Origin of the sequence: Luteibacter sp., assembly GCF_009912395.1 — a bacterium.
Classification (GTDB): Bacteria; Pseudomonadota; Gammaproteobacteria; order Xanthomonadales; family Rhodanobacteraceae; genus Luteibacter.
The window spans coordinates 1-57,671 of the sequence record NZ_WNDO01000017.1 but is presented as its reverse complement, the minus strand read 5'-3'; the positions used below and the strand labels follow the sequence as shown (position 1 = coordinate 57,671).

43 protein-coding genes and 1 tRNA gene (1 of these 44 running past the window's edge) are annotated in these 57,671 nt (G+C 64.0%); 30 read left to right on the top strand and 14 right to left on the bottom strand.

Annotation, left to right across the window (positions count from 1 at the left end):
- The 3 genes from GAK28_RS15570 to GAK28_RS15560 form a co-directional block, all read right to left on the bottom strand.
- A protein-coding gene (locus tag GAK28_RS15570) for a homoserine dehydrogenase (protein WP_291781194.1) crosses the window boundary here: on the bottom strand, positions 1–856 show its 5' portion. It extends 239 nt beyond the left edge of the window; only the first 856 of its 1,095 coding nucleotides appear in the window; its start codon is at positions 854–856; the stop codon falls past the left edge of the window.
- 770 nt (positions 857–1,626) lie between these two features.
- Complete coding sequence (locus GAK28_RS15565; protein ID WP_291781069.1) at positions 1,627–3,618, bottom strand: bifunctional 2',3'-cyclic-nucleotide 2'-phosphodiesterase/3'-nucleotidase; 1,992 nt, start codon at positions 3,616–3,618, stop codon at positions 1,627–1,629.
- 104 nt (positions 3,619–3,722) lie between these two features.
- Positions 3,723–5,642 carry a nucleotide pyrophosphatase/phosphodiesterase family protein gene (locus tag GAK28_RS15560; protein ID WP_291781066.1) on the bottom strand — a complete coding sequence of 640 codons (1,920 nt, stop codon included), beginning with the start codon at positions 5,640–5,642 and terminating at the stop codon, positions 3,723–3,725.
- Between the two features lie 192 nt (positions 5,643–5,834).
- Here GAK28_RS15560 and GAK28_RS15555 point away from each other — a divergent pair, with 192 nt between their 5' ends.
- From GAK28_RS15555 to GAK28_RS15515, 9 genes are all read left to right on the top strand, one after another.
- Complete coding sequence (locus tag GAK28_RS15555) at positions 5,835–8,141, top strand: TonB-dependent receptor (protein ID WP_291781063.1); 2,307 nt, start codon at positions 5,835–5,837, stop codon at positions 8,139–8,141.
- A gap of 53 nt (positions 8,142–8,194) precedes the next feature.
- The gene (locus GAK28_RS15550; RefSeq protein ID WP_291781060.1) at positions 8,195–9,235 is read left to right on the top strand and encodes a glycerophosphodiester phosphodiesterase; all 1,041 of its coding nucleotides are present in this window, start codon (positions 8,195–8,197) and stop codon (positions 9,233–9,235) included.
- A 132-nt stretch (positions 9,236–9,367) separates the two neighbouring features.
- On the top strand, positions 9,368–10,879 hold the full coding sequence (locus GAK28_RS15545) for an amino acid permease (protein WP_291781057.1): 1,512 nt from the start codon (positions 9,368–9,370) through the stop codon (positions 10,877–10,879).
- Between the two features lie 111 nt (positions 10,880–10,990).
- Complete coding sequence (locus GAK28_RS15540; protein ID WP_291781054.1) at positions 10,991–11,695, top strand: glutathione S-transferase N-terminal domain-containing protein; 705 nt, start codon at positions 10,991–10,993, stop codon at positions 11,693–11,695.
- Between the two features lie 125 nt (positions 11,696–11,820).
- Positions 11,821–13,059: a hypothetical protein gene (locus GAK28_RS15535; protein WP_291781051.1), complete on the top strand. Its 1,239-nt coding sequence runs from the start codon at positions 11,821–11,823 to the stop codon at positions 13,057–13,059.
- 198 nt (positions 13,060–13,257) lie between these two features.
- Complete coding sequence (locus tag GAK28_RS15530; protein WP_291781048.1) at positions 13,258–14,100, top strand: hypothetical protein; 843 nt, start codon at positions 13,258–13,260, stop codon at positions 14,098–14,100.
- Between the two features lie 931 nt (positions 14,101–15,031).
- Positions 15,032–15,316 carry a hypothetical protein gene (locus GAK28_RS15525; protein WP_291781045.1) on the top strand — a complete coding sequence of 95 codons (285 nt, stop codon included), beginning with the start codon at positions 15,032–15,034 and terminating at the stop codon, positions 15,314–15,316.
- The gene (locus GAK28_RS15520) at positions 15,306–15,623 is read left to right on the top strand and encodes a hypothetical protein (RefSeq protein WP_291781042.1); all 318 of its coding nucleotides are present in this window, start codon (positions 15,306–15,308) and stop codon (positions 15,621–15,623) included. Before GAK28_RS15525 ends, GAK28_RS15520 begins: the two co-directional genes overlap by 11 nt.
- 251 nt (positions 15,624–15,874) lie before the next feature.
- On the top strand, positions 15,875–17,791 hold the full coding sequence (locus GAK28_RS15515; RefSeq protein ID WP_291781040.1) for a M61 family peptidase: 1,917 nt from the start codon (positions 15,875–15,877) through the stop codon (positions 17,789–17,791).
- 30 nt (positions 17,792–17,821) lie between these two features.
- Here GAK28_RS15515 and GAK28_RS15510 read toward each other — a convergent pair whose 3' ends face one another.
- The 4 genes from GAK28_RS15510 to GAK28_RS15495 form a co-directional block, all read right to left on the bottom strand.
- A complete protein-coding gene (locus GAK28_RS15510) occupies positions 17,822–18,394 on the bottom strand; it encodes a hypothetical protein (protein ID WP_291781037.1) in 573 nt (190 codons plus the stop codon).
- Between the two features lie 209 nt (positions 18,395–18,603).
- Positions 18,604–19,038: a hypothetical protein gene (locus GAK28_RS15505; RefSeq protein WP_291781034.1), complete on the bottom strand. Its 435-nt coding sequence runs from the start codon at positions 19,036–19,038 to the stop codon at positions 18,604–18,606.
- 126 nt (positions 19,039–19,164) lie between these two features.
- Complete coding sequence (locus GAK28_RS15500) at positions 19,165–20,388, bottom strand: acyltransferase family protein (RefSeq protein WP_291781031.1); 1,224 nt, start codon at positions 20,386–20,388, stop codon at positions 19,165–19,167.
- 137 nt (positions 20,389–20,525) lie between these two features.
- Positions 20,526–22,757 (bottom strand): hypothetical protein, encoded by a 2,232-nt coding sequence (locus GAK28_RS15495; protein ID WP_291781028.1) that lies wholly within the window; start codon positions 22,755–22,757, stop codon positions 20,526–20,528.
- A gap of 158 nt (positions 22,758–22,915) precedes the next feature.
- Between GAK28_RS15495 and GAK28_RS15490 the strand changes: the two genes are divergently transcribed.
- Positions 22,916–23,821: a LytTR family DNA-binding domain-containing protein gene (locus tag GAK28_RS15490; RefSeq protein ID WP_291781026.1), complete on the top strand. Its 906-nt coding sequence runs from the start codon at positions 22,916–22,918 to the stop codon at positions 23,819–23,821.
- Position 23,822: 1 nt separating this feature from the next.
- Here GAK28_RS15490 and GAK28_RS15485 read toward each other — a convergent pair whose 3' ends face one another.
- Positions 23,823–24,764 (bottom strand): aldo/keto reductase, encoded by a 942-nt coding sequence (locus tag GAK28_RS15485; protein WP_291781023.1) that lies wholly within the window; start codon positions 24,762–24,764, stop codon positions 23,823–23,825.
- A 77-nt stretch (positions 24,765–24,841) separates the two neighbouring features.
- Here GAK28_RS15485 and GAK28_RS15480 point away from each other — a divergent pair, with 77 nt between their 5' ends.
- The 4 genes from GAK28_RS15480 to GAK28_RS15465 all read left to right on the top strand — a co-directional run bounded on the left by GAK28_RS15480 (position 24,842) and on the right by GAK28_RS15465 (position 26,498).
- On the top strand, positions 24,842–25,474 hold the full coding sequence (locus tag GAK28_RS15480) for a TetR/AcrR family transcriptional regulator (protein ID WP_291781020.1): 633 nt from the start codon (positions 24,842–24,844) through the stop codon (positions 25,472–25,474).
- On the top strand, positions 25,467–26,015 hold the full coding sequence (gene mug / locus GAK28_RS15475; protein ID WP_291781018.1) for a G/U mismatch-specific DNA glycosylase: 549 nt from the start codon (positions 25,467–25,469) through the stop codon (positions 26,013–26,015). The genes GAK28_RS15480 and mug overlap by 8 nt, the downstream gene beginning before the upstream one ends.
- Positions 26,016–26,059: 44 nt before the next feature.
- A tRNA-Arg gene (locus GAK28_RS15470) sits at positions 26,060–26,136 on the top strand.
- A gap of 107 nt (positions 26,137–26,243) precedes the next feature.
- Positions 26,244–26,498, top strand: a complete 255-nt coding sequence (locus tag GAK28_RS15465; RefSeq protein WP_291781015.1) for a hypothetical protein — start codon at positions 26,244–26,246, stop codon at positions 26,496–26,498.
- Positions 26,499–26,567: 69 nt separating this feature from the next.
- On the opposite strand, the gene GAK28_RS15460 is transcribed toward GAK28_RS15465, so the two are convergent.
- On the bottom strand, positions 26,568–27,548 hold the full coding sequence (locus GAK28_RS15460) for an alpha/beta hydrolase (RefSeq protein WP_291781011.1): 981 nt from the start codon (positions 27,546–27,548) through the stop codon (positions 26,568–26,570).
- A 218-nt stretch (positions 27,549–27,766) separates the two neighbouring features.
- Between GAK28_RS15460 and GAK28_RS15455 the strand changes: the two genes are divergently transcribed.
- The 4 genes from GAK28_RS15455 (at position 27,767) to GAK28_RS15440 (ending at position 31,263) form a co-directional block, all read left to right on the top strand.
- A complete protein-coding gene (locus tag GAK28_RS15455; protein ID WP_291781008.1) occupies positions 27,767–28,654 on the top strand; it encodes a LysR substrate-binding domain-containing protein in 888 nt (295 codons plus the stop codon).
- A gap of 81 nt (positions 28,655–28,735) precedes the next feature.
- Positions 28,736–29,113, top strand: coding sequence for a VOC family protein (locus GAK28_RS15450; RefSeq protein ID WP_291781003.1), 378 nt, complete (start codon positions 28,736–28,738; stop codon positions 29,111–29,113).
- 165 nt (positions 29,114–29,278) lie between these two features.
- On the top strand, positions 29,279–30,166 hold the full coding sequence (locus GAK28_RS15445; RefSeq protein ID WP_291781000.1) for an alpha/beta hydrolase: 888 nt from the start codon (positions 29,279–29,281) through the stop codon (positions 30,164–30,166).
- A complete protein-coding gene (locus GAK28_RS15440) occupies positions 30,163–31,263 on the top strand; it encodes an NADH:flavin oxidoreductase/NADH oxidase (protein WP_291780997.1) in 1,101 nt (366 codons plus the stop codon). The genes GAK28_RS15445 and GAK28_RS15440 overlap by 4 nt, the downstream gene beginning before the upstream one ends.
- Here GAK28_RS15440 and GAK28_RS15435 read toward each other — a convergent pair.
- Complete coding sequence (locus GAK28_RS15435) at positions 31,256–32,170, bottom strand: LysR family transcriptional regulator (protein WP_291780994.1); 915 nt, start codon at positions 32,168–32,170, stop codon at positions 31,256–31,258. The genes GAK28_RS15440 and GAK28_RS15435 overlap by 8 nt on opposite strands.
- Before the next feature lie 188 nt (positions 32,171–32,358).
- Here GAK28_RS15435 and GAK28_RS15430 point away from each other — a divergent pair, with 188 nt between their 5' ends.
- Complete coding sequence (locus tag GAK28_RS15430) at positions 32,359–33,366, top strand: zinc-dependent alcohol dehydrogenase family protein (RefSeq protein ID WP_291780992.1); 1,008 nt, start codon at positions 32,359–32,361, stop codon at positions 33,364–33,366.
- Positions 33,367–33,436: 70 nt separating this feature from the next.
- Here GAK28_RS15430 and GAK28_RS15425 read toward each other — a convergent pair whose 3' ends face one another.
- Positions 33,437–34,162 (bottom strand): SDR family oxidoreductase, encoded by a 726-nt coding sequence (locus GAK28_RS15425; protein WP_291780989.1) that lies wholly within the window; start codon positions 34,160–34,162, stop codon positions 33,437–33,439.
- 69 nt (positions 34,163–34,231) lie between these two features.
- Between GAK28_RS15425 and GAK28_RS15420 the strand changes: the two genes are divergently transcribed.
- Complete coding sequence (locus tag GAK28_RS15420) at positions 34,232–34,882, top strand: TetR/AcrR family transcriptional regulator (RefSeq protein ID WP_291780986.1); 651 nt, start codon at positions 34,232–34,234, stop codon at positions 34,880–34,882.
- A 29-nt stretch (positions 34,883–34,911) separates the two neighbouring features.
- On the opposite strand, the gene rclC is transcribed toward GAK28_RS15420, so the two are convergent.
- The gene (rclC, locus tag GAK28_RS15415; RefSeq protein ID WP_291780983.1) at positions 34,912–35,481 is read right to left on the bottom strand and encodes a reactive chlorine resistance membrane protein RclC; all 570 of its coding nucleotides are present in this window, start codon (positions 35,479–35,481) and stop codon (positions 34,912–34,914) included.
- Positions 35,482–35,711: 230 nt separating this feature from the next.
- Here rclC and GAK28_RS15410 point away from each other — a divergent pair, with 230 nt between their 5' ends.
- The 8 genes from GAK28_RS15410 (at position 35,712) to GAK28_RS15375 (ending at position 54,143) form a co-directional block, all read left to right on the top strand.
- A complete protein-coding gene (locus tag GAK28_RS15410) occupies positions 35,712–36,215 on the top strand; it encodes a sigma-70 family RNA polymerase sigma factor (RefSeq protein ID WP_291780978.1) in 504 nt (167 codons plus the stop codon).
- A gap of 4 nt (positions 36,216–36,219) precedes the next feature.
- Complete coding sequence (locus GAK28_RS15405; RefSeq protein ID WP_291780975.1) at positions 36,220–37,203, top strand: FecR domain-containing protein; 984 nt, start codon at positions 36,220–36,222, stop codon at positions 37,201–37,203.
- Between the two features lie 86 nt (positions 37,204–37,289).
- Complete coding sequence (locus tag GAK28_RS15400; RefSeq protein WP_291780972.1) at positions 37,290–39,716, top strand: TonB-dependent siderophore receptor; 2,427 nt, start codon at positions 37,290–37,292, stop codon at positions 39,714–39,716.
- Positions 39,710–40,825 carry a PepSY-associated TM helix domain-containing protein gene (locus GAK28_RS15395; RefSeq protein WP_291780970.1) on the top strand — a complete coding sequence of 372 codons (1,116 nt, stop codon included), beginning with the start codon at positions 39,710–39,712 and terminating at the stop codon, positions 40,823–40,825. The genes GAK28_RS15400 and GAK28_RS15395 overlap by 7 nt, the downstream gene beginning before the upstream one ends.
- On the top strand, positions 40,822–40,998 hold the full coding sequence (locus tag GAK28_RS15390; RefSeq protein ID WP_291780967.1) for a hypothetical protein: 177 nt from the start codon (positions 40,822–40,824) through the stop codon (positions 40,996–40,998). The genes GAK28_RS15395 and GAK28_RS15390 overlap by 4 nt, the downstream gene beginning before the upstream one ends.
- Before the next feature lie 227 nt (positions 40,999–41,225).
- Positions 41,226–42,944 (top strand): ShlB/FhaC/HecB family hemolysin secretion/activation protein, encoded by a 1,719-nt coding sequence (locus GAK28_RS15385; RefSeq protein WP_291780964.1) that lies wholly within the window; start codon positions 41,226–41,228, stop codon positions 42,942–42,944.
- Positions 42,945–42,957: 13 nt separating this feature from the next.
- Positions 42,958–53,787 carry a hemagglutinin repeat-containing protein gene (locus GAK28_RS15380; protein ID WP_291780961.1) on the top strand — a complete coding sequence of 3,610 codons (10,830 nt, stop codon included), beginning with the start codon at positions 42,958–42,960 and terminating at the stop codon, positions 53,785–53,787.
- 59 nt (positions 53,788–53,846) lie between these two features.
- Positions 53,847–54,143: a hypothetical protein gene (locus GAK28_RS15375; RefSeq protein ID WP_291780956.1), complete on the top strand. Its 297-nt coding sequence runs from the start codon at positions 53,847–53,849 to the stop codon at positions 54,141–54,143.
- 896 nt (positions 54,144–55,039) lie between these two features.
- Here the strand turns inward: GAK28_RS15375 and GAK28_RS15370 are convergent.
- Positions 55,040–55,657 carry a hypothetical protein gene (locus GAK28_RS15370; protein ID WP_291780953.1) on the bottom strand — a complete coding sequence of 206 codons (618 nt, stop codon included), beginning with the start codon at positions 55,655–55,657 and terminating at the stop codon, positions 55,040–55,042.
- Positions 55,658–56,105: 448 nt separating this feature from the next.
- Here GAK28_RS15370 and GAK28_RS15365 point away from each other — a divergent pair, with 448 nt between their 5' ends.
- A complete protein-coding gene (locus GAK28_RS15365; protein ID WP_291780949.1) occupies positions 56,106–56,441 on the top strand; it encodes a hypothetical protein in 336 nt (111 codons plus the stop codon).
- 88 nt (positions 56,442–56,529) lie between these two features.
- On the top strand, positions 56,530–56,988 hold the full coding sequence (locus GAK28_RS15360; protein WP_291780946.1) for a hypothetical protein: 459 nt from the start codon (positions 56,530–56,532) through the stop codon (positions 56,986–56,988).
- A gap of 421 nt (positions 56,989–57,409) precedes the next feature.
- Here GAK28_RS15360 and GAK28_RS15355 read toward each other — a convergent pair.
- Positions 57,410–57,671: IS3 family transposase (locus GAK28_RS15355; RefSeq protein ID WP_291774508.1), on the bottom strand; the 262-nt coding region annotated here is incomplete at its 5' end.

Sequence of the window (57,671 nt, the reverse complement as noted above, 5' to 3'; positions counted from 1 at the left end):
GGCGTAGCACCCCGCCGTTCGTGCGTGCCTCGGTCAGCAGTGCGGCCATCGGCGTGTCCAGTTCGTCCAGGCGTTCCATGAACTCGTCGCGGTCGCAGTCGGCCAGGGAGGCGGGGATAAGGCTGCGGATCTCGACATCTTCCAGCGACAGCGGCAGGCCGGCTTCGCGCGAAAGGATCACCAGCTTGCGCGCCACGTCCACGCCGGAGAGGTCGTCGCGCGGATCCGGCTCGGTGTAGCCCATCTCGTGGGCCTGGCGGACGAGGGTCGAGAAGGGCTGCGAGCCGTCGAAACGGTTGAACAGCCAGGCCAGCGTGCCGGAGAGCATGCCTTCGACCGAAAGTAGTTCGTCGCCGGTGTCGATCAGGTCGCGCAGGGTCTGCACCACCGGCAGGCCGGCACCGACGGTGCCTTCGTAGTGCAGGCGCGCGCCGCTGGCGTCCGAGGCCTGGGCAATTCGGCGCCAGCGTTCGAGCGGGCCGCTGGCGGCGCGTTTGTTCGGGGTGACGACATGAATGCCCGCGCCCAACCAGCCCGCGTAGTGCTCGGCCACCGCGTCGCTGGCGCTGCAATCGGCCAGCACGGCCACATGGTCGCCACGGCCGGCCACGTAGGCGGCGAATTCGTTGAGCGAGGTGGGGCGCCAGGTCTGCGCGCCATGGATGCGGCTGTTGAGGGCGTCGTCGTCGCAATCCAGCCACATGTGCCGGCTGTCGCTGACGGCCCGCAGATGCAGCTGGAGGTTGCAGTCGCGCAACAGGCGTGGCGCGGCGAGTCGTAGCTGGGTGAGCAGCGCGCTGCCTACCTTGCCGGGCCCGATCAGGCCGATATCGACAACGAGGGGGCCCGCGGGCATGCGCAAGGGCGCGGCACGCAGGGGTGGATGGGGTAAGGCGTTGGCGATGGACACGAGTAAAGCCTCCAGTTGAGGCCCTTCGTTCGCATCAGGATGGGGTGGTTGCCTTGGGTTCTCCGGCGCCCGTCCCGTCCTGCGGGAGGTCGGGGCCGGCAGCGACAAGGAACTTAAGCGCGCGCGATCTCCGATCCTCCGACCATGGTAATGGTCGTAGTCGCGGTGGTGGTGATGGACGCAAGCGCGCCGGCCGTATGGACGGCCGTTCGGGAAGTCAGCGCTGGCGAGTTGGGATACATGGTGCCGACGGTATGCCCGTTTTGTGCGGTGTGTCAAGAGGGCTTCGCGACAACCGATTGCCCCGCACTGGGTTCCAGCGTTCGCTGGAACGACGGTCTCCCAGCCTCGTCGTTCCTGTGAAAACAGGAACCCAGCGCCCCGGTTTGCCAGCATGGCGAGGGCGTCGCATCGGCTTTTGCGTAGGAGGCCGCGAGGCGACAACCGATGGCCTCGCGCTGGGTTCCAGCGTTCGCTGGAACGACGGCCTCGCAGCCTCGTCGTTCCTGTGAAAACAGGAACCCAGCGCCCCGGTTCGCCAGCATGGCGAGGGCGTCGCATCGGCTTTTGCGTAGGAGGCCGCGAGGCGACAACCGATGGCCTCGCGCTGGGTTCCAGCGTTCGCAGGAACGACGGTCTCCCAGCCTCGTCGTTCCTGTGAAAACAGGAACCCAGCGCCCCGGTCGTCAGACAGACAGGGCGCTGAATCGGCTGGCTTACTTCTTCGACAGGTCGATCGCGTACACGGCCGTGCCGTCGCCGTTGTCGCGCAGCTGGTGGATGGCCAGGCCGAGCGACTTCGCCACGTCTTCCTTGCCCGCCGCGGAGGTGAAGGTGACCGGACCCTTGGTCTTCAACGGCGCGAAGTGCCAGGAACGGCCGTCCACGTCCTTACGGGTGAGGGTCTTGTGCGCCTGCACCCACTTGATGACGACCTCGCGGTTGCCGTCCGGCGCGTTCAGCACGACCGAATCGCCGCCCATGCCGGGGAAGTCACCACCACCGTTGGCGCGGTAGTTGTTGGTGACCACGATGAACGCCTGGCCATCCTTCACCGGCTTGCCCTTGTAGCGCAGGTTGACGATGCGCTGGCCTTCCGGCTTCGAGATGTCGATGGTGTAGGTGATGCCACCCTGCATCTGGTCGAAGTTGTAGCCGGGCATCTTGCCCAGCAGACCCTGCTCGCCGTCCTTCGACGGATCGATCTGGTTGAAGCGCGTGGCGGACTTCTCCAGCCATGCCTTCAGCGCGGTACCGTCGACCTTCACCGCGGCGAGCGTGTTCGGATAGAAATAAAGATCGGACGCGCTACGGATCGTCAGCGGACCCTTCGGCACGTCGGTGAAATCATCCGGACCACCGAAGCCGTTACGGAACGCCGACGCGGTCGACAGGATCGGCACGTCCTTCAGGTCCGGACGCGAACGCGACAGTTCTTCACGCGCATAGTCGATCTGCGCCGCGTTCACCACCGCGATGGCGGTCATGTTGCCCTGGTCGGCGAAGTAGCTAGACAGGTCGTGGTCCACGGCGCCGATCGGCGTGTTGACGTAGGCGATGGCGGCTTCGTGCGCTTCCTGCACCAGCGGTGCGATCGTCGGGTCGGCGTCGACGCACTGGCCCTTCTTCACGCAGATGGGGCGCACTTCACTGTGGCTGAGGTCCTTCTGCACCACCCAGCGACCGCCTTCGCGCTTGAGCGTCATGTTGATGACGCCAAGGTCCTTGCCGAAGAAACCGCCCATCACGGCCGGCACACCACGTACGAGGCCACGCGTGATGTCGACCTCCTTCATGTCGGCGAAGCGGGGCCCCGGGAATTCGGTATGCGAATGACCCAGCAACAGCGCATCGATACCCGGCACGCCGGCAAGGTACCAGCCACCGTTTTCCATCTGCGGCGTATACGGGGCGGTGTTCAGGCCACCGTGAAGGATCGCCACGACGAGATCCGGATGCTGCGCCTGCACTTCGGGCATGTACTTCTGCGCGGCTTCGACCACGCCGTCCACGGTGACCTTGCCCGCGAGGTTGCGCTTGTCCCAGTCCATGATTGGCGGCGGCGTGAAGCCGATGATGCCGATCTTCAATTCGGTCGGCACGGTCTGGCCGGACGCGGTCTTCACGTTCACCGTCTTGGTGACGATGGTCCACGGCTTGAAGATGGGCTTGCCGTCGCGCGCGCTGTACACATTGGACAGCACCAGCGGGAACTTCGGACCCGCGCACTGGTGCGGCGTCACGCCATCGACGTTCATCGCCGTGTTGGTGACCTGCGCGAGGAAGGGCAGGCCGTAGTTGAATTCGTGGTTGCCGGCGGTACCGCCGTCGTAGCCGATCGCGTCCATCGCCTTGTAAATACCCAGCTCGGTGTCGCAGCCCACCGGCTTCACCAGCGCCTGGTAGTCGGCCAGCACGCTGCCCTGGATGGTGTCGCCGCTATCGAACAGCACGGTGTTCGGGAATTCCTTGCGTGCGTTGCGGATCAGCGTCGCAACGCGCTCGTAGCCGAAGCTCGGGTCTTCCTTCTGCTTGTAGTAGTCGTACGACAGGATGTTCGAATGGACGTCGGTCGTCTCGAGGATGGCGAGGTCGAGCGTGGCGCCGTCGGTCAGCGTGGCCGGCTTGGCGGTCTTGGCCGTGGGCGTGCTGGCGCATGCGGCGAGCAGGGCGGCCGAGAGCGTGGCCATCGCGAGGGGCTTGAACATCGTAAGGTGTCCGTAACGTGGGTTTCGGGTGCGGAAGCTAGCAGAAATGAGCCATCCGTGCCTTGTAGGAGCGCGCTTGCGCGCGATCGCGCGCAAGCGCGCTCCTACAGGTGCTCGGCCTTGGCCTGGTCGAAGTAGGTGTAGGTTTTGCCGGCATCCTGCACTTGCTTGGTCTTGAGGATGAATCGATAGCTGGAGCGATTCATAGGCGTGCCATCCACGCGAAGTACCTTCAGGTCGGTCGCGTTGTCGGTAACGATATCGCTGGCCTTCACGGCGAGTCCCGCGCCATCGCGGCCAGTCACCGCTTCGCGCAGTACGCGTCCATCCGTCTTGCCGAGGTCCAGTTTCAGCACCGACGCCAGCGTCGGCGCGAGGTCGACGTTGCCGCTGGGCAGTTCGCTGCGCAGGCCTTGGCGGAAGTCGGGTCCGCTGGCGATCAGCGTGTTGTGGACATCGACGGGGCTGAAGCTGCCATGCATGCCGCGTTCGTTCGACATGCTGGTGTACACCGTGCCCTTGAATCCCTGCACGGTAGCCTCGGCGTCGAAGTCGTAGCTGGCGATGATGTCGGGCGAGCGCTTGTTCTCCAGGCGCACCGTCGACAACGGCAAGGTCCCGGGGATATGCTCATAACGCGCATCGACGAAGATCGCGCCGAACATTTCGCGCGATTGCAGGAAGCGCACGGCTTCGACCACGCGGGCGCGATCATGCGACGGCAGGTACAGATACTCGCTGCCGCCATTCGGTGCGATCACGAAAGCATCCGACGGCAGGTCGGTGGGTATCTTGTACGACGGCGTTGTATAGGCACCGGGCTTGCCGCAGATCCGACCATCATCATCGAAGCGGGTGGGGTGGATCTGCGATCCATCAGCACGTAAGCCCGACATCACCGGCGCATAGACGCAACCGAAGCCATCGAAGGCCTTGAAGCCCGCACGGGTCATCTCGTCGGCGAGGCGGATCGCACCGGACACCGAATAGCCCCAGTCCGCATCGGCGCGACCGACCCGCCCATCGCCGATCGTCCGCAACGGGAACAGGTCCAGCGGGCCGGAGACATTGCTGTGCGCATGGTCGGAGACGATCACCAGGTCGGTGTCCGCATCCATGCCCAGTTCCTTCAGCTTCGCCTCCAGCTTGCCCAGCAGGGCGTCCTGCGCCTGCAAGGCCAGGTGGAAGTTCGGCGAGCCCACGCCGTAGAGGTGTTCGGTGGAGTCCGGGTTGCGCAGCCAGACGAAGCTGAGGTCGGGCTTCTCCACGGGCAGCACATAGGACAGGAAGGCGTCCATCAGGTAAGCATTCGAGGCGGTGGGCGGCGCGCCGGCACCGTCGGAGGCATCGGAGGTGGCGCCGTCCTTCAACGTCACCAGCGGAAGCTGGGCAGTCGGCGTGCCGTTGTCGGGTTCGAGCTGGAAATGGTCCGGGTCGTACGCATGCACCGTGTTGGCCGGCAGCGGGAAGCCGGCCTTGGCCAGCTTCTTCGCAAAGGCCAGGGGCAGGGCCACGTTCTCGTCCAGGATGGTGCCGCCCTCGTGGATATCCTGGAGGAAGGCCGGCCCGGACTTGCCGATCACCGCCGTCTTCAGCCCGGCCTTGCGGGCGCGTTCGAGCAGGGTCGGCGCCTGGAGCAGGTCGTGGTGGTAATGGTCATCCAGGGCGCGCAACACCGCATAGTCTTCGGTATAGATCGGCGCCGCGTAGTCGCTGGGCGCCCCCTTCGCATCGAATCCTTTCGCGCCCGGCACCCAGAAGCGGTTGCCGAAGAAGCCGATCGTCCCCGGGAACGAACCGGTGGCGAAGCTCGACGCGTTGATCATGGTGAAGGTGGGGTAGGTGGCGTGGTTGTCCGCGAAGAAGGTGCCGCGCTTCGCCAGCGCCGCCAGGTTCGGGGTGTCCTCCTCGCTGATGGCATCGGGCCGCATGCCGTCCCACACGAACACGATCACGCGATGGGCGTGGGCTTCGGCGGCGAGCGTCGAAAGGAGCAGGACGGCGAGTCGGGCGAGGCGGCGCATGGACGATGGATTCCCCAGGGTGTCAAAAGCCTGCCATGGTGCGGACCCCATGTTGCAATTCGTGGACGCGTACATTCCGACAAATTGCGATACGAACGATCTAAATCGTCGAAAATCATGGAATCGTAAAAAAACCTAAACACATTGTCTTCACGCTTGGCGGCTTCCCCCTTCCGACGAGCTTGTCTGTCGATGACGTACTCCCGCCGTGTCCTCTTCCTCGCGCTTGCCTCCGCGCTCGCGTTCCAGGCCCATGCCGCCGATAACAACGACGCCCCGCCGCCGAAGACCCAGGACCTCGATGCGGTGTCGGTGATCGGCCAGGGTGAGACCCGCCAGGTCCAGCGCATCGTCCCGGACGACCAGAAGGTGCTGCCGCCGGGTACCAGCCCGCAGAAAATCCTCAACCGCCTGCCGGGCGTGTCGGTTCAGTCGAACGACGCCTTCGGCGCGAACGAGGAATCGCAGACCATCACCCTGCGCGGCTTCAACGCCACCCGCCTGGGCTACACGCTCGACGGCCTGCCGCTCGGCGACAACGCCTACGGCAACTACAACGGCCTCAATATCTCGCGCGCGCTGATCGCCGAGAACATGTCCACCGTGGAGCTGTCCGAAGGCATCGGCGCGCTCGGCACGGCGTCCACCAGCAACCTCGGCGGCGCGATCCAGTACTTCTCGTCCGATCCGGCGAAGACCTTCGGTGGCAAGGTCGCCCAGACCTTCGGCAGCGACCATAACCGTCGCACCTATGCCCGCATCGACACCGGTGACTACAAGGGCTTCTCGATGTACCTGTCGGGCGTGAAAGCCAACGCCGACATGTGGGCCCAGCCGCATTCCGACACCGGCACCAAGCAGTTCAACGGCAAGGCCGTCTACGAGTTCGGCGACGGCAACCGCATCACCGGCTTCGCCGACACCTCGCGCACCAGCCAGGCCGACTACGCTTACCTCTCCAAGAGCGGCATGCAGCGTGGCCTGGGTTGGGACTGGAACCTCTACGCGCCGGACTGGAACCGTGCCCTTGCCGCCGCCTACTGCTCGCCGGCCTACACCAAGGGTGCCGTGAAGGACTCGCGTTGCGGCTTCTCCGGCGGCGTGGACAACATCGACGACGCCTACTTCCAGAGCCGCGCGCTGCGCCGCGACGACCTGTACTACATCGCCGGCGACTTCACCGTGGCCGACGGCGCCACCCTGCATACCCAGGTCTACCACCACGAAAATGGTGGCCAGGGCCACTGGTGGGCACCGGGTCAGAAGTCGTACCCGGGCACCGCCCAGGAACTGCCGATCTCGATCCGTAGCACCAACTACACGATCAACCGCAACGGCGCGATCGCCTCCCTGGCGTGGGACCTCGGCAACCATCATGTCGAAGGCTGCATCTGGTACGAAAAGAACGACCACCACGTCGAGCGCAACTTCTACTACATCACCGGCCCGGTGAGCGACGATCGCTACCTGTCGAACCCGGACCGTCGCCTGTTCTCGCAGGACTACACCATCACCACCAAGCAGGCGTACATCCAGGACACCTTCAAGGCCCTGGACGATCGCCTCACCGTGGACGTGGGCGTGAAGAGCCCGCACACCACGATGACCGCGCGCGAGGTGCCGGGCGTCGCCGTCGAGGGGCCGCTCGCCAACGGCACGCTGAAGGCCAGCAAGTCGTTCCTGCCGCAGGTGGGCCTGGCCTACCAGGTCGCGCCGGGCCAGGAATTCTTCCTGTCGTACGCCAAGAACATCGCGGCCTTCCAGGGTGGCGGCGCGAGCGGTCCGCTACTGGTGACCCAGGCGGCGTTCGACCAGACCAAGTCGAGCCTGCGTCCGGAAGAGTCGCGCACCATCGACGGTGGTTTCCGCAGCATCGGCGACTGGTACGAGGCCTCGGTCGCCCTGTACGACGTCAAGTTCAACAATCGCCTGCTGTCGCTCAATCCCTGCCCCAGCATCGAGCAGAACACGCGTCCGGGTTGCTACACCGCCTTCGTGAACGTCGGTTCGGTCAGCAGCCAGGGCGCGGAGTTCACCTTCATCTGGAAGCCGTTCCATGGTTTCCAGTGGTATAACTCGGCCTCCTTCAATAAGTCGACCTACGATGACAACTACAGCGCCAATGGCGTGGTCGTCCCGGTGAAAAACAAGACCACGGTGGACACGCCCAAGCGTCTGTTCTCCAGCGTCATCAGCTACACCTACGGTCCGTGGTCGGCCAGCCTCGAAGGCAAGTACACCGGCAAGCGCTACTACACCTACACCAACGACCAGAGCGTGGCCGGCGCCACTTCGTTCGACTTCGGCGCCGCCTACAACTTTGGCCAGGTCGGCCAGCTGAAGGCGCTGACGCTGGCTCTCAACATCACGAACCTCACCGACCACCGCTACGCCAGCAACCTCACGGCGTTCGGTGCCACCGATCCGCAGGGCCGCGCCCTGGCCTTCCACGCCAGCGCCCCGCGCCAGAGCTTCGTGACCCTCTCGGCGGACTTCTGATGAAGCCACTTGCACTATCCTGCGCTCTGGTCCTCGCGTTCGGAGCGTTGTCGATGTCCACCCATGCGGAAGATGCCAAGCCGCTGGCGGCCCGGGTGCTGGTGATCGGTCACCGCGGCGCGAGCGCGCTGCGGCCCGAGCACACGCTGGCGTCCTACGCCGTCGCGATCCAGGACGGCGCCGATTTCGTAGAGCCCGACCTGGTCTCCACGAAGGACGGTGCGCTGGTGATCCGCCACGAGAACGAGATCGGCGGCACCACCGACGTCGCCCAGCATCCGGAGTTCGCCAGCCGCCGCACCACCAAGACGGTGGACGGCATGAAGATCACCGGCTGGTTCACCGAAGACTTCACGCTCGCCGAACTGAAGACGCTGCGTGCCCGTGAACGCCTTGCGGACATCCGCAAGGCGAACACCGCCTACGACGGTCAGTTCACCGTGCCCACCCTCGACGAGATGATCGAGTTCGTGGCGGCGGAATCGTCGGCGCGCGGTCGTGTCATTGGCATCATCCCCGAGATCAAGCACTCCACCTATTTCCGCGGCATCGGCCTGCCGATGGAAGACAAGGTACTGGCCACCCTCGACGCCCATGCGTACACGCGCACGGCGCCGGTGGAAATCCAGTCCTTCGAGATCGGCAACCTCAAGTACCTTCACGGCAAGCTGGGCAAGACGCATCCGAACGTGCGTCTGCTCCAGCTGATGGACGCTCCCGAGCAGCACCCGGCCGACGCGCCGGACACCACCTACGCCACGATGATGACCCCCGCCGGGCTCAAGGCCATCGCGACCTACGCGGACGCGATCGGCCCCTCCACCCGCAGCATCATCCCGCTGGCCAAGGACGGCAAGCTGGCCCCCGTGGCACCGCTGGTCCACGACGCCCACGCCGCCGGCCTGGAGGTGCATCCGTACACCTTCCGCCCGGAAAACCACTTCCTCGCTGCGGACTTCCGTAACGACGCAGGTGATGCGGCGCGCAACGAGGAAGGCTCGGTCAAGGAGATCCGCGCCTACCTCGCCACGGGCATCGATGCCTTCTTCACCGACGACCCCGCCCTGGGCCGCAAGGCCGTAGACGGCCGCTGAAGCTGTAGGAGCGCGCTTGCGCGCGATGGGGGCTGCGATTCCCTGCCCCCATCGCGCGCAGGCGGCCACACGACACGGACAGCTCCCGCCCGCTATGATCCCGGGCCACCGCAGTGCCCCAGGGATTCCCCGATGTCGTTAGCCAGGTTCCTTCGCCACAAGTCCGTCGAACAATTGCAGGCGGAGGTCGGCAAGCGCCGGGATTTCCGTCACGTGCTCGGTCTGTGGCAGCTCACCGCCATCGGCATCGGCGGCATCATCGGCGTCGGCATCTTCGTGCTTGCCGGCCAGCAGGCCGCCATGAACGCCGGCCCGGCTGTGGCGCTGAGCTTCATCATCGCCGGCCTGGGCAGCGCCTGCGCCGCCCTGTGCTACGCCGAATTCGCCGGCCTCATCCCGGTCACCGGTAGCGCTTACACCTACGGTTACGCCGTACTCGGCGAAGGTGCGGCGTGGATCATCGGCTGGGATCTCCTGCTCGAATACGCCCTGGTGGTAGCGGTGGTCGCCATCGGCTGGTCCGGCTACGTGCAGGTGCTGCTCGCCACGGCCGGCATACACCTGCCCGAGTGGGCGCAGAAGAGCATGAGCGCCGACACCATGACCTGGTACTGGCAGCAGTTCCTCGGCTCGCTCGGCGTGCAGGTCGCGCATCCGGTGGCCGTGCCCACCGAGCATCATCGTTTCAACGTCATCGCCGCCGGCATCTCGGTGCTGGTCGCGGTGATGCTTTCCGTGCGTACCGAATGGGGTGCTCGCCTCAATACCTTCATCGTCGCCATCAAGGTGATCGGCGTAGCGTTGGTGATCGGCGTGGGCGCGTTCTACATCAACACCGCCAACTGGCATCCCTTCATTCCCGAGCGTGTCTTCGACGACAAGGGTGCGGGCCACTTTGGCTGGCAGGGCGTGCTCACCGGCGCCAGCGTCGTGTTCTTCGCGGTGTTCGGCTACGACACGCTGACCACGGCGGCGGAAGAAGCCAAGAACCCGCAGCGCGATCTTCCGCGCGCGGTCATGCTTTCGCTGATTGTCGCGATGGTGCTCTACATCGCCGTCTCGCTGGTGCTCACCGGCATCGTGCCGTATGCGCACCTGAGCGGCGACGCCTCGGTGTCCGACGCCTTCAACGCCATCGGCCTGCCGTGGATCGGCAACGTCATCGCCGCCGCCGCCGTGGTTGGCGTCATCAGCGTGCTGTTCGCCTTCATGCTCGGCGCGGCGCGCATCTGGTTCGCGCTGTCGCGCGATGGCCTGCTGCCCGCCTGGTTCTCGCGCGTGCATCTGCGCTTTGGTACCCCGGCCCGTCCCACGATGATCCTCGGCGTGTTCACCGCCCTGGTCGCCGGTCTGCTGCCCATCGGCGAGGTGGCCGAGCTGGTCAACATCGGCACGCTGAGCGCCTTCATCCTCATCTGCGCGTCGGTGCTGGTGCTGCGCAAGCGCAAGCCGGATCTGGAACGCAAGTTCCGCACGCCGTTCGTATGGTTCACCGCCCCGCTGGGCATCCTGTTCTCGCTGGCGCTCATCGCGGGCCTGCCGTGGATCACCTTCGAGCGTTTCGCCATCTGGATGGCGATCGGCCTCGTCGTGTACTTCTGCTACGGCGCGCGCCACAGCAAGCTCAACAACCCTCAGGATTGATGCCATCGCCAGGGAGCAGCGGCCGCAGGCGCCGTTCCTCCCTGGCGCGTATTGAATCGACCTGGTTGCGCCACCAATATTTGCTCCTTGAACTTTCCCAGGAGCAGGCGCATGGCCGACCTTTCGTCCTTTGAGATCACCCGTCGCTGGCCGGCGGCGCATCCCGATCGCATCCAGCTCTATTCGCTGCCCACGCCCAATGGCGTGAAGGTATCGATCCTGCTGGAAGAGCTGGGCCTGCCCTACGAGGTACACCTCGTGGACATCGGCAAGAACGAGAGCAAGCTGCCCGAGTTCGAATCGCTGAACCCCAACGGCAAGATTCCCGCGATGATCGACCCGGACGGTCCGGGCGGTCAGCCGCTGGGCCTGTTCGAATCCGGCGCCATGCTGCAATACCTCGCCGAGAAGACCGGCCGCTTCATCCCGAAGGATGCCGCGTGTCGCTGGGAAACGATCCAGTGGGTGTATTTCCAGATGTCGGGCCTTGGCCCCATGTTCGGCCAGCTCGGTTTCTTCCATAAGTTCGCCGGCCGCGAATACGAGGATAAGCGTCCGCGCGATCGCTACGTGGCGGAGGCCAAGCGCCTGCTCGGCGTGCTCGACAAGCGCCTCGACGGCCGCGAGTGGATCATGGGCGACGAATACACCATCGCCGATATCGCCTCGCTCGGCTGGGTGAATAACCTCATTACCTTCTACGAAGCGCGCGACCTGGTCGGCTTCGACAACTACACGCACGTGAAGGCGTGGCTGGAACGCGGTCTTGCGCGTCCGGCAGTCCAGCGCGGACTGAGAATTCCCGCCCGTTCGTAAAAAGACGGGGCGAAAACGGCCTGATTGCATGGAGCCCCCGGATTTCCGGGGGCTTTTCGTGTAACTCCTGCGAACGGTTGCGGGCGTCCTCCCGCCATTCCTCCGTTACGGACAAGGAGTTATCGATGAAGCGCCTGATCTTAGCCAGTCTCCCCGTGCTGACGATGCTTGGCCTCGGCACCGCCGAATCCAGCCGCGCCGCGACACTCACCAACCTCGGCCACAACATCGGCGCGCAATGCGTCGCCACGGGCATCAACAACCAGGGCACCGCCGTCGGCACCTGCCTGCAAGCCAGCAACAACGGTGCGCCGATTCCCTGGATGATGGTGCGCAACCTCCAGACCGGCCTCGCAGGCCTGTCCGCCGGCATCTCGTGCAGCGTGCTCGGCATCGCCAACAACGGCACCATCGTCGGCAGTTGCCTTGATCCGACCAGCGTGCCGTTCGGCGTGACTTGGACCGGGCCCTCCATCGTTCCTGTGAAGCTGGCGCCACTGTCGGGCTTGCTGGGCATCGACGTGCAAGTGCGCACCACGCCGACGGCATTCAACCAGGCGGGTTTCGTCGGTGGGCAGAGTATCGCGTTCGATGGCACGTCGACGGCGGCCCTGTGGCGTCCGGGTGATGCGACCGCGTTGCTCGTATCCAATTCATCCGACAACTGCGAGGTCGTGGCCATCACCGACACCGTGGGCGAGGCGTATCCCGTGGTGCTGATGAATTGCCCGCTGCCCAATGGCCGCTGGACAGCCAAGGTCGCCACGGCGACCGGCGTATTGCGCACCTATATCTCCACCCCCCTCACCATCGCGCCGGGTAGCGCGTATTGCAAGGCAACCGGTATCAACAACGCGTCGCAGATCGTCGGCTCGTGCTTTTATCCGTCGTCACCCTTCAGCCAGACGGCCATCTGGGCCAGCCCCACGGCGACACCCGCACTCATGATCCTGCCCAACTTCGCGGGAGACTCCATCGGCAAGCGCAACGCGGGTTTGTTCATCAACACTGCTGGCCATATCGTCTTCTCGTACCAGACAGACGAAGGCAAAACCGCAGTCGGCTACCTCGATTCCCTGGTGAACATGCCCACCTTCGTCCCCGCACTCGACCCCGGCACGAACACCGTGGCCGTCGGCTTCGGCGACAACGATCGTATCGTCGTGGTCGCCGACAACGCCACCGGCAACAAACAGGCCGCCGTCTTCGATCCATCGTCACCCACGGTGCTGAGCCCCATCGCCCAACTTCCGGGCGGAACCAACACGGTGCTCAAGGCAGTCTCGCGCTCCGGCGCCTACACCGCCGGCGTCGCACAAGACGCCACCCACAACGACAACGCCGTAAGCGCAACCCTCCCCTAACGCGACCACCCCTGTAGGAGCGCGCTTGCGCGCGACGGGTGCTAGCGACACCCCACATCGCGCGCAAGCGCGCTCCAACACAATGACTCACCGCTCCCGTTATGGCATCGTTCCCCACGCATTGCTTCAGGGGGAATCATGCGCTGGATCACGCTCGCGTTAGGAGTAGGCACGTTGTCGCTCGCATCGACAGGTGCCATGGCTCAACAAGCAGAACAGGCATCGGCACTACCGCCCGCCTGCATGGACACATCCCAACTGAAAGCCTGGACCGTCCCCGACGGCCCGGTCGGCATGCTCATGACCGAATCGCGCAATCGCTACCTCAAGCGCGCCGAACGCGTCGAAACAGGCGACACCACGGCGCGACTGGACCTCGCCCACGACCTCATCGACTGCGTCGCCGAGCACAAACCGGTCCCCGACGATCGTCGCCACCTGGCGATGAGCTGGCTCGAAACGGCGGCGAACGCAGGCGACCGCGTATCCGCGATGACACTGGCCCGCATCCACGCGGCCGGCACCGGTGTGCCGGTGGACGACGACGAGGCCTATCGCTGGTACGCGCTCGCCGTTCCCTCGGCGGCCGACGAGGTCACCCGACACGAAACGCACTACGACATGGATGCCCAGCAGGCGCAGCGCTTCACGGTATGGGCGGAACTGGCGAGGTCGTTGCTGACCCCAGGACGCCTCTATATCTACCCGCGCGACTTGCGCGGCCAGGCATGGCCGGCCTTCTCCCTCACCTTGCACTTCACCGGCTGCGACGGCCAAGTCGTGGTACAGGTCGCCGATCCGGTGTTCGACGACCGGCGTGTCCACTACATCCAGAACCAGGTGGCGACGGCGCTGGCCCGCTACCCCTCGGCACCGTCCTCATGCACCAACAAGCGGGGAGAGCCCATCCCGTGGCAGCTGCCGATCCATGTGAAGGCAGGACTGAACGCCCCGCCGGCGGTGTCGATGGTGTCGGGAAAGGGCGGCCTGACGAACGCTGAAGTGGTGATCCGGTCATCTCGTCAAAACGTGACGGGATGACCGAAGGGGGGAGCGTATATATCTATTAGTTAGATTGCCGAATAGTGCGTGCACTGAGGATGGCATCGCACCATGATCCCGTCATCCCGTCATCCCGTCATCCCGTCATCCCGTCATCCCGTCATCCGCGGCGGCATATCATTCGTCGAAGATCCATGCATGCCTATGGGCGACACGAAGATGGGTCGCGCATCGCCTGCATGAAAGCCGCTTGGAACACACAAGCACTCTCACGCATCCCCGCATGGGGCGTGACAAGCATCTAAAGCTCCACCCGACAACGGCGCGCGATATCGACTATCGGAAGAAAGGGCGCGCATATGAATCGACGCGCGATGACCGAAATAGTCATCCGATACATCGCGAATGCATCCACTCGCGGGCGGCGCCTACAGACAATTCTGTGTTGATTTGCTACGGTGGCTAGGCTGTCAAAGGTGTCAGTGAATGACATCGCTGGCAGTCATCGCTTCGGTGACGCACGCCGGGGGAGGTTAGCGGCCTCCCCCGACGCACGGGTCACTGAGTAATCCATCAAGTAGTCAACGCTACTCAAGGAGTCAGACCCCCATGACCGTCGAACATCATACGGCAGTCTCCCGCCCGCCGCTTCCCCGCGGTGGCCCCCGCTCCGGTGTCCGGGCCGTTCCGGCCTATCCCGAACGCGGTTGACGAATCGCGGCTTTCGGCCGCGCCCGTGAGTTTTCTCCTGCCGTAAGCACCCGGCGTGTTACAGCGCGTCGGTTCACGGGGCCCTGAAGCCGCGTCCACTTCCGATATCAAGCCGCCCGGCGTCCGGTCACGGACACGCCGGAGCCCCTTGTCGTCCCGGAGCGATGTGCGTTTGTTGTTGTTTTGACCGTGCCCCGTCATGTCCGCATGGCGGGGCACACCGGGTGCGAGGGAGCGGCGCCTACCCAAGGAGCCACTCATGAAGGACACGAAGGACCACTGGATTCTGGAGGACGACGATGCCTCCACCGACGCCCTGCTCAACGAAGCCAGCGAATGGTTCGCCTATGCGCAAGGCACGACCAGCTTGCTGGCGGAATGCATACGCGACGAGCTCGGCGATCGTCGCGAACTGTCGCTGGCACTCGGCGGTGTGGCGGCGTTGATTTCTGTCGGCAACGTCTGTGTCCAGCGCGCGCATACGCAGGTGCTGTTCGACGGCACGCCCCTGCGCTCTACAACGGAGCCGCCGCATGCGGATTGAATACGGCATGGGTGTCGAATACATGCAGATCGCTCTGGCGCTGGGTCTGATGCTGGTCAACGTCCTGATCTTCATCGACCGTCGCCCGGGCATGAATATCGCCTTGCGTGGGGCACGCGGATTCGCGGTCGCGGCGTTCGCCAGTGCTATCGTCGCTTTGATAGCGCTACAGCATCTATTGCTTCAAGTATGGTTTCACCCCAACGACGACACCGCCTTCCTCATCTTCGAAATGGCGATGATCGGCATGACACTGACCACCTCTGCAGCCATCGCTTTCTGGTTGCTCTCTCGCTGGCACGTCTGACGGTAGGAGCGCGCTTGCGCGCGATGGGTGTTCGCGGCAACCGGGCATCGCGCGCAAGCGCGCTCCTACAACAGCGTGGCGAAGCTGAGAATGCGATGGCCTCGGCGTTTAACCGGGGACATCGCGCATTCTTGCGCATCCACCCATGACCTCTGGCATAGGGCCGCTCCCTGAACGGGAGCTAGCATCGGTGTCTTGCGCAATCCACAGGGGAGCGCGCCGATTCGCTCGCTAAGGATGGCCGGGCACCCATGGTTCCTCGGAGTACCGTTGTGAAATCCACCCTTCTTGCTTCCGCGCTGCTGGCCGCCCTGGCCGGTGTCGGCGCTTCCGCCGTTCGCGCGGACGATGTTCCGCCCATCCAGGACGCGCCGTACAACGGCACCCTGAAGCTCAATGTCGACGCCACCGACCTCGATCGCCGCATCTTCCGCGTGAAGGAGTCGATCCCCGCGCAGCCCGGTCCGCTAACCCTGCTGTTCCCGGAGTGGATCCCCGGCCATCACTCGCCGACCGGTCCCATCGACCAGTTCGCCGGCCTTATCGTGCATGCCGGTGGCCAGCGCATCGAGTGGAAGCGCGACCAGTACAACGTGTACGCCTTCCATGTGGACGTGCCGGCCGGTGCCTCGTCGGTGGAGGTGGAATTCCAGACGCTCACGCCGCAGGACCCGCGCCAGGGCCGCATCGTGATGACCAACGACATCGTCAACGTGCAGTGGAACCAGGTGGCGCTGTATCCCGCCGGCTACCGCGCCGACAAGGTGCAGGTGGAGCCGACGGTGAAGCTGCCGGCCGGTTTCCAGTTCGGCACCGCGCTGGAGCAGGCCAGCAAGGACGGTGACACGGTCACCTTCAAGGCCATCGACTTCGACGACCTCGTGGATTCGCCGATCTTTGCCGGCCGCTACTTCAAGCGCGTAGACCTCGACCCGAACGGTCGCTCGCCGGTGCACCTGAACATCGTGGCCGACAACGCCAAGTCGCTGGAAATCAAGCCCGAAGCGCTCGAAATCCACCGCAAGCTCGTCCAGCAGATGGACAAGCTCTACGGCGCGCGCCACTACAACCACTACGACTTCCTGCTGGCACTGACCAACCAGCTCGGCGGCATCGGCCTGGAGCACCACCGTTCTTCCGAGAACAGCGCCATGCCGAACTACTTCACTGAGTGGGACAAGAGCTGGCTCGGTCGCGACCTGCTCGCCCACGAGTACAACCATTCGTGGGACGGTAAGTACCGCCGCGGCGCCGACCTGGCCACGCCGAGCTTCAACGTGCCGATGGGCGACAGCCTGCTGTGGGTGTACGAAGGCCAGACGCAGTTCTGGGGCAACGTCGTGGCCGCCCGCTCGGGCCTGGTCAGCCAGGACCAGGCGCGCGAACTGCTCGCCTTCGTCGCCGCCACCTACGACAAGGGCCGTCCGGGCCTGTCCTGGCGCACCATTCAGGACACCACCAACGATCCGACCATCGCCCAGCGTCGCCCACTCTCGTACCGCAACTACCAGATGAGCGAAGACTACTATTCGGGCGGCCAGATGATCTGGCTCGACGTGGACACCAAGCTGCGTGAGCTGACCAAGAACAAGCGCTCGCTTGACGATTTCGCCAAGGCCTTCTTCGGCATGAAGGACGGTGACTGGAAGGTCAATCCGTACACCTTCGAAGACGTGGCCAACACCCTCAACGGCATTACGCCGTACGACTGGGCCAGCTACCTGCGCGAGCGCGTGGACGGCCACAAGGGCGACCTCGAAGGCATCGAGCGCGGCGGCTGGAAGCTGGTTTACAACGACAAGCCGTCCGACGTGGTGAAGATGTTCGAGATGCGTCGCGGCTACACCGACCTGACCTACTCCGCGGGCTTCGCGGTGTCGGGCAAGGGCGATATCTCCGACGTGCGCTGGGACGGCCCGGCCTTCAATGCCGGCCTCTCGCCGGGCATGCACATCGTGGCGGTGAACAACAAGGAATTTAGCGGCGACGTGCTGAAGGATGCCGTCACCGACGCGAAGACCAACAAGGCACCCATCGAGCTGCTGGTGAAGAACTTCGACCAGTACAAGACCATCAAGGTCGACTACCACGAAGGCCTGAAGTACCCGCACCTGGAGCGCGACAAGAGCAAGCCCGACTGGCTGGGTGAGCTGTACAAGACCAAGTGAAGGAAAGGGCGCCGCGAGGCGCCCTTTTTTTTAGGCATGGTGCGTTGAATGCGGCTCGTAGACGGGGATCAGATTGATCTGGCTGATCGTGATTCGATTGCCTCGCGGGAAAATCCGAAAGCTCTTTGTGCCAAGTGGATTGTCTTGGGGGCGTGGAAAGTGCAGAACGGTTTGATTCGGGCGAAACTCCATTTCGTGGCCGGGGTTCGCTCCGCGATCAGCTTCGATCGTCGGCAGATAGTCTGTAAGGCGCTCGACGGTGTACGTGATCTCGCAGCGGTAGCCCGGGTAGTCAGAGCCCACGATGATGATCATCTCCAGATGGTTGCGGCGATCATTGTTACTGTCCGCCCCCGCGCTGAAAGTGATGCTTTTGGGTCCATCGATCGGATACCCATTGATCGTTGTTTTCGCATCGCCATGTGCGCCGCAAATGAAGTATTTGCTCCTGAAGCCGTCGTTAAGCGGATGGGCATCGGCAAATTTGTCCTCAAAGGACGTAGGCGTGTCATGCGGACGTCCCCGGGTTGATCCATGGATCTCGACGGGATGATTCCCGTCCTGGTCGTGCAGGTGGAAATTAAGATTGATGATGATGCTCATGGCGTCGATCCCTCTCATGATCCGTGTGAGGCGAGCATCGATGCTCGCCCTGGCAGGAGATCACGACAAAGACGGATGGACCATGTGTCGGTGGTTGTAGGCGCCAGGCCGCGAATTCGGATACGGCGGGCGCATATGACTGATGTCAATGGCATTCTCCGCGACAGGCCTGTCGCGGTTTTCCCTGGCATCACGACGCGGACGCTGGCTCAACGGCTAACGATCGATACCCGGCGTATCACCAGTTTTCCGCGCAGATTTTCGAAGCGGATCTCGTTGGCCAGCGGATCGTTCGGCGGATCGTCGGGGAAAGGGCAGACCAGCACGCCGTCGCGCACGCCACGATGGATCGTCAGGGTCGGACCGCGGCGATGGTCGCGGTAGAAGGCGACCAGCTCCGCGTCCTGCTCCAGCCCCTCGCTGGAATACTGCAGCACGAACTGGCACTGGCCATCGCCCAGCGACATCAGCATGTCGAGGGAGCCCTGGCAGTCGAGCTTGGCCACCAGCTGGGTGGCCTCGTCCGCTTCGTGGGTCAGGGCCAGGCAGTCCGCCTGCGGGCCGCTCCAGCGGGTGTAGCAGGTCGCAACCGTGCCGTCCCCGATGGCCTCGGCCGTCGCGAAGTTCTCGTCGTAGTGGGTCAACCAGCCCTGATCCATTCGCCACCCCCCGTTCCGGGGCTCCTGCCAAACCTCTGGAGCCAGATCATCGCGCGGAGAACGTTAACGGGATGGATGCCCGGTGTCATGACCTCCGTGGCGTTCTTGCGGTCAGCCGGGCAGGGCGGGGGCGTCCTCGGTGGGAGCCGGCTTTGCCGGCGGCAGTCGCTTCAGCCCGAACAGGGGGCGCAGCAGGCCGACGCGGCGGATGCCGTACTCATAGATAAGGTGGCAGCCGGCCACCGTGCCGCCCACCACCAGGGCGGGCTCCAGCCAGGGCCCCAGCGACAGCGGCTTGAGCAGGAACACCAGGGGGACGATCAGACTCTGGTGCAGCATGTACCAGGGGTAGACCGCCTCGGTGCAGTAGGGAAGCCAGCGGAACGGTCGGTTGAGCCAGGCCTTGCCCCAACCGAGGATCGTGAGCAGGGTGGCCCACAGATAGAGGCTCTGGGCGACCAGGGCGATGGCGACCCACACCGGATACGGCACCTCCCGCATCCAGAAGTCGGGTCCCCAGTGGATCTGGCTGATGAGGCGCAGGCCGAGGTAGACCGTCACCGAGACCAGAGCCACCACCAGGGTGGTCCGGCGTGCGGCCACCACCCGGTCCCAGAACGCGGTTTTGCGCGCCAGCAGGTAGCCCGAGAGAAACACGGTCGCGTACTTGGCATGGTTGGCCCAGTCGCCGAAGAAGGCGTGGGTGCTCGGAAAACGGGGATCGAGGAACCAGGCGCAGAGCCACTGCGGCAGGGCGGGCAGCAGCAGGAACAGCCACATCGGCGACCGCGTGAAGGCGGAGATCGTCCGGCGCACATCGTCACGACCCAGCAGGGGCATCAGCACGATCAGCGCCAGGGTATAGGCCCAGAGGTAGGGCAGGTACCACAGGTGGTTCCAGGTGATGCCGTACTGCCAGCCCGAGAAACTGTCCTGCGGCCACGGATGCACATGCCAGTAGGCGAGCAGGAAGCGCCAGAAGCCGGGTTGCAGGTGCCCGCCGGCGACACCCTCGCAGTAGGGCTGGATCGGCACCACCACGAACATGCCGAAGATCAGCGGCAGCATCAGCCGCCAGGTGCGGTCGCGGGCGAAGCGCAGCAGCTTCCGCTCGGGCGCGGCCAGGGCGATGGCGATGCCCGAGATCAGGAACAGCAGGCTCATCCGCCAGCGGTTCATGAAGATCATCGGCCATTGCAGCCATTCCGCCGTGTAGGCGCTTTTGATGTGGAAGTCCCAGTCCCACACGTAGGCCATGCCGGTGTGATACAGGATGAGCAGCCCGAAGGCGAAGACGCGCAGGGCGTCGATGTCGTAGCGGCGAGTCCGGTTCATGGACATGTTCCCCTGGTGCAGGACATCTACCTTCGGATGTCATGGCCCGTGTCACCAGGCGAAAGGGACGTACGGTGGGGCGGTTGGGACGAACGGCGGCGTGGCGGTGACGATCAGGGCGCCGTCACCGGTGGGTTTCAGCGCCAGGCCTCCGGATGGGTCGCCACCTCCCGCACCATGTCCCAGGGTTTGAAATCGAAGGCGAGGGTATGGGCGCCTGCCGGGACGCACACCGCGCGAAACATGCCGTTCGCACGATGTACCGCGACAGGTGCGCCGTCGATCGATGCGATCCACCCGGGAAAGTCCGGATCGTTGACGACGACCCATGCCGCGCGCTCGCCTTCCTTGTGGACCTGGAGATGGGTGTTCCGCACGACCGCCGCGCTGAGGGATGCCTCGCCACCCTCGCAGGCCTCGCTGGCACTCGCGGTCTGGCGAGCATCCTGGCCGGGGCGGGGCGTCAGCCACACCGTCTTGCGAAAGTCCGTCGCCTCAAACTCCGCAGGCGAGGGCGGTTGGTCCGCGCTGCGAACGATCGCCGTGGCGGGGGTGAGGAAGCGATCGTAGGCATCGGGCATGGACAGCACCTCGGTGTCCTTGTCCGCGTAGAGCACCTCGGCGGGAGGATGCATCCAGCCCGTCGTCGCTCCGGCGGGGGCGTGCACGACGTACCGCACGCCAAGAAGCGTGTTCAGGTGGCTTCCCGGATTGGGACTGTACGGCGACACCGGGCGAGGGCCGTCGCCATCCGAATAGGCGCCGTACCACCGGTCCCAGAGGCTCCAGCGCAGGGGGCCATAGCCCTGTGTCGCGGGGAGGCCTTTCAGCACCACGTTGTTTTTCCAACTGGCGAAATCGGTGGCCTCGATCCGGTGGAAGTGACCGGCCGACGCGTCCTGGCGCAGGCGATCGGTCACGAACGCCACGGCGGGGCTGGCGATGAACTTCGCCGGTCCATTGCCTCGCTGGTTGAATTCCCCGTTGAGGGCAAAGCACCGAAAATCGACGACAACCAGGATCAGGGCGCACCAGGTGGCGGTCCGTGCACCGCGTTTGTCACGCATGTACCACCAGGCGCTGACCGCGACCAGCGGAGCTACCAGGGTTGCCGCCTGCCATGAATCCGGGGCTCCTCGCATACCCAGGCTGGCAAGTAACAACCACGCGGCTGCGATGCCCAGAATCCAGAGCCACTGACGCCGATGGGCCGGGTCGATGTGGCTTGCGGCGAAACCCACGGCGAACGCCAGGCCGATGTTCACCAGGTAGGCCGCGTCGGAAGGGCGGCGGAACTGCTTTACCCCGGGAAGCAGGTGATAGGCCCATCCATAGAACGGCGTATGCCCTCCCAGCATATAGGCGATCGCAAGGACGGTGACGACGAGGAAGAACAGAAGAAAGCGACGCTGCGTAGGTACCGCCCAGGCACGGCGCCATCCGATCACGAGCAGCAGGCTCGGCAACGCGCCGATCCAGTAAAACGTTTCGATGGGGTCCACTGGACCGCTATAGGTGCCGCGAAGATTGTGCAGGGCGTTCGGCAACAGATAGGTCAGGAAGGTCGATCCGCTGACCGACATGTCCGTGGCAGCCGACAGGGGGAGCTGCGGACGGTTGGATATGGAAACGAAGGCCCAGTTCAGAAGCAGTTGGGGCGTCGCGATGGCCAAGGCGAGCAGGCCGGCCACGGCAAGTCCTCCGACATAGAGGCGGCGTTCCGTCCAGGACCACGCCGGCCAGCGACGCATCGCCAGGGCGAGGGCGAATGCCGGCAGCAGGATGCCGAGGAAATAGGTCAATTGCACCGGTTCGACAAGGATGGCGCCGGCGACCAGGCCGGTCAGCAGGCTTCGCGGCCACGTCGGGCGCTCGCCCAGGCGCCACAGGCATAGCAAGGCGACCGGAATCAGGCTGTAGACAATCACGATCGGCACGTATTGGATGCGCGAGGCAGCGACGCCTCCGGCCATGAATACCAGGCTGCCGATGAGGGCACCGAGCGGGGTGCAGTGCAGTCGTCGCAACAGGGCGAGCATCGCCAGGCCGCCCAGCAAGACATGAATCAGCGTACCCGCGACGAACCATGCCATGCTCGGGCTGGATTGCAGCAGCATCCAGCCCATCATGAGGGGCGCGAACAGCATCGCCTGCGGATCGGATATCTGCGGGTATCCCCCGAAGATCAGCGGATTCCACCACGGCAGCTCTCCGGTGCGGAGCGCATGCACGTTGTAGAACATCATGGGGAAGAACTCGTAAGTGGCGTCGCCCGGAAGGACTCGCAGGCCGAGTAGCAAAGGCAGGTTGAGCGCCAGCCATAGCACAACCAGCACGCCGGCCAGGCGTGCAAACGAATACGTTCGCATCTGTAATGTCTACCCTGTTCCCTATCGGTATTGTCGCGTAGCCGGCACGGACTGGATAGTCGTGCATCGATGACGGCGGGGCATTCCGTAGGGGCGAACGGTGTCCTTGCGATGACGAATGGCGACGGTTCGCCATGTCATCCCGCTAGGATAGCCCCATGACTTCCATTCCCCTTCCACCGGGCCACGACCTCGCCCGCGCCCATCGCCGACGCCGCTGGTTGCTGGTGATCTTCTGGGTCGTGATTTTCGGCAGCTCGGCGTTGAGCGGCACCATCACGGGACGGATCGATGCCGATCGTTACCACGTGGAGGCTGCCACCTGGCAGATCGCCACCGCCGAGACCAGCAGTTCGCTGGTCTCCCTGCTGATACTGCCGTTCCTGTTGATCGCTTGCGATCGCTGGCCGTTGCACGCGGATACGTGGCGCCGGCGCCTGCCGTTCTATGTGCTGGGCAGCATGCTGTGGTGCGCCTTGCATGTGACCGGCATGGACCTGCTGCGCATGCTGGTCTTCCATCTGAAGGGCGTGCCTTACGACCCGGGCGACCTCGCGCTCCAGGCGGTCTACGAATACCTCAAGGATGTGCGCACGTTCTTCATGATCGTGGCCGTCGAGCATCTGGTGGAATGGTTCGGTCGTCGGCTCAGGGGCGAGGCCAGCCTGCTGGTCGCGCCCGAGGAAGGCCTGCCGGTGGAACCGGTGGACCGCCCCGAGCGCTTTCTCGTGCGCAAGCTTGGCCAGGATTTCCTCGTGGCCACCGCCGATATCGAATGGGCGCAGGCCTCCGGCAACTACGTGAACCTGCGTGTTCGTGGTCGGGACTATCCCTTGCGCAGCACACTGGCCGCGCTCGAATCCCGGCTTGATCCGGCCGTGTTCGTCCGTGTGCATCGCAGCTACCTGGTCAGGCTGGCCCAGGTCACCTCGATCGAACCGCTGGACGGCGGCGACGCTCGCCTGCACATGGCAGACGGTTCGCAACTGCCATGCAGTCGTCGTTACCGAGAGGCCCTGCGTGCCGCAGCGGCCGGACCCGAGCCGGTGGTGGCACGCGCCTGATTCAGGCCCGGCGTGGAATGAAGCCCGGCACGCCGGTCGTCACCACGTCGTTGAGCCGGATGCGGGTGGCGATGCCGTCGCGCATGTCGCGCATCGCGTCCTCGGGAAGCGTGTCGATGCCGATGTTCTCCGCGATATGGGCCGCGCTGGTCGATGTCGTGAGGAAGGCGGTGCCGCGTTGCGCCGCCCACGACAACGCGACCTGCGCCGGCGTCAGCCCCGTGCGGACTGCGATGTCCCGAATCGTGGCATCGTCGGTGATCCTCGGTTCCATGCCGTGCCCCAGGGGCGCGAAGGCCAGCAGCACGATCCCATGTTGCTGGCAGACATCCAGCAACTCCCACTCCGGCAGGTAGGGATGGCATTCCACCTGCACCACGGCCGGCGTGATCCGCGCGAGCGAGACGATCTCCTTGAGCTTGTCCAGAGTGATGTCGGACAGGCCGATGGCGCGGCACTTACCCTTGTCCACTAGGCGCTCCATGGCCCGCCAGGTGTCGATCAGGGTCACGCCGCTGTCGTAGATCGGCTGGCCCTGTGCATCGCGCGGGTCCTGATCGTCTCCCGGCTGGAAGGCGAACGGCGTGTGGATGAGGTAGGCGTCCGCGTAGTCGACGCCCAGTCGTTCGAGGCTGGCGTCGAGCGCCGCTTCCACCCGCTCCGGCCGATGGTTGGTGTTCCACAGCTTGGTGGTGACGAAGAGATCCTTGCGTCGGACGATCCCGGCCGCGATCGCCTCGGCGAAGGCCTCGCCCACCACGTCCTCGTTCCGGTAACGCTCCGCGCAGTCGAAATGGCGGTATCCGGCTTCCAGCGCCAGCTTGAAGGCCTGTCGGGCCTTGGCCCGGTCGGCGATGAGGGTGCCGAAGCCCACGGCCGGCATCGCGCCGTCCCCGTGGTTCAGTGGCAGGGTGGTGTCGCGCAGCGCCGTCGGGGTGTTCATGGTCCTGTGCTCCGGGGGGATATTTTTGTTCGAAGTCGGATAATATTGTCAGGGACGAACGGAGGTCCAGTATTTTTATGCGCGATGGAACAAAAATATCCGCAACCGAAAAGCGATCAAGGGGCAGGCCCCGGGCTTACGACCCCCAGGCCGCCCTGGCCCAGGCCCGCGACGCCTTCTGGAAGGCGGGGTACGCCGGCACCTCGCTCGACGACATCGCCGCCGCCACCGGGATGAACCGCCCCAGTCTGCGGGCGGCCTTCGGCGACAAGCACGGCATCTATCTGCGGACCCTGGCCGACTACTGGGCCAGCAAGTTCGAATTGATGCATGCGGCGCTCGATGGCGACGACCGCTTGGCCAACAGCCTGATGAAGGTCTACGACGCGTCGCTGGCGCTGTACTTCGGTGGCGAGGGCCCGGCACGCGGATGTTTCGTGGTCGGCACGGCGATCACGGCGGCACACGCCGACGTCGAGGTGCAGCAGCTTGTCACGGAGGGATTCCTCACCCTCGATGCGGCCTTCGCGCGTCGCTTCGAGCGTGCGAAGACCGAGGGCGAACTTGCCGCAGCCGCTGATGCCACGACGCTGGCGCTGCTGGCTACCGCCACCTTGCAGAGCCTGGCCGTTCGCGCGCGAACCGGCGCGGCGCGCGCATCACTACGTGCGATGGCACGGAAGATGGTGGACACGCTCTGCGGTGGCTGACACGTTGCCGGACATCGTCGCGGAAGGACTCGACGTCCTCTTCTGCGGCATCAACCCGGGCCTGTCGGCGGCGGCGTCGGGGCTTCATTTCGTCAACCGCAGCAATCGCTTCTGGCGGGTCCTTCACCTGTCGGGCTTCACCGCCGAGGAGATTTCCCCTGAGCGGGGCGGCGACGTCCTTCGCTATGGCTGCGGGCTGACCACGGTGGTAGCCCGACCCACCGCCGCGGCGCATGAGCTTTCGCGTGCGGAGATCCTCACCGAGGCGGACGCCTTCCGGCATCGGGTCGTCCGCCTCGCGCCGCGATACGTCGCCTTTCTGGGCAAGATGGCGTACGCCGCGTTGTCGGGGCCCAGCGAAGTGACGTGGGGGCGCCAGCCGGAGCCCATCGGTACGTCCCATGTGTGGGTGCTGCCCAACCCGAGCGGACGGAACCGGGCCTTTTCGCTGGATGCCCTCGTACGGGCCTATCGCCAGCTGCAGGACGAACTACACGAGGCCGGCGCTACCCCCGACGGCGGCTCGGGCAGAACAGGCTAGGCCGTCGCCCCCATTCCCGCTACAATCGCCGTTCGCTGCATTACGCGCCCGTAGCTCAGCCGGATAGAGTAGTGGCTTCCGAAGCCATTGGTCGGGGGTTCGAATCCCTCCGGGCGCGCCATTTCCCATGCCAACCGCTGGATGCCTTGCGCAGCGACCTTCTCGTCTGAGAGTGAGTCCGCTTCCTCGGTCATTCCTCCCGTCTGGTTCGTGCAAGTCGGTGTCCCAATGAATTTGCATTCACTGCCGAACTGGCTGCTGCTTCCCTTGATCATCGCCTGCACGTTGGGTGCGGTATCAAAAGTCATCACCTTGCGCTACGCAAGGGCGGGGAAGTATCAAGCGGGAAACACGGGGTATTTCTGGCGGGAAGCCAAAAAGGGTGACCGGCTCGCTGCCGTCGTAGCCGTCTCCGACCTGCTGGGGATCGTCTGCCTGATCCTGTTGATCATTTACTTCGCCATCAAACTATTTGATCTTTAAGAAAGCCGCCCGCGGCGTGATGCATGTCACCTGCGTGGTGGGGGCTACTGATGCGATACCTTGAGATCATCAGCGCCCCGATCCGCCTGCGGCTTTAGCCTTTGGCACGGTCCGCGCCATGAAGTTCAGTACATATCCCGCCACCTCGTCATTGGCTTCTTCCCAGGGCCAATGACTGGCGTCCACCAGATGAATTTCCGCGCGAGGAACGTCTCGGGCGAAGGCGAGCGCCCCGGCGGCCACGAACGACGGATCGTTCTTCCCCCACACGACGAGGGTTGGCGGCTGATGTTCCCGCAGCCATGCCTGCCAGCGCGGGTATGACGCGACGTTGGTGCGATAGTCGTAAAGCAGGCGGGTCTGTATGGCGCGTTGGCCAGGCAGTGACAGATGCCGAATCTCGTCGGTCCATGCGTCGGGATCGTAGCGTTCAAGGTGAGTCGTACCCAGCGTATGCCGCTCCCGGGTCGCCTTCTCCGAAAGAAAGGCATCCACCACCTCCCAGTGGGCCCCGGGGTTATCCCAGAACGCGGCGATCTGCGTCCATTTTTTGCCCAGGCCTTCCTCATACGCGTTGGCGTTCGAGACGATGAGGGATTGCAGGCGATCCGGGTGGGCAACCATCAACCGATAGCCGATGGGGCCGCCGTAGTCATGCACGTATAACGAGTATTTCGCGATGCCCAGTTGCTCCAGCAGGCCATCGACGGTCTGTGCCAGGTGATCGAAAGTATAGGCGTAATCGGAAGGGTCTGGCGTGTCGCTCTGGCCGAATGACGGGTAGTCCGGGGCGATCAGGTGATAGCGCGTGGCGAGCAGGGGAATGAGTGCATTGAACTGCCGCGAGGATGACGGAAAGCCGTGCAGCAGCACGATCGTGGGATTCGATGGGGATCCGGCTTCGCGGTAGAAGATCCCCACACCATCCACGGTCGCGCGATGGAAGGTCATCCGGGCGATCGAATCGGTTGAAGGGTGGGATTCGGTCGCGAACAGCGGAGCACCGGTCAGCGTCATCATCGCCGCTGCACATATCAAGCGGATCATCATCGTCGTCTTCCTCACGCGCGGCATGGCGTCGGTAAGGACACTCAGGTCTTGTCATAGGCCGGTTGCGTTGGCTCCCGGGACACGAGCAGGATAGGCAGGCGCGGCGGTAGTGAATATTTGAAAGTCTGGCGGATCCGCTTCGGAAAAATGGAAGGGTTGGCGGGCCCTTTCCCGCCAGAATGCCGTTCACGACCCTACCCTCAAGAAGCGAGCCTCCTTTGCCAACCCGTACCAATCTCGACATGGACGTCTTGCGGACCTTCGTGACCGGCTTCGAACTGGGGAGCTTCGCGAAGGCAGCCGACCGTCTGGGACGATCCCAGTCGGCGGTCAGCACGCAGCTGCGAAAGCTGGAGCAGCAAGTAGGCGTTACGCTCGTGCATCGTTCCGGTCGTGGCCTGGCGCTTACGCCAGCGGGGCAGGAGTTCCTGAGCTACGCGCGCAGGCTGTTGGAGTTGAACGACGAAGCCGTTGGCGCCATGCGTGCCTCGGACCTCGACGGCTGGGTTCGCCTGGGCTTACCGCACGACTTCGCGGATCGCTGGTTGCAGCAGGTGTTGGCCCGATTCGCAAAGGCCCACCCCCGGACCAAGGTCGAAGTGCACGTGGATCAAAGTGCGGCGCTGGTCGAGATGACGACGGGCGGCAAGCTGGATGTGGCCCTGGCGTGGATAGGTAATGCGCCATCGTTGGATGTGCAGCAGATCGATGAGCTGGATGCTTCCTGGATCGCATCCCCCGAGCTTGAGACGGTGCGATCCCGTCAGACGGAACCGGTGCGTCTTGTCACCGCGGATGCACCGTGTGCGATCCGTGCCGCGGCCATCACGGCGTTGGACAAGGCCGGCATGGCTTGGCGAATCGCGGTGGCGACGCCAAGCCTCGCCGGGGTATGGTCGGCCGTGCAAGCCGGCATGGGCATCACACTTCGACCCGTTGTGGGGATGCCTGCGACCCTGCGCACGGTGGACCTCGGCCAGTCCGGATTACCGCCCCCGCCCCGGCTACCTATCTTCCTGCTTGCGGGGCGTGACGAGCACAATGAGGCGGTTGCGACGTTGCGAATGATGGTTGTCGATGCAGTCAATGACCTGCGCCGAACGTAGCTTCAGGCGATGTGTTGAACCGTTCTGCCGTATCCCGCCCCAACGGGTGTGATCGTATCTATCGAAGAAAAGGGAGTTGCCATGTCGTGGAAGCCCGCTGATTACCCCTCGATGAGCCCGTATCTGGTCTGCACGAATGGGAGTGAGTTGATCCGTTTTCTTGAAAAGGTATTCGGCGGTGTGTTGTTGCGGCGTTTCGATCGTCCCGACGGGTCGCTAATGCACGCGGAAGTCCGGATCGACGACGGCGTGGTCATGATGGGTGAGGGCGCGGAGGCGTTCCCGTCGACGCCGGCGCATATCCATCTCTACGTGCAGGATGTGCAGTCCACCTTTGAACGCGCCATCACGGCGGGGGCGGAAGTGGTGCAGGAGCCGATGCGAAAGCACGACGGTGACGACCTGCGGGGCGGTATCAAGGATGCCTCGGGTACGACGTGGTGGATCGCTTCGCAGTAATCGCGAGAAGCATCATGTTCAAAGTGCCGATGCCACGTTAGCTATGCGTGGCATCGGCGATATACGCGCGTATATCTAGGCACCTTGCGTTGCGTAATTGACGCTCGAAAGTGCGCCCATATCATCTTGTCCTGGCCTTTTATTTCACTATGCCCAGGACAATTCATGGCTACGAAAGCATTCGACAAAGAGCGTCGCGACGTGATGAAGCTTGCCGGTCTGGCGGCCGCCGCCGTGGCGCTAGGCGCCGGCTCGACACAAGCGGCACCGCTTGCCCAACCACGGCTTTTTTCCACCGATGTCGGCAAGGGCATCCCTGTCCTTCTGTTGCACGGATGGACGTGCGATTCGCATGACTGGAGTTGGCAGCTTCCTGTACTGGAATCGACGTATCGCGTGGTGGCCGTAGATCTGAGAGGCCACGGTCGCTCCGATGTGCCGCCTTCCGGTGCTTACAAGCCGGCGGATTACGTGGGCGATATCGAACGATTCATCACCAACACCTATCCCGGTGAATCGTTCGTCGTGATCGGTCACTCGATGGGCGGGCAGATCGGTGCCCGCCTTGCCGCGAAGCGACCCGACCTGGTGAGGGCGCTTGTGTCCGTCGATGGTGCCCTGGGTTTCTCCGAGCATGTCGGCCAGGTGTTCTCAAAAACCGCGCATGACCTCATGAATGGTGACCCCGGCGTTGTCGTGCCGGCGTTCCTCCAGTTTGCCTACGACAAACGTACCGATCCCGCGTGGAAGCGCTGGCATGCGCGGCGCGCGCAGGGCACGCCCAAGCATGTGGTCCGCGAATCGTTCGGTCCGCTTTTCGTGGGCCCGGATCAGGTCGGTGCGGGCGAGGCGAGTGCGACGTTCTGCAAGAACCTCAAAGTGCCCGTCTACCACCTGTGTCGCGATCCTGAGCAGGCGGATCGCATGCGTCCATGGTTCACCGCGGCCAAGTCGAAGGTCGACGTCTGGGCCGATGCGGGGCACTGGATCATGCAGGATCGTGTCGACGACGTTAACCGTGCCATCACGGCATGGATCGATGCCCTGTCATGAGCGAGCCGGTGCTGTTCACGCCAACGCACATCGGCAGGCTTGCCCTGGCCAATCGCATCGTCATTGCCCCGATGGCCCAGTACTCGGCCGAGGATGGCCTGATGAACGAGTGGCACCTGATCCATCTGGGCCACCTGGCGTTGTCTGGCGCGGCGCTTCTGACGATCGAAGCCACCGCGGTGTCACCGGAGGGTCGGAATACCTGGGGCGATGTCGGCCTGTATTCAGACGCGTGCGAAAAGGCGATGGCGACCGTGCTTCAAGGCGTAAGGGCGTGGTCCGACATGCCGATCGGTATCCAGCTCAATCACGCGGGCCGCAAGGCGTCGCGGAAAAAGTCATGGGACCGTAGCACCCAGATCGCGCCGGGGCTGCCCCATGGCTGGCAGACCTTCGGCCCGTCATCCGTTCCCTTTGTCGAGGGTGAGGTCGCTCCGCATACTCTGGATCGCGAAGGGATGGCCGCCATTCGCCGGGAATTCGCCGAGGCGGCAAGGCGCGCCTCCCGCCTGGACCTGGCGTTCATCGAGATCCTTGGTGCCCATGGATATCTCCTGCATCAGTTCCTTTCGCCGCTATCCAATCACCGACAGGACGCCTACGGCGGATCGCTGGAAAATCGCATGCGGTTTCCGTTGGAGATCTTTGACGCAGTACGCGACGCCTTTGCATCCGATCGGCCGGTGACGATGCGCGTCTCCGCCACGGACTGGGTCGAGGATGGTTGGTCGTTGGAAGACACGATGGCATGGGTGGATGCGCTGGCGCTCCGAGGCTATGCGGCCATCCATGTGTCCAGTGGTGGGTCGAGCCCCGCGCAGCGCATTCCGGTGGGACCGAGCTACCAGGTGCCTCTTGCGCGCGCGTTGAAGCAGGCCACGCACCTGCCCATCATCGCCGTTGGCTTGATCACGGATTTCGAGCAGGCCGAATCGATTGTCGGCACCGGCGATGCGGACCTCGTCGCACTGGCCCGTGCGGCGCTCTACGACCCCCGTTGGCCCTGGCATGCCGCCGCCCATTTCGGTGCGCAGGTTCACGTGCCCAAGCCCTACCTTCGCGCACAGCCTACGCGATTCCCCGGTCTCTTCAGGTAACGGGCAATCCCCGATCCCAATACGGCTCCGGCCCGAATCGTTCGACGAGCCAATCGATGAAGACCCGTACCTTCGGTGCCAGTTCGCGTGCGCTTGGGTAGATCACCCAGAGAGTCTGTGTCGAGACCGTTGGAAAGTCGCCGAGCAGGGGAACGAGCTCACCCTTGCGAAGCTCCTCGGCGGCACACCAGGTCGCCATCAGGGCGATGCCGAGCCCCGCGCATGCCGCGTCGCGTACCGCCTCGCCGTCATTGATGCGCAGGGAAGGCGCGACACGCTTCGCGATGGTTTCGCCGTCCGGTCCCTTGAAGGTCCACAGGTCGAGCGTGCCGACGGCAAGACAGGCATGCGTGTCGAGATCGTCCGGTGACCGCGGGTGGCCATGGCGTTCGAGATAGGCGGGCGAGGCGACGAGGACGCGCCGGTCCGGCGCGAGTCGCCTCGCCACGAACGAGGAGTCGTCCAGGTTGGCATAGCGGACGGCGACATCGAAGCCGCCTTCCACGAGATCCACGATGCTGTCGGAGATGCGCATGTCCAGCCGGACCTCGGGATAGCGCGCGGTGAACTCAGGTAGCGCGGGGACGATGTGCAGTCGCGCGAACGAGGACGGCGCGGCGATCCGAAGCACCCCGCTGGGGGCTGTCGCACCCCGCCCCAGGGCCGCCTGGGCGACCGCCGCGATATCCAGCAGATGCTCGGCATGCGGCAGGAGCGCACGGCCGTCCTCGGTCAGCGTTGCCAGCCGGGTCGTGCGGTGAACGAGGCGGGCACCCAGGCGCTTTTCAAAGGCAGCGAGGCGGGCGCTCGCCGTGGCCGGTGTGATGTCGAGATCGCGTGCGGCCGCGCTGATACTACCCAGCCGGGCGATCCGAACGAACAGGCTCAGGTCGTCAAAATCCATCATGGCATCCCGCTTCGTTGGTGCGGACCCGCTGGGCGACATCATCGCCGAAGGTACCGTGCCGCGTCACGCGGTACCCGTCATCGAGGCTTTCAGGCATTCCTTGAAGCTGATTCTGTCGCCTCCCGGCTACCGCCGCACAGGGCGGATCGTCACGATGCGAGCCCCATGACTCCTAAGGCCTGTCGATCATGACCGAGACCATGAAAGCTGTCGTGCTTCGCCACTTCGGCAGCTACGACGCGTTCGAGATGCGTGATGTTCCTGTTCCGCGCCCGGGACCGCGCCAGGTACGGGTGCGCGTCCATGCCACGGCGGTCAATCCCCTCGATTACCAGATCCGTCGCGGCGACTACGTGGACCATGTACCGCTGCCGGCGATCATCGGCCACGACATCTCCGGCGTCATCGAAGAAGTCGGTTCGCATGTGACGGAATTCAGCCTGGGAGACGAGGTGTACTACACGCCACGGATCTTCGGGGGCGCCGGCTCCTATGCCGAGCAACACGTCGCCGATGTCGAGTTGGTGGGCCGCAAGCCCGCGAACCTCAACCATATCGAAGCCGCAAGCCTGCCCCTGGTGGGCGGGACGGTATGGGAGGCGTTTGTCACTCGCGCCCAGCTCGCCGTGGGCGAGACGGTGCTCATCCACGGCGGGGCAGGCGGCGTCGGTACGATCGCGATCCAGGTCGCCAAGGCGATGGGGGCGCGGGTCATCACGACCGCGCGTGCCCGACATCATGACTTCGTGTGCTCACTGGGCGCGGACAAGGCGATCGACTTCACGTCGGTCGACTATGTCGAGGCCGTAGCGGACATGACCCGAGGCAACGGGGTCGACGTGGTCTTCGATACGATCGGTGGCGATACGCTCACGAGAAGCCCGTTGGTGCTGGCCGATGCGGGTCGCGTCGTGAGCATCGTCGATATCGCGCAACCCCAGAATCTCATCGAGGCCTGGGGCCGTAACGCCTCCTACCACTTCGTGTTTACCCGCCAGAACCGGGGCAAGCTCGATGCACTCACGCGCCTCGTCGAACGTGGGCTGGTGAAGCCAATGATCGGCGCGATCCTGCCGCTTGACCGTATGGGTGAGGCTCACGAGTTGCTGGAGAACGGGAGCACGCATGGCCTTCGCGGCAAGGTCGCGATCGACGTGGTTCCCTCAAGCGACTCGGTAAGGCAAGGTTCGTTGTAGGAGCGCGCTTGCGCGCGATTCAAGGTGCCGGCGATCCTGATCGCGCGCAAGCGCGCTCCTACAGAAGCATTCACCAGGGTGTTTCGCCATCCGGTGCCACGAAGCGGCCTGAGCCTTCGTCGTGGAGTGCGTACCGGACCGGAAGCCTCGCCCCGTCTTCCACCGTCATCGTACCCTGCATGCCATTCAAGTCCGTTTTGACAAAGCCCGGGCTCACGGAGTTGATCGCGATCGACGTCCCGCGAAGTTCTTCATGAAGTTGTACGGTCAGCATGTTCAAGGCGGCTTTGGATGCGTTGTATCCAACGAACTGCGCCGAGTAATAGGTCGACGCCGGGTCGCCGTTGAGTACCAGCGAACCCAGTGAGCTGGAGACGTTGACGATACGCGCCGACGGCGCGGCACGCAGCAGGGGAAGCATGGCCTGCGTCACCGCCAGGGTACCGATGAAATTGGTTTCCATCGTTCGGCGGACAGCATCCAGCGAGGCGGTGGAGGGCGGTGCGTCGGTGGTGTCGAAGATGCCCGCGTTGTTGACGAGAATATCGAGCCGCCCATGGTGCGCTCGGATGAGGTCGGCGGCGGCTTTCGCGCTGACGTGGTCGTCGAGATCGAGCAATACGAATGTCGCGGACAGTCCCTGGGTCGCGAGGTCTTCGACGGCCGCCGATCCCAGTACGGGGTGCCGCGCACCGATGAAGACGATGACACCCGCCTGCGCGAGCTGGCGCGCGATCTCCAGGCCGATACCCTTGTTTGCGCCGGTAACGAGCGCGACGCGTTGGTTGGTGCTCATGTTTGAAGCCTTCCCATGTCGGATGTTTCGACTAGTATGTGAAGGATCCTTCAGTTTAAATATTCGCTTATGCCGGCCAGGCCGCCACCCGATCTAAACCCCCGGAAAAAGCCCCGCCAAGCGCGTGCGGAGGCGACATTGGACGCCATTTTCGAGGCGGCTATTCAGGTTCTGGTATCCGTCGGGCCGCGTCGGTTGACGACCACGCGCGTCGCCGAGCGCGCGGGTGTCTCCGTCGGCAGCATGTACCAGTATTTCCCGAACAAGCAGGCGCTGTTCTACGCCTTGAACGAAAGCTACCTCGACGTCTTGGCGGCCAGGATCGAAACCACCTGCGAACAACAGCATGGTGCTCCGGTTCGCGACATGATCGAGGCGATCGTGGTCACCTACTGGGACGCCAAGATGGAACGTCCCGAGGTGACCCGCGCGCTCTACCGTTCTGTCGCCGAACTGGACAACGAGCCGCTGATCGAAGCCTTCGCTCGTCGCGTCGATGGGGCGACGGCCACGCTGTTCGCCAGTGCGTCCGACGCCTCGTTCGTCGACCTTCCCGGCGTCAACCTGACGCTGCTGACGACGATCTTCGGTGCGGTCCGCAACGTATTCGAACGAAACCTTCCTGCGTCGGAGGCCATCCGGGTGCGCGAGCAATTGATCGTGATGTGTGAGGCATACCTGGCGGTCATCCAGCGGCCGGTACGGCAGAAGCGTCGCTGAATCCGTAACGGCCAGCGACGCTTTCGTTGCTACCTGCGCGCGAGGATCGCCTTGGCCGCATCCACCCCGATCACCCACGAACCGGCCAGCATCATCGTGTCCTTGATCACGAGTCGCCCCGCACCGGAGAGATAGGGAAAGCCATGCTGCGCGTCACCCAGCGCGGGCACCCATGCCTCGGGCGTCGTGAATAGGAACGACAGCGTCACCAGCGTGGTGCCGAACGAGAGGAAGGCGCCGAGCAGCCCAAGCCGCTTGGACAAGGGATAGGAAAGCACCAGCAGCGCGATGGTCCACTCCACGATGCCGAGACCGGTCGAGAATCCATAGGTGTTGTTCGCCGTCTGCCATGCGCGCTGCGCGGGTACGAGTTGTCCCTCGTGCGTGAGGTGCTCCTTGTACTCGGTCGGATGGTTGTAGAAGAACGACATCACCGGGCTGTTCGCCACGAAGGGGGTGATGCTGTCGGCTTCGTAAGGCACGAACTTCAACGCGCCGATCCACATGAAGACGATGGCGATGGCAAGGCGCATGAGCGTCGGGCCGACGCGCTCCGTGCGGACGAACAGGCTGAGTGCGTTCTGGAAGAGACGGGACATGGTGGGGCTCCTGATGAGAGGAGCAGAGTGTGTCCGTCGCCGGTGAGATGATGAATGCGCATCATGCTCAAGTTATGGCGCATGCGTCTCAAGGCACGAGGGTCCCATGATGCGTGTCAGGACGGGTTGAGCGCCCTGTCCAGGTGCCGGTTCGCTTGCCGGACGGCCCTACATATGTACTAATGCGAACCATTCGCATCTGATGCCCCTCGATGGCTACCGTTCCTCCCATGGCGTCCCCGCAAGGCCTCCCCGGACTCGTCAACGACCTCTACAGCGACCACCACGGCTGGTTGCTGGGATGGATGCGTCGGCGCCTGGGCCACGGACACCACGCGGATGACCTCGCACAGGACACCTTCGTCCGGATCCTGTCCAAACGCGAATCCGTGGTGGTCCGTGAGCCGCGAGCCTTCCTGACGCTGATCGCGCAACGGGTGCTCGCCAACCATTACCGCCGGCAGGACATCGAGCGGGCTTGGCTGGAGACGCTGAAGGCCATGCCCGAAGAGGCGGTGCCCTCTCCCGAGGTGCAGGCCATCGTGTTGGAGACCCTGCTCGACATCGCCCAGCGCCTCGACGGCCTGCCGCGCATCGTGCGACGCGCCTTCCTGCTAAGCCAGATCGACGGGCTTGGCCATGCGGCGATCGCGGCGGAACTGGGCGTGTCGGTGACCACGGTGAAGCGCCATATCGTGCGCGCCGGCCAGCAGTGTTATTTCGCCCAGGGCTGACGACATGCCAGCCAGGGACGCCGCCGCCCCCGTCGACACCATCGATCCCGCCATTGGCCGGGAAGCCATGGAGTGGCTGGTGGAGCTTCAATCGGACGAGGTGTCGGACGACACACGTCGCCGCTGGGGGATGTGGCTGGAAGCCCATGCGGAGCACCGCCGGGCCTGGCAGCGCATCGAGGCGCTGAACGGTCGCCTGCGTGCCGTGCCGCCCGCGCTGGCGCGGACGGTGCTCGACGCGCCGGCGTCTCCCGGTCGTCGTCGGGCATTGAAGACCTTGGGTATCGTCGGTGTCCTCGGTGGCAGCATGTGGGCGCTGGAACGCCAGGTGCCCTGGCAGGCCTGGGCCGCCGACGAACGCACGGCCGTGGGCGAGCGACGGGCGGTGCGGCTGCCTGATGGCACGCAGGTCACGCTCAACACCGACAGCGCGATCGATATCCGTTTCGATGCCGCCCGGCGTGCAGTGCGGTTGCTGCGTGGGGAGATCATGGTCGCCACGGCGCATCCGCCGGGTGACATGCGTCCGTTCGAGGTCGATACCCCGAACGGGCACCTTCGTCCGCTGGGCACCCGTTTCAGCGTGCGCGACCTGGATGGTGCCACTCGCCTTTCCGTCCAGGAGGGGCGCGTGCAGGTGTGGGCAAGGGAGGCGCCTGCCGATCCGCGTCTGGTGCTGGCCGGTCAGGGCACGCGGTTCACGGGGAGCGCCATCGGCACGATCGTTCCTGCCGACGAGGACGAGACGGCGTGGATCGACAGCATGTTGGTGGTGCGCGACATGCGCCCGGAGGATTTCGTGGCCGAGGTCGGGCGTTACCGCCCCGGCCGCGTGGCCTGCGACAGCCGCGTGGCGTCGCTTCGGGTCTCGGGCACCTATCCGCTGGCGGATACCGACCGGATCTTCGCGATCCTCGAAAAAAGCCTTCCGGTGGCCGTGACCTACCGGACGCGCTACTGGGTGAGCGTGGCGCCGCGGCGGGGCTGATCATCGGCTGGCGAAAAAAGGTGGTCCGATATCGAATCTCGCGGGACAGGGAAGGAAACATCTTCATCGTGTCCTGGAATCCGTACATGCACCGCTCCCTGTCGCCGTCACCGCTCGCCCGCGCTATCGCCACCCTTTGCCTGGGGGCCATGGCTTCCGTCCCGCTCGTGGCGATAGGACAGTCGGTGTCTACCCAGGCCACCGCGCCGATCCACTGGAACCTGCCCGCCGAACCGTTGGACCAGGCCCTCAACCATGTCGGTCGCCAGGCGGGCGTGCTGCTGTCCTTCACCAGCGACCAGACCCGCGACGTGCGGGGCCATGCGGTCAGCGGGACCATGACGGCGGAGCAGGCCTTGCATGAGCTGCTCAAGGGCACGGGCCTGGAGGCCGTACCGTCGCCGGGCGGCGGTTACACCCTGCGCCGCGCCGACATCGTTCCCGTCGCCCAGCCGACCCCGGCGAAGGAAGTGGCGGTACCATCGCGCCGTTCCGTCACCCTCGACGAGACGCGTGTCGTCGCCACCACCGGCAACTACGTGGCGCACCGGACCACCACCGGCGCGAAGACCGATACGCCGCTGATCGAGCTTCCGCAGACCGTCTCGGTAATCACCCGCGACCAGATCGACGCCCAACAGGCACAGACCCTGCGTGCGGTGCTTCGCTACGCGCCGGGCGTGGTGATCAGCGACGACAACGACGATCGCCTGGATACCATCAGCGCCCGCGGTTTCGCGCTGGACCAGTATCTGGATGGATTGAAGATGCTGTCTGGCACCTGGGCGGTGCCCAAGGTGGAGCCGTACCTGATGGAGCGCGCGGTCGTGCTGGAGGGCCCGGCCTCGGTGCTCTACGGCCAGGCCTCTCCCGGCGGCATCGTGGATATCGTCAGCAAGCGCCCGGTGGACACGCCGCTGCATGAAGTGCAGTTGCAGTTCGGCACGAACGCCCGGCGCCAGGCCAACGTAGACTTCGGCGGTGCGCTGGGGCAGAGCGGGCACTGGTCGTATCGCCTTACGGGTATCTACCGCGATACCGACCTGGACGCCCACCACACGAAGGAACGTCGCGTTGCCATCGCTCCCGCGATCACCTGGAAACCCGACGACCAGACGCGCCTGACCATCCTTGCCAGCTACCTGCATGATCCCGACGGTGGTGTGTGGTCGATGCTGCCTTACCAGGGCACCTTGCTGCCCAATCCCAATGGACGCATTTCGCGTGGTTTCTATACGGGCGACACGGGTTTCGAATCGTTCAAGCGCACGCAGTACCAGCTCGGTTATGAGTTCGAGCATGTGTTCAACGAAACCTGGCGGTTCCGCCAGAACCTGCGCGTGGCACGCAACACCACGGACTACAGCTCGGTGCAGGGACTCAACCTGCAAGCCGACCTGCACACCCTCAATCGGCAGACTTATACCTCGAGCGAGGAGCTGCGCACGCTCAACATCGACAACCAGGCGCAGGCCCGTTTCGATACCGGTCCGGTGACGCATACGCTGTTGCTTGGCGTGGACATGCAGCGCCTGCTCTGGGACAACTTCACCCGTCTGGGCAATGCGCCCACGCTGGATATCCTGCACTCGGATTACCGCCAGGCCATCGCGATTCCCGCGCGCTTCCAGGATGCCGACCAGGGTCAAAGCCAGTTCGGCGCCTATGCGCAGGATCAGATGCGCATCGGTCACTGGTCAGTGATGCTGAGCGCGCGTCGCGACGCCGCGCGCAGCGACAACGACAACCACATCAGCGGTACGTGGTCGCGCCAGACCACCCAGGCGAACACCTGGCGGGCAGGCGTCACCTACCTGTTCGACAACGGACTGGCGCCCTACGTCAGCATGTCCACGTCGTTCCAGCCCACGTTGGGCACGGATTTCCGTGGCAGCGCGTTCGTGCCGACCCGGGGCCGGCAGAAAGAGATCGGCGTGAAGTACCAGCCGCACGGCATCGACAGCTACATCGCCCTGTCGGCCTACGAGTTGACGCAGAGCAACGTCACCACGCCCGATCCGCTGCATCCCAACTTCAACACGCAAACCGGCGAGATTCGTTCCCGTGGTGCCGAGCTCTCCGGTACGGCGGTGCTCGCGGACGGTTTCAACGTGCGCGCGTCATACAGCTACATCGACAGCGAACTGACGCGAGCACCGCTCGTGGTGCAGGGCAACCAGCAGGCGGGCATCCCGGGCCACCAGGCCTCGGTCTGGGCCGACTACACCGTGCACGACGGTGCGTTGAGCGGCCTGGGCGTGGGCGGTGGCGTGCGCTGGACGGGCAAGTCGTTCGCCACGGTGACCAATGCGGTGAGCATCCCGTCCTACACCACCATCGATGCGATGGTTCGATACGACTTGGGTCGCGCCCATACCGCGCTCGATGGCTGGCGCCTCGCCGTGAACGCGGCGAACCTGCTCGACAAGCGCTATGTATCCGTCTGCACGGCGATCGGTTGCCGCTGGGGCCTGCGTCGCAATGTGATGGCGACGGTGTCGTACGCATGGTGAATCGTCTCCGCCTGTGGACGGGAGTGCATAGCTGGAGCAGCCTGATCTGCACGCTGTTCCTTTTGCTGCTCTGTGTCACGGGACTGCCGCTGGTGTTCCACGACGAGATCGACGCCTGGCTGGGAGCCACGATCCAGGCGCCTGCCTTGCCGGCCGATGCACCGCTTGCGTCGTTGTCGGCCGTCGTCGCGAGCGCGGAAGCCCGTTATCCCGGGGAATTCATCCAGTCGATGTCGTGGGTGCAGGGTGGCCCGCACACGATGCTGGTGTTCATGGCGAAGGAGTTGCGCGCGGGCTTCGGTGGCTACCACGCGCTGGTGATCGACGCGCGCACCGCGGCCGTGCTGAGCGAACCGCGGCAGCGCGTCCGTCTCACCCAGGTGTTGCTGGCGTTGCACCGTGAGCTTTTCGTGGGGCTTCCCGGCATGTTGCTGATGGGCGTGATGGGCTTGCTGTTCGTCGTCTCGATCGTCACCGGGGCGATGATCTATGGACCCTTCGCGCAGAAGATCGGTTTCGGCGAGGTACGGCGTGGGCGATCCAAACGCCTGAAGTGGCTGGACCTGCACAACCTGCTCGGCATCGTGCTGCTGGCCTGGACCCTTGTCGTCGGTGTCACGGGGGTGATCAATACGCTGGCCGATCCACTGTTCGCCTATTGGCGTGGCGGCCAACTCACCGACATGCTGGCGCCATGGCACGGCAAGCCGACGCCCACGCCCCTGGTCTCGCTCGATCGCGCGCTGGCGGCGGCCGAGCGCGCCGTGCCGGGCACCACGCCGGAGAGCGTCGCCTTTCCTTACTCCGCATTTGGTAGCCCGCATCACTACATGATCTGGATGCAGGGGCGCACGCCGCTCACCTCGCGCCTGATGACGCCGGTGCTGGTCGATGCGGAGACGGCCGCGGTCACCGATGCGCGTGGGCTGCCTTGGTACCTGCGGGCGCTGGAACTGTCGCGACCCCTGCATTTCGGCGATTACGGCAGCCTGCCGCTGAAGCTGATCTGGGCGGCGTTCGACCTGCTGACCATCGTTGTGCTGGTCAGCGGCGTGTATCTGTGGGTGGTGCGGCGCAAGCGTCCATCGGGTGGGGAGGTGGCGGCATGAATCGTCCGACCTCCGCGACCTGGTCCGTCTGGCGCTGGCCGCTCACCCTCGCCGCGCTCACCCTCGGGGGTCTGTTCGCGGCCCTGCTGGGCGACAGCCTCGCCTCGCAGGCGATGTCCTGGGTCGCCTTATCGATCCCCCTGGTCGTCCTGGCTCGCCACCTGACCCGCTGATGGTGTAGGAGCGCGCCTTGCGCGCGACCGGTCCCTAGCGACATATCGGTCGCGCGCAAGGCGCGCTCCTACAGGGGTTGCGCTTTCGCTGAGCGATTTTGTAGGAAAAACCCTACACGCTCTTGGGAATCCCCCTACAACGTTTGATCTAAATCTGAGACGCGCTGCCCATAAAATATTGCGATCCGGAGGGCCAGGGGCCCAGACCGGCAAGGAACAGGGGCAGCATGAAGAAGCAGTATCGGCACGGGCGCAGCCATCATGCGTCGTCGGCGGCCGCGTGTGTAGTAGGTATTTGTCTTATGGCGGCAGGCGTCGCCCGGGCACAATCCGTACAGACGCTCGACCAACAGGAACAGCGCGACCGCGCGCAGCGCGAGGTCCAGGCCCGCCAGGAGCAACAGCAGGCGCCCGACGTCCGGCTGGGCGCCGCGCCGTCGCCGCAGGCTGACTTCCGCCGTACCGACGTTCCTGTCGAGAAGGACTGCTTCCGGCTGTCCCGAGTTCTCCTGGAAGGCGGCCGCGTGGCGGACTTCGCTTTCGCCCAGCGCTACCTCGACCGCTACGCCGGCAAATGCGTGGGCCACGAAGGCGTGGCGACCATCGTGCGCCGCGTTTCCGACCTGATCATCGACCGCGGCTACGTCACCACCCGCGTCGGCGTCACGCCGCAGGACCTGGCCGCCGGCACCCTGCGTCTCACCCTGGTGCCTGGCACCATCCGCGCCGTGCGCTTCGCCGACGACACCGCCGTCGGCGCCTGGCAGACGGCACTGCCCGCGCGACCGGGCGACCTGCTCAACCTGCGCGACATTGAGCAGGGCCTCGAACAGTTCAAGCGCGTGCCCTCGCAGGACGTGAACATCGACATCGCACCGGCCGAGCAGCCGGGCGAATCCGACCTGGTGATCACCGCGAAGCGCTCGCACCCGTGGCACCTGGTGGCGACGCTCGACGACACCGGTTCGCGCGCCACCGGCCGTCTCCAGGGTGGCATCAACTTCGGTCTGGACAACCCGCTGCGCCTGAACGACGTGCTGTCGATCGGCTACAACCACGACGTCTACCACAGCACCGGCCACGGCACGCGCGGCAACTCACTCAGCTACGCCGTGCCGCTGGGCAACTGGCTGTTCACCACTTCACTGTACGACTACAAGTACCACCAGACCGTGGAAGGCTCGCAGCAGACCTTCGTCAGCAGCGGCAAGTCGCGCACCATGGATGTCACGGTGCAGCGTCTGCTCCACCGCACACGCCAGGGCAAGACGGCGCTGGAACTGCGCGTGGGCAAGCGCCAGGCGCACAGTTTCATCGAAGATTCCGAGCTGCTCACCCAGCGCCGCGACGTCACCACGATGGAGCTGGCGCTCGTGCAGCGCCAGTACCTCGGCCGCGCGCAGCTTGACCTGCGTCTCGCCCACCGCCGCGGCGTGACCTGGTTCGGCGGCCAGCGCGACGCGGTGGATCGTCCCGCCGGTTCGCCCACGTTCCAGTACGGCCTGAACGTGCTCGACGTCTCGCTGAACCTGCCTTTCCAGGTGGGCCGCCTGCCCATCCAGTGGACCAGCGAGTTCCGCGCGCAGCGCAGTAGCGACACGCTCTATGCCTCGGAATTCATCACCATCGGTGGCCGCTACACGGTGCGCGGCTTCGACGGCGAGCAGACGCTGGCCGGCGAGCGCGGCTGGTACTGGCGCAACGCTCTCAGCGTGCCGCTGGGCCAGTGGCCCGTGGCGGCCTATATCGGCATCGATGGCGGCCATGTCGGTGGACCGAGCATTCGCAACCTTCCCGATAAAACGCTGCGCGGCGAGTTCGTCGGCCTGCGCGGCTCCCTCGGCCCGGTGAGCTTCGACGCGTTCGCCGGATGGGCCGACAAGGGCGGCCGCGCCCTGCACACGATGCGACCGGCGACGGGCTTCCAGCTCGTCTACCAGTACTGACAAGGACAGCACGATGACGACGATCCTTCCCCCGACCGCCGCCACGCCCAAGGGCCTCGATAGCCTGCGCCGCGCCACCCACACGCTGGCCTTCGCCCTCGGTGTGGCCCTGGTCGGCGCGCCCATCGCGTCGCAGGCCCAGGTGGCTGGCGCGCCGGGTTCCGCGCAGGCGCCGCATGTCGATACCTCCGCCAACGGCACCCCGGTGGTCAACATTGTCGCGCCGACCCAGGGCGGCGTGTCGCACAACCAGTACGAGCACTTCAACGTCGATCCCAAGGGCGTGGTGCTCAACAACAGCGGCAGCGTGAGCCAGAGCCAGCTCGCCGGCTACATCGTGGGCAACACCAATCTCGCGCCGGGTCAGGCCGCGCGGGTGATCGTCAACGAGGTCACCTCCGCCAATCCCAGCAACCTGCGCGGCTTCACCGAAGTAGCAGGCAATCGCGCGGAAGTGGTGATCGCCAACCCCAACGGCATCACCTGCGATGGGTGCGGTTTCATCAACACCACGCGCGGCACGCTGGTCACCGGCACGCCGGTGTTCGGTGGCGACGGCAGCCTCGCGGCCTTCCGCGTCACGCGCGGCACGTTGGCGATCAACGGCGCGGGCCTCAACGGCGCGGGTATCGACCGTCTCGACCTCATCGCCCGTACCGTGGTCGCCAACGCGAAGGTCTGGGCCAACGAGCTCAACGTCGTCACCGGCGCCAACCAGGTCAACTATGCCGACCTCGCCACCCAGGCCATTCAGGGCGAGGGCGCGGGTTCGGGCGTGAGCCTCGACGTGGCCGCGCTCGGCGGCATGTACGCCAACAAGATCCGCCTGCTCGGCACCGAGGCCGGTGTGGGCGTGCGCAACGCGAGCGAGCTTGCCACCCAGGGCGGTGACTTCACCATCACCCAGGCCGGTCGCCTGGAGCTCACCGGCAAGACGACCTCCACCGGTCGCCTCGACGCGCAGGCCGCCGCGATCGCCAATAGCGGCAGCTTCGCGGCCGGCACCGACCTCGTCGCCCGCACCACGGGCGCCGTCGACAACAGCGGCACGATCTACGCGACCGGCAACGCCACGCTGGCATCGGGCGCGCTCACCAACAGCGGCAAGCTCTACGCCGTGGGTGGTGCGCTCGATGTCACGGCGACCGACATCGCCAATCGCACGGGCGGCGACATCTACGCAGGCCAGAGCGTGCGCGTACGTGCGTCCAGCCTCGACAACGCCGCGTCGCTGGAGTCCGGCACCACGCTGGACATCGCCACCGCCGGGCGCCTGGCCAACAGCGGCACGCTCATCGCCAGCGGCACCTCGCGCCTGGCCGGTGGCGATATCGCCAACACCGGCAAGCTGAGCCTGGCTGGCGCGACGAACCTCGTCGCGAACGGCACGCTGAGCAACGGCGGCGACATCGTATCCGGTGGCGACATCGCCGCGCGCGCGAGCCGCGTCGACAACCGTGGGCAATGGCAGTCCGGTGGCATCACGACCATCGACGCCGGCACGCTGGCCAACCAAGGCACGCTGAAAGCCAAGGGGGCCATGTCCCTCACGGTCACCGACAGCGTCAGTCAGGGCGGCACGTTGCTTTCCGACGGTAACGTCACTGTGCGTACGGGCCGTCTGGACAATCGCGGCCAGTGGCAAAGCGGTGGCGATCTCGCCATCACGACCGCGACGCTGAACAACCAGGGCGTGCTCTACGCTGGTCGCGCGCTCACCCTCGACGCGACGGGCGCGGTGGTCAATGCGGGCCAGCTCTATGCCAACGCCGACGCGACGCTGCGCGCAGGTGCGCTGACCAATAGCGACCTCGTCCGCGCCGACGGCAACCTTACCGCGACCATCGCGGGCGACATCGTCAACACCGCCACCATGCAGGCCGCGCAGAAGCTGGCGCTCGACGCCACGGGCGCGCTGACCAACAGCGGCAAGCTCTACGCCATTGGCGGCGCGCTCGTCGCCACGGCCGGGCGTGCCTTCACCAGCGCGACCACGGGTGACATCTACGCGAAAACCGGTATCGACCTGCGCGGCGGCAGCGTCGCGAACCAGGGCACGGTGGAAGCCGGGCAGGGCGTCGCCGTCCACGCCGACGGCACGTTGAGCAATGAAGGCACCATGCTCGCCGATGCCGGCGACACCACGCTCAGCGGCGCGGATGTCGTCCAGTCGGGCAAGGCCAGTGCCTCCAACGACGTGACGCTCACCGCCACCGGCACGCTCGATCATCGCGGCACCACCGTGGCGGGTCGCGACCTTTCGGTCTCTGCGGCCGACACCACCACGGCGGGCCATATGCAGGCCGGCCGCGACCTCAACGTCGACGCGAGCTCGCTGCGACAGCAAGGCGTCGTCTACGCCAAGCGCGACATCGCGCTCAACGGCGGCGACGCCGACAACGCGAAGGACGCCACGATCCTCGCCGACGGCGCGCTCCGCCTGCGCCAGAGTGGCAAGGTGAGCAACGCCGGCACGATGCAGGGCGGCACCGTGCTCGACGCGCAAGGTCTCGCGAGCTTCGACAACACGGCGACCGGCACGGTCTACGCGGGCGACCGCCTCGCGATGCAGGCGACGCGCATCGACAACGCCGGCAGCCTGTATGCCACGAACGGCGTGGACCTGAAGGCCGACCATGTCGGCAACACGGGCAGCCTGCGTACGGGCGCGAACCTCACGATCAACGCCACCGACGCGAGCAACGACGGCACGGCCTACGCCAGCGGCAACGCGGTGTGGAACGTCGCGACGATCCTCGCCAACAGCGGCATGCTCGTCGCCAAGGGCGACCTGCACCTCGTCGCGGGAAGCATCGTCTCCACGGGCACGCTCGGCGCAGGCGTGCTGGGTGACGGTTCGCTCGGCACCACGGGCCTGCTCGACGCCGTCGTGACCGGCGCGCTCGCCAACCATGGCAGCACGTTGGCGGCAGGCAACCTGCGCCTGTCCGGCACATCGCTCGACCTCTCGTCCGGCCGAACGCGCGCGGGCGGTGACATCGCGTTGAACGCCACGGCCGGCGACATCGACGCCAGCCATGGCAGCGTCGCCACGGCCGGCGTGCTCGGTGCCCATGCCAGCGGCGCGCTGAAGAACGCGAACGGCACGCTCCAGGGCGGCACGCTCGATATCCAGGCCACCCGCCTCGACAACGGCCACGGCACGATCACCCAGACCGGTAGCTCCGATCTCACCCTTGCGGTGGCCGGCACGCTCGACAACACGGCGGGCCGCATTGCCAGTCAGTCCCGCCAGCTGACGCTGCGTGGTGGCTCCGTCATCAACGACAACGGCGCCATCGAACACGCCGGCGACGGCACGCTGGTGGTGGACGGCAAGACAGGTATCTCCAATCGCGGCGGTCGTATCGTCGGCAACGGCGCACTCGACCTCGATACGCAAGGCGCGCTGGATTCCACCGGCGGCACGCTGAGCATGGCCCATGGCGCGACCATCGACGCGGCGTCGTTCGCCAACGACGCTGGCACGCTCGTCGCCAGCTTGCTGACGATCACCACGGGCGGTCAGCTGTCCAACAACGGTGGCACCCTGCAATCCGGCGGCGCGCTTCAGGTGAACGCGGGCAGCTTCGCCAACGGTAGCGGCCAGGTGAAGGTGCTTACCAGCGATCTCGCGCGACTCGCCATCGCGGGCGCGATGACGAACGGCGTGGGCGGCTTCGTCGGCGGTAACGGCGGCCTGTGGCTGCATGCGGGCGCCATCGACAACGCGGGCCAGCTCTATGGCGGCAGCACCGCCGATGTCGCCTCGACCGCGCGTCTCGACAATCGAGGCGCCATCCAGTCGATGGGCTCGGCAACCATCGTCGCCAACGGTACGCTGGCGAACGACAGCGGCCGCATCGAAAGCGGCAGCGGCGATGTGCATGCCACGCTTACCCTCAACGCGGGCGCGCTGTCCAACCAGGGCGGACGCATCGCCAACACCGGCGACGGCCTCACCACCATCAACGCGGGCGGCACCATCGCCAACACCAACGGCACCCTGGGTGGCCAGGGCGACGTCACGCTCAACGCAGGCGCCATCGACAACCTGTCGGGAGGCCGGCTCGTCGCCGCGCGTCACCTCACCCTGGCGATGGGTGCGCTCAACAACAGTGGCGGCAACGTCTACGCGGGCGGCAACCTCGGCTGGGACAACGGCGGCGCGACGCTGACCAACGTGAACGGCCAGTTCGGCGCGGGTCAGCGCCTGGCCGTGACGCTGGCGTGGTTGAACAACAACGGCGGCAACGCGTCCGCCAACGGCGACGCCAGCTTCAACCTGGTCGGAGGCCTCACGGGCGCCGGCCGGATCATCGCCGGCAACAACCTCGACATCTGGCTGCCGGGCGACTTCGTCAACGGCTCGGCCGGCACGCTCAAGGCCAATAACCGTTTCGGCCTGCACCTGGGCGGCAACTTCTACAACGCCGACTGGGCCACGATGGAAAGCGTCGGCGGCCTCACCATCGATGCCGGCCGCATCGAGAACGGCAACGGCGCGTGCATCAACAGCGCCAACACCGTGCTCAATTCACGCGGCGACGTGGTCAACCATGGCCGTATCGAAGGCGACAACCTCGCCATCAGTGGCGGGTGCGTGGAGAACACCGGCACGCTGATCGGCGACACCATCACCGTGCGCGCATGGGACCTCACCAACGGTGCCGACTTCGGTGGCGTCGCCGACAACGCGGCCTACCAGAGCGCGCTGATCGCGGCGACCCGCAAGGTGAGCCTGCTCGTCGGCGGCACCTTCCTCAACCGCGATGCGCTCGTCTTCAGCATGGGCGACATCTTCATCGCCGCGAATGAAGCCGCTGGTCGCACGGTCCAGATTACCAACCACTCCGGCGACATCGAAGCCGACGGCTCGATCCTGCTCGCCGCCAACCAGATCACCAACCAGCGTCGCGTCTTCGAAACCGACACCTACGTGTTGAACGCGGCGGAGCAGCTGGCTAACAGGCACACCACCGACAACATCGTCCGCTATCGCTACGACGATCCCGATCCGACGCACAAGCCGCCGTACGTCGATCAGAGCCAGATCGTCGACGCCGCTGAAATCAAATGGGTGGAAGGTCACTGCTACGACCTCAAGAGCGACAACCATCGTTGCCGCGGTTATCCCTACGGCAAGGGTAGTCCGGACACCTTCAAGGCGGTGTACATCGACACCCTGACCTCGATCCAGCGCCTCACGCGCACGAGCGCGGAAGGCCGCATCGCGGCCGGTGGCGACATCACACTCATCGGATCGGTGCTCAACGACAAGTCCACCATCGCCGCGGCCCGCAACCTCACCGTCAACGGCGCCGGCGGTAGCCTGCCCGCAGGCGACAGCAATGTGGGCGGCGAAGTCATCCGCAACATCGGCTGGAATCCGACCGGTACGCTCAGCCGCCAGGTGCAATGGTGGACCGGCTGGGAATCGATCTCGCACCAGGGCGGCCGTCACTGGGTGGAAGACGGTTTCCAGAAGTATGCCGACTTCACGAACGACGCGACGCTAGCCATCGGTGACGGTCAGCGTCCGGACTGGCTCACGATCGACCCCGGCCAGGGCCTTTCCGGTCGCATGACCGCCGGCAACGCGCTGGAGATCCACGGCCGCACCATCGACAACACCACCGTCGACGCCGCCGGCAACCCCATCTCGGGTGTCGGCCTCGGCGGCAACCAGGGCGGCACGCGCGTGTCCGGCAACGGTGCGGGCACGGTCGGTGCCGTGGGCGGCAGTGTCGATCTTGGCGGCGTGGGTGGCCTGGGCAACGCACCCGGCGCTGGCAGTGTCGGCGGCGTGGACGCGCTCAGCGGCGACACGCGCAACGCAGGTCCGCGTCCGGGTTCGCAAAGCGTGGGCACGCCGGATGCTCCGGCCGGCCAGATTCGCGTACCCAACAACGGCCTGTTCACCACGCGTCCGGGCAGCGGCAGCGCGTATCTCATTGAGACCGATCCGCGCTTCGCCTCGCAAGCCGGCTTCCTCGGCAGCGATTACCTGATGAGCCGCCTCGGCTTCAACGGCGAAAGCACGATGAAGCGCCTGGGCGACGGCTTCTACGAACAGCGCATGGTGCTCGAACAGATCACCTCGCTCACCGGCCGCCGTTTCCTCACCGACAACACCGACGCCATGGCGCAGTACCGCGCCCTGATGGACGCGGGCGCCGACGTGGCCCACGGCTTCCAGCTTTCGGTGGGCGTGGCGCTCACCGCCGAGCAGATGAGCCGGCTCACGCAGGACATCGTGTGGATGGTGACGCAGGAGGTGAACGGCGAGAAGGTGCTCGTGCCGGTCGTCTACCTCTCCGCCGCGCACGCGCAGGAAGTGGCGCAGAGCGGCGCCATCATGTCCGGCAAGACGGTGTTGCTGGACGCTTCCGGCAACCTCACCAACACCGGCAGCATCAAGGCCGGCCAGGACGCGACGCTCAAGGCCGGCACGCTGCTCAACGGCGGCAACATCGGTGCGGGCGGCAACCTCAGCGTCACCGCCGCGCAGGACATCCTCAACGGGGGCACCCTCAAGGGCGGCAACGTCTCGCTTACCGCGGGCAACGACATCCTCAGTGGCGCCGGCATCGGCCGCGTGGACCTGGGAGGCATCAAACTCGGCGACAGCCTCGCCCCGCTCGATGCCTCGCGCCTGGGCCTCGTCCAGGGCGGTTCGATCGCCGCCACGGGTAACCTCAGCGCCAACGCGGGTCGTAACCTGACCCTCGACCGCGCGCCGATCAGTGCCGGTGGCGACCTGAGCCTCACCGCCAAGCGCGACCTCAGCGCGACCGCCAGCGCCATCAAGGCCGGCGGCGACGCCATCCTCGGCGCGGGCCGCGACCTGGTGAGCGAAGGCGCGAAGGTAAAGGCCGGCGACCAGATCGCCATCAGCGCCGGCCACGACGTGGTGCTCAACGCCGTCACCGACGTGGAACGCCACAGCGACGCCGGCCGCGAAGGCCGCAAGATCATCGACACGCGCACGATGGACCAGTCGCTCAAGGGCACGGAGCTGACGGGCACGAAGGGTGTGATCGTCAGCGCAGGGCATGATATCGATGCCACGGCCGTCGCCATCAGCAGCGAGAAGGGCAGCGTGGCCCTGGCCGCCAAGAACGACGTGAACCTCAACGCGGGCGAGGAGGAACACACCTGGTCGCAGGACACGGTGAAGAAGTCTTCCGGCCTGTTCTCGTCCAAGAAGTCGCGCACGCACGATGCGACGGACGATGTACTCGCCGTCGGCTCGTCGATCAAATCCGGCGATGGCGTCAGCATCGCCGCCGGCAACGACGTGACGCTCCAGGGCGCTTCCGTCAGGGCGGACGGCGCTTTGGCACTCGCCGCTGGCCGCGATATCAACCTGACAGCCACGGAAGATCGGTACAGCGAAACGCACGAGTCGAAGACCAGCCGTTCCGGCCTGGTCATCAACCGGGGCGCCGCGCCCGTCCACCAAGGCAAGACCACCAAGCGCGAGGAGACGGTCGAGCAGACCATCGGCCATGGCACCTCGCTGAGCGGCGATTCCGTGACTGCGGCCGCCGGTCGCAACCTGCTGGGCGAAGGCGTGCAGGTCGCCGCTACGCACGATGTCCTGCTGGCGGCGGGTAACGATCTGCGCCTGACCGCGATCGAGAACACCTACGCCACCGACCAGGAGAAGTCGGTGCGCACCACGGGCTACTCACGCAGCGGCCTCAACGAGCTCTACGGCAGTCAGAAGGACAGCCGTGGCGAAAGCAGCCGTCAGGTCACGCACACCGGAAGCCTGGTCGGTTCGACGGACGGCAGCGTGACGCTGACCGCCGGCAACGACCTGCACCTGACCAGCGCCGACGTAATGAGCCAGACCGCGACGACGCTGGTCGGCAAGAACGTGACGATCGACGCGTCGGTGGATTCGGTCAGCAGCTCGCAGTTCCAGCGCCATAGCGAAGGCGGCATCACGGGCGGCTTTGGCGGCAAGCTCGTGGATCTCGGCATGGACGCGCGCCAGTCGATCAGGGGTGCGAAGGACACCGATGACGACCGTCTCAAGGCGCTGTATGCCGCGAGAGCTGCGTATGACATCAAGGATGGTTACGGCATTGCCATGGACACGGGCATCCGTGGGGGCAACGGTCCCGGCGAGGAAGGCCTCAACGTCCAGGTCGGCATCGGCGGTAAGAGTGCCAGCAGCAAGACCACCACCTACGACGAGACCACGGCCGGCAGTCGCATTCGCAGCAACGGTGACGTGACGATCGCCGCGACCGGCGGCGACCTGACCATCGTAGGCAGCAAGGTCGAAGGCAAGAACGTTGCCCTCGCGGCCTCGCACGACATCAACCTGCTCAGCCAGGAAGAGGAGCACCGCCTCAAGAGCGAATCCAAGAACGGCTCCGGTGGCGTCGGCGTCAGCTTCGGTACCAACGGCCTGGGCATCTATGCCGAAGCCAGCGTCGGCAAGGGCAAAGCCCACGGCAACGGCACCACGCATGCCGAAACCACCATCGATGCGACCGATCGCCTGACGCTGGTCAGCGGCAACGACACGACGATCCAGGGCGCGCAGCTCAAGGGCCAGCAGGTCGTCGCCAACATCGGCAACAACCTGACGATCCGCAGCGAGCAGGACACGGACGACTTCGCCAGCAAGACGATGCAGGCCGGCGGCAAGGTAATGGCGGGCATCACCCAGAGCGGCTTCGTCAGCGGCAGCGCTTACTTCGCCCAGAGCAAGGTCGACAGCCACTACAGCAGCGTCAACGAGGTCAGCGGCATCAAGGCCGGCGCAGGCGGCTTCCAGCTCGACGTGGGCGGCACGACTCACCTGGTGGGCGGCAAGATCGCCAGTGACGCCGACGCGGCGAAGAACCTGCTGAGCACGGGCAACCTTGTCTACGAGGATCTGCACAACGAGTCCAAGTACAAGGCCAGCCAGATCAGCTTCAGCGGCGGAAGCACCATCGCGAGCAACGTCGCCGGTGCCCTCGGCACCGCTATCTCGGCGGCCACGCCGCAGCATGGCAACGCCAGCAGCGACACTCGCTCGGGCATCGCCGAAGGCACCATCGTGGTTCGTAACGATCCGGGGAAGGATCTCTCCGGGTTGGATCGGAAGCCGACGCTTGAAGACGAAGCATTGAAGAATGCCTACGACGCCAAGAAGGTCGCGGACCGTCAGGAGCTGACAGCGCAGGCCGGTTATGTCGGCATGCGAGGCGTGGGTAGTCTTTCCCAGTGGATGGCCGAGAACGCCAAGACCGACCAGGACCGCGAAGCGTGGTCGGACGGTGGTCGTAATAAAGTCATCCTGCACGGCGTCGTCGGCGCGGCGATGGCCTCGCTGGGTGGCGGAAACGCCGCTGAAGGTGCGCTGGGTGGCGCATCCAGCGAAGCCGTATCGCATGTGATGCAGCAGTATCTCTACGATCACAACGTCCAGCCCGGCACGTCGGAATGGAACACCTATATGGAGCTGGGAAGCGCCATTGTGGGTGGCGTGACCGGACGTGGGAATGGTGCGAACGCTGCGCTGAATGGCGACCTGTACAACCGTCAGCTACACCCGGACGAAACCAACTGGATTCGAGGCAACGCGGAAAAATTCGCAAGCCAACAGTGCGGCGGTTGCGCACCTTCGCCTGAGCAGGTCGAAGACGCCAAGGCCAGACTGGGTCAACAGGCCTCGAAGGATGTCGATTTCATCTGGAAGAGCATCCTTCCGGCGGGTGATGACGAAGCTGCGCAGGCGTTCCTGGCAAATAGCGGAGCGACGTATACCAACGAGGTGGGTAAGCCGCAGGCGATGTTTACGACGGAGCGGGGGCAGTTCTTTGCGCCGGCTCAGAACATGCAGGAGGTCGACAGGGACTTTATTGGGCAATACGTGCGACCTGCCGTGAGCCGACCGCTCGGAGAAGGTGTAGCCGAGGAGTCAAAAAAATATGCCGAATTGATCGGTGGCGCGATCACTGATGATCCGTGGGGCGTCGGCAAGAACGTCGCGGTCGGTCTCGCCGGTTCGATCAAGGACGCCTTGAGTCATCCCATCAACACGGGCATCGCATTCAAGGACGGCTTCGTTGCAGGGGCACAGAATATCGGTGAGGGCCTCGCCGCGGGGTTCGACGACTCGTCCAAGCGGCAGATGGCTAGCATCTACGGACAAGATGTCAGTGGTGTCATGAAGACGGTAGCCGCGCTACAAACGGGCGCGGCTATAGGCGGTGCGATTGGCGCAGGTAAGCTGGCGGCTGCAGGTGCAACGGTTGCCGGTAAAGCTGTAAAAGCAACAGCGAAGGAGGCAGGTGAGCTCCTGGGGCGCGCTGGTTTCGACGATCTCTTGAGAGGTGCACCTGGCGACGAGCGTTTCATTTTTTCAAGCTATTTGTCGAACTCTAGTGCTCCTGAAGTTCGACAAGCATTTGTATCTCAAGCAGAAAAAATAAGAAGCACTTTGCCTGCTGAGTGGCAGCAAAAAGGTAATATTTCGATAGCCTCCATAGATGTGCCGGGCACGGGCATCTCTAGTGAGATGCGGGCATTTAGTAGTTTCCAAAATGGCGAGAATGGTTTTGTTTCTCTGCCCACTGGCCCGACAGTTCTGGAGCCAATGTCTATCGGTAAGGGAGGGGTGGTTAATGGAAAAGAGGCTTTCCTAAGAAACGTTGATGGTGAGTTCAAGATCTTGGAGAATGTTGCCCGCCAATTGGGCGATAACGTAGGTATTAAAGGTAGCATTAATATCTATACGGAACTGAAGTCATGCACAAGTTGCGCAGGTGCAATCATGCAATTTCGAGAAAAGTACCCAGGGATTCAGCTAAATGTCTTTACAGGTAAGCAGTGATGAATAGGTGGATGTATTTGGATTATTTGAATTCCGCGAGAGAGGATGTTAGGTGCGCGATGGAGCAGCTCGGATATTCGATATCCGAGGCTGTGGGGTATGCAAATTCAATGGTTGAATCGCGACTAGAGGAGTATCCGGAAGAAAGGGGTTTATTATTTACCGCAATCTGTGTGGTTCTGCAGGAAAATGGCATCTTGAAAGTTCATGCGGCGAATAACGAATATCTGGATGATGCGATTTGTTTTTACGATGGTGATAATTTAAATAAACTTCTAAACTTATTGCCCGAGACGCAGATTGATCAATTCATGAGTGCCGTACTTATGATTAAGAGTACTCTCGGTATGGATTGAAGTGAGTGCAGTGATGTTTTAAATCGCAGTTTGATGTTTTAAGACGGCATGGCGAGGAGCGATGACGCTATGTTGAGGGTGAGTCTAAGGTCCTCTGCACTCGTCCATCGAAATGATATGGATGCAATTCTGTAAGGATTGAAATTGATGGCAGCAAAGTTGGAAAGGAGCGCGATTTTCATCTTTGTCTTACCGCTTGTCTTGGTCTTCACGGGCGATATGGCCAGAATCTGGATGCCTTATGGGACCTGCTGAGTGCCAGTGTAGAGCGTCCATTCCTATTGGTATGGACGGATCACGGTGCATCGATGATACAAATGGGAAAAGACTTTGACGCTATTATCAATGTGTTGGACCGGGTTGTTGAGCAAGACAAAAAATTTGGATGGGAGAAGTGCTTTTCATTTTCTCTTGAGTGAGTCATCTGGGCGAAAAAATTAGTATGAAACAGAGGTTATTGATAAATGATATTTTCTTTGGTCTAGGATGTGTTGAGCTGGGGGCGTTCTTTGGCTCATGCATCGATTGATATATCAACTTATTCAAAAGAGATTTCCGATAATCTCAGCTAGCGGGCCCCAAAAGCTCGGCCTCAAATTCAATGTGCAACGACTCCATGTTGACGCGTCGCCACACCCGGAACTTATTCACCATCGTTGTGCTGAAGAGTGCGCTCATCGTGTGTGTAAGTCCGATCGGATCGGATGGGGAGGGCGGACTCAAGCATCAAGTGCTATGCGGTTAGTGTAGATGGCCAATTTTGATGGCCATCATTTCTTCATGTGTTTCCCAGTCCAGGGTTATGCGTGAGCATCCGCTTCCTTCATAGCGGTGTCGTCATGAAACAAGCCATGTTCAGCGTCGCTGTCGGTAAGAGGGCTTCGCCATGGCATGCCCTACTTGCTTGACGGTATTTCCTTGCAGGTATTGAGATCCCTTCGTGAAAAGTCCAACCAGTCACGGCGCACGTGGGTGACGGCATAGAAGTCGGGTGCGGTGCTCACACTGCCGGGGTCTTTCACCTTGTGAAAGATGGTCCAGACATCGCCATCATGCGCGTATACGCCATCGATGACCGTATAGGGATCGGTCTTCCAGGCAGACGGATCGGATTGCGGTGAAACCGAAGTGGCAATTCTGCCTAGTGCGGAGCGCAGGGCGGCGAGGGACTGGTCGGACTTGAGCATCATGAAGGTGTGCGATACCACGATCGACTCACTGTCCAGAATCTCCAGCATGGATCCGAAGGTAAGCTGGCCGTCGATCGAGCAAAGGCCATTCGGCGGCATGGCAAATTGCTGCAAAGTAGAGGCCTGGTAGCTGCACTGGCCGAAGAGAGGCTTTCGTTCGGGCGTTCGTTCCGTTCGAAAGGACGGCATTGATGTCAGCTTTGCGACGAACGCATCTGGGGTCGTCCTAAGGGACAAGTTCAGCGGACACTCGTCGACGGCGGTCGCAGCGTTGGCCGAATGCATACCGATAGCGGCGGCCATGAACAGGAGGAGGGTTCGCATGGGGTGCATGAGTAAGTGAAGAATTCCTTTCTAGAGAAGGACATTCTCCTGATTGGCTTGCTCGCGCACAATACGAGATCGTTAGGGATAAATCCTCTAACAACGGTACGTGATATCGGCGAATACGGCTTGTACCATGCGCATCTGACATGTTGTTTAGGGCAGAGGGAATCCATGTCGAACTATCAACTGGCCCATGGTGTGTCCGCACCTCATGAGCAGCAGCGACCGGACGAATCTCCGTACTGCGGATCGGTAAGTAAGTCGGCCTACGGGCTGTCTAGGGGGGCAGCACCTCGGTGTGGATATGCGAGAACGACCGGATGGGACTCGACCGCAAAAGAGGCATTTCTTATCCATCCTTCGCTAGCGGATGCGCCGGCAGACATCGCATGGCAAACACCGGAAGGTATCGAAGAGTGGACGTAAGGGCGAAAGGTAAAGACTAATGGCAGAATGGGAAAGCGCAATGCTGTCTGATGATGAATTGGCCGAGCTTTATGCGCTGAGATACGACCTGTCCTTCAAGGAGGGAGGCATTTCACTGGATGAGTATGCCGAAGTCATCCGGGATGTTCTTCTAAGGCACCAGGGATACGCCATTTTTAAGATCGACAGTGAACGATCAAAGAATATATACACCTTTGTCGTAACCTTCTTTCCTGTAGGGGGCGACGTCATACGGAAAGACACGTCGTCCACGATGATTGGCATGAAGGCGGTTTTCGCTGGGCTTGAAAAGCTGGGGCGTTTTGGGATGAAAGCGGATGACGTCAGACTTTAATATCTGGATATGGCTGGGTGTCAGACGCGCCGTTGTTTGATTCAGGGGCTCGTATCGTGTCTCGCCCTCCTATTGGATGAAAAGTATCGTGACTATTAACGAAGAAGAAATGCTCTGGCTTCAGAATCACGCTTATTTGCTTTCACTTTCTGGATACAGCCCCGATGTGTTGATCGGCGGTAGAGGCGCTCAAGAAGATTTGTTGCGATGGCAGTACGCCGTCAACTTCGCTCATTCCGGATTGCTGAGCGGTGCACTGGGGCTTCATGACGAGGGCTGGCTTGCCGCGCATGGTATGAATTTGGCTGACTATGTCATGGGGCTTTCAATAAATAATCCGTTTGACGCACACTTTTTTGATAAAGGTGGCGCCGTATATTGGTTGGAACCGGAGATGTTTGGCACGGAGATCATGGATGAAATCTTGTTGAGCAACCCGATTCATTCTTTGAGTGATGATGTGAACTATGGATTCTCACGGAGAATGCTTGATTTTTTCGAAGGCGCAGGGTTTCCTTGGGGATGCGGCCCGCGTATCTCTGTGTGATGGGGTTGATACTTGCTAAAATCCGAAGGAGCTTGAATGGATGTCGCTTCGTAGACCTTCTGAGATTTGTTTTTTCAGCACAGGTGGCCTCGCATTCGATGAGTCAGTGGGGAACATGCCGAATCTTCCGGCGGCGAAAAACATCAATGTTAGCAACAATGAGTGAGTTCGGATCTCAGCTATGAAGAAAATGACGAAAGAGGTTTTGCCCAAGGGGTGTTTCATTTTCTTCAATGAGTATGAAGACTGTCAGTTTGAAGCCTTTGTTCTGTACGTAACCGAAGCGCTTGGACTATCTGTGCAGAGTCGCTTTGAAGGGCCCTATTCGAGTATTGTGGAAGTTGAATATGGTGGTAGGCCTGTGTCGTTAACGAGTGGCTCGTTCGAGGGATGATCTTGCCCCTGATTTACGGACACCTATCTAAGCGACATTGGCCAGCTCGTACTGCTCTGGGCTGAGGTAGCCCAGGGTCGAGTGCAGCCGGATCCGATTGTAGTCAACCTCAATGTAGTCAAACACATGAGCCTTGGCCTGCTCCCGTGTGGCGAGGTGTTCACCATGGATGGCCTCGACCTTCAGACTGTGGTTCCAACTCTCCATTGCTGCGTTGTCGTAGCAGTTGCCTCTGGCACTCATGCTGGCGATCAAAGCGTATTGCTCCAACAGGGCGCGGTGCTCGCGC

Bases quoted from the DNA above. Each gene is read 5' to 3' on its own strand.
- GAK28_RS15560 (WP_291781066.1), bottom strand. From the start codon at position 5,642: ATGCGCCGCCTCGCCCGACTCGCCGTCCTGCTCCTTTCGACGCTCGCC.
- rclC (WP_291780983.1), bottom strand. From the start codon at position 35,481: ATGTCCCGTCTCTTCCAGAACGCACTCAGCCTGTTCGTCCGCACGGAG.
- GAK28_RS15385 (WP_291780964.1), top strand. From the start codon at position 41,226: ATGAAGAAGCAGTATCGGCACGGGCGCAGCCATCATGCGTCGTCGGCG.
- GAK28_RS15425 (WP_291780989.1), bottom strand. From the start codon at position 34,162: ATGAGCACCAACCAACGCGTCGCGCTCGTTACCGGCGCAAACAAGGGT.
- GAK28_RS15370 (WP_291780953.1), bottom strand. From the start codon at position 55,657: ATGCGAACCCTCCTCCTGTTCATGGCCGCCGCTATCGGTATGCATTCG.
- GAK28_RS15380 (WP_291780961.1), top strand. From the start codon at position 42,958: ATGACGACGATCCTTCCCCCGACCGCCGCCACGCCCAAGGGCCTCGAT.
- GAK28_RS15420 (WP_291780986.1), top strand. From the start codon at position 34,232: ATGCCGGCCAGGCCGCCACCCGATCTAAACCCCCGGAAAAAGCCCCGC.
- GAK28_RS15395 (WP_291780970.1), top strand. From the start codon at position 39,710: ATGGTGAATCGTCTCCGCCTGTGGACGGGAGTGCATAGCTGGAGCAGC.
- GAK28_RS15410 (WP_291780978.1), top strand. From the start codon at position 35,712: ATGGCGTCCCCGCAAGGCCTCCCCGGACTCGTCAACGACCTCTACAGC.
- GAK28_RS15435 (WP_291780994.1), bottom strand. From the start codon at position 32,170: ATGATGGATTTTGACGACCTGAGCCTGTTCGTTCGGATCGCCCGGCTG.
- GAK28_RS15460 (WP_291781011.1), bottom strand. From the start codon at position 27,548: ATGATGATCCGCTTGATATGTGCAGCGGCGATGATGACGCTGACCGGT.
- GAK28_RS15445 (WP_291781000.1), top strand. From the start codon at position 29,279: ATGGCTACGAAAGCATTCGACAAAGAGCGTCGCGACGTGATGAAGCTT.
- GAK28_RS15545 (WP_291781057.1), top strand. From the start codon at position 9,368: ATGTCGTTAGCCAGGTTCCTTCGCCACAAGTCCGTCGAACAATTGCAG.
- GAK28_RS15465 (WP_291781015.1), top strand. From the start codon at position 26,244: ATGAATTTGCATTCACTGCCGAACTGGCTGCTGCTTCCCTTGATCATC.
- GAK28_RS15450 (WP_291781003.1), top strand. From the start codon at position 28,736: ATGTCGTGGAAGCCCGCTGATTACCCCTCGATGAGCCCGTATCTGGTC.
- GAK28_RS15525 (WP_291781045.1), top strand. From the start codon at position 15,032: ATGAAGGACACGAAGGACCACTGGATTCTGGAGGACGACGATGCCTCC.
- GAK28_RS15530 (WP_291781048.1), top strand. From the start codon at position 13,258: ATGGCTCAACAAGCAGAACAGGCATCGGCACTACCGCCCGCCTGCATG.
- GAK28_RS15400 (WP_291780972.1), top strand. From the start codon at position 37,290: ATGCACCGCTCCCTGTCGCCGTCACCGCTCGCCCGCGCTATCGCCACC.
- GAK28_RS15550 (WP_291781060.1), top strand. From the start codon at position 8,195: ATGTCCACCCATGCGGAAGATGCCAAGCCGCTGGCGGCCCGGGTGCTG.
- GAK28_RS15390 (WP_291780967.1), top strand. From the start codon at position 40,822: ATGAATCGTCCGACCTCCGCGACCTGGTCCGTCTGGCGCTGGCCGCTC.
- GAK28_RS15500 (WP_291781031.1), bottom strand. From the start codon at position 20,388: ATGAACCGGACTCGCCGCTACGACATCGACGCCCTGCGCGTCTTCGCC.
- GAK28_RS15520 (WP_291781042.1), top strand. From the start codon at position 15,306: ATGCGGATTGAATACGGCATGGGTGTCGAATACATGCAGATCGCTCTG.
- GAK28_RS15565 (WP_291781069.1), bottom strand. From the start codon at position 3,618: ATGTTCAAGCCCCTCGCGATGGCCACGCTCTCGGCCGCCCTGCTCGCC.
- GAK28_RS15375 (WP_291780956.1), top strand. From the start codon at position 53,847: ATGGAGCAGCTCGGATATTCGATATCCGAGGCTGTGGGGTATGCAAAT.
- GAK28_RS15485 (WP_291781023.1), bottom strand. From the start codon at position 24,764: ATGAACACCCCGACGGCGCTGCGCGACACCACCCTGCCACTGAACCAC.
- GAK28_RS15535 (WP_291781051.1), top strand. From the start codon at position 11,821: ATGAAGCGCCTGATCTTAGCCAGTCTCCCCGTGCTGACGATGCTTGGC.
- GAK28_RS15430 (WP_291780992.1), top strand. From the start codon at position 32,359: ATGACCGAGACCATGAAAGCTGTCGTGCTTCGCCACTTCGGCAGCTAC.
- GAK28_RS15515 (WP_291781040.1), top strand. From the start codon at position 15,875: ATGGTTCCTCGGAGTACCGTTGTGAAATCCACCCTTCTTGCTTCCGCG.
- GAK28_RS15495 (WP_291781028.1), bottom strand. From the start codon at position 22,757: ATGCGAACGTATTCGTTTGCACGCCTGGCCGGCGTGCTGGTTGTGCTA.
- GAK28_RS15510 (WP_291781037.1), bottom strand. From the start codon at position 18,394: ATGAGCATCATCATCAATCTTAATTTCCACCTGCACGACCAGGACGGG.
- GAK28_RS15490 (WP_291781026.1), top strand. From the start codon at position 22,916: ATGACTTCCATTCCCCTTCCACCGGGCCACGACCTCGCCCGCGCCCAT.
- GAK28_RS15555 (WP_291781063.1), top strand. From the start codon at position 5,835: ATGACGTACTCCCGCCGTGTCCTCTTCCTCGCGCTTGCCTCCGCGCTC.
- GAK28_RS15405 (WP_291780975.1), top strand. From the start codon at position 36,220: ATGCCAGCCAGGGACGCCGCCGCCCCCGTCGACACCATCGATCCCGCC.
- GAK28_RS15440 (WP_291780997.1), top strand. From the start codon at position 30,163: ATGAGCGAGCCGGTGCTGTTCACGCCAACGCACATCGGCAGGCTTGCC.
- GAK28_RS15480 (WP_291781020.1), top strand. From the start codon at position 24,842: ATGCGCGATGGAACAAAAATATCCGCAACCGAAAAGCGATCAAGGGGC.
- GAK28_RS15540 (WP_291781054.1), top strand. From the start codon at position 10,991: ATGGCCGACCTTTCGTCCTTTGAGATCACCCGTCGCTGGCCGGCGGCG.
- GAK28_RS15365 (WP_291780949.1), top strand. From the start codon at position 56,106: ATGGCAGAATGGGAAAGCGCAATGCTGTCTGATGATGAATTGGCCGAG.